Genomic DNA, 54862 nt, shown 5'->3' with positions numbered 1-54862 from the left:
CGACGAGATGGTCGCGCTCTCCCACCGGCTCGGCCTGTCCGACCAGGTGGAGTTCACCGGGCGGATCTCCGACGAGGACCTGCTGCGCTACCTGTCGGCGGCGGACGTGTGCCTGGCCCCCGACCCGCTCAACCCGCTCAACGACGTGTCCACCATGAACAAGATCATGGAGTACATGGCGATGTCCCGCCCGATCGTCTCCTTCGACCTGAAGGAGGCCAGGGTCTCCGCCGGGGAGGCCGCGCTCTACGCCCCGGCCAACGACGAGTCGGAGTTCGCCAAGCTCGTCGCGCACCTGCTCGACGACCCCGCCGAGCGCAGGCGGATGGGCGAGATCGGCAGGGCCCGTGTCGCGGGCCCGCTGTCCTGGGAGCAGTCCTCCAAGGCGCTCCTGGCCGCCTACGAGGCCGCCGTCTCCTGACGCCGGGAAAGACAACGAGAGAGGAGCGCCCCCGATGAGCGGGCTTCTGCTGAGCGTCACCACCGGTGAACTGGCCTCCTTCGTGGAGGCCGCAACCGAGGCCACCGTCGAGGTCACGGCCGGGGCCGGCGCCCTCCTCGGCGGGGTCGCCGGTGGGTTCAGACGCCACTACCGGTCGCTGCGCAGCGGCGCCGTACGGCTGCTGTTCGAGCGCCGGTACGGCGTGCGGACCTCCGACGTCGTGAGCCTGGAGAAGTTCGGGCTCGCGCACGAGGAACGGGTCTACTACTCGGCCGCGAACTGGCAGACCCTGCGCCGCACGCTCCCCCGCGACGCCGTCGGCCCGGACGACGTGTTCGTCGACCTCGGCTCCGGCATGGGACGCATGGTGCTTGAGGCGGCCTGGCGCTACCCCTTCAGGAAGGTGATCGGGGTCGAGCTGTCCGCCGAGCTGAGCGAGATCGCCAGGCAGAACGTCGCGGGCACCCGGCTACGCCTGCGCTGCGCGGACGTCGAGCTGGTCAACTCCGACGTGCTCGACTACGAGATCCCCCGGGACGTCACGGTCGTCTTCCTCAACAACCCCTTCAGGGGCGAGACCTTCGCGACCGTGATGCGCAGGCTGATCGCCAGCGTGGACGACAACCCGCGCGAGGTCACGGTGATCTACTTCAACCCCACGGAGGACGAGTTCCTGATGAGCACCGGGCGCTTCCGGCACCTCAGGACCGTCAACCGGGGACGCCGGGACAAGCAGGAAGGGCCTTTCGGCACGATCAGGATATACACCATCACCGAGCGTGCCGGTGCCTGACAGGCCGCGCCGTACGGCGGGGCGGCCCGTCAGGCTACCCCGCCTCGGAGCGGCTGCCGGTGTCGGTGCCCCACTGCACCTGGCCGCCCCGCGAGGTGCGCGCCCTGGTCATGGCACGGTCCATCACCAGGACCGCGAGGTAGCAGCCCGCGTCGAGCGGGCTCACCTTCCCCCCGGTCAGCAACGCCCCCAGGGAGCCCAGGCGCAGGCGTCCCTCGGGGGCGGAACGGCCGAGTGCGGCGAGCTGGCGGTTGCCCAGGCGTACCCGCACCCGCCGCTTCAGGTGCGCGGACACGGTCCTGGCCGGGCGCACGAGCGACCTGGCCTGCGGCACGACGACCCGCTCGTGGACCGCGAAGCTGCCGTGTGCCCAGCCGTCGTCGGACAGCACGTCCGGGATGGGGAAGACCTTGGCGTGTCCCTCCTCGGTGAGCACGTAGACGCCGACCCCGGCCAGCGCCCTGAACGGGGCCACCAGCTCGTTGTGAACCTTGTGCATGCGCCTGGCCACCCAGCTCACCCCCGTCATGTCCCACACCGGGACGGGGGCGCAGGCCAGCACGCCGGGACGGTCGAGGGCGGCGACGAGCGCGCGCACGGAGCCGGAGTCGAGTTCCACGTCGGCGTCCAGGTAGATCCTGGGGAAGGTCGCGCAGAGCTCGTCTCCGAGGCGCAGCGCGTTGGCCTTGCCGGGGACCGGGGTCTCGACGACACGCACGCCGGGCCGTACGGCCACCTCGGCGGTGCGGTCGGAGCAGGCGTTGGCCACCACGATCACGTCGAACTCGCCGGGTTCGGTGCCCGCGAGCAGCCGGTCGAGGTTGCCCGCGAGGACGGCCTCCTCGTTGTGGGCCGGGACCACGATGCTCACGATCGGCCTGGTGACGTCGTTCACCGGCCCGCCTTCCGCCTCTCGAAGGGATTCACAGCATGAGAGTAGAACGAACCGCCATCGACGGGGTGTTGTTGTTCATTCCGACGCCACACCGTGACGACCGGGGGCTGTTCACCAGGACGTTCGACAACGCCGTGGCCGAGAAGGCCGGACTCGACCCGGCCCGCTTCGTGCAGGACAGCCAGTCCCGCTCACGGCAGGGGACGATCCGCGGGATGCACGGCCGTTCCGGGCGGGGAGAGGCGAAGCTGGTGCGCTGCGCCCGCGGCGCCGTACAGGACGTGCTGGTCGACGCCCGGCCCGGTTCGCCGACCTTCGGCGAGCAGGTCTCGGTGCTGCTCGACGACGAGACGTTCGTCACCCTGTACGTGCCGCCGGGCATGCTGCACGGTTTCCAGGCGCTGACCGAGCAGACGGACGTCTGCTACCGCATCGACAGGGAGCACGACCCCGCCGAGGACCTCTCCGTCCGCTACGACGACCCCGACCTGGGCATTCGCTGGCCGCTTCCGGTCTCATCGATCAGCGGGAGAGACCTTTCCGCCGGTTCGTGGGCACAATTGCAGAGGCGGCTCATCGGCCCTGACGTTGCCCCTACCGCGACGGAGTGAAGATGCGACGGCTCGTCCCGCTCGGTGTCCTGTCGGCGGCCGCGCTGGCCCTGGTGACGGCGTGCAGCACGTCGGGGGACACCCCGGGAGCCGCCTCGCCGACTCCCAGCGACCTCTCCCGCCCCGTGGCCCGCTGCCCCGGCCATCCCACCCCCGCCTGCACCGGTGTGCCGCCGGGCACCAAGCTGGAGAAGCTGACGCTGACCGAGCCCGGCGCCTACCGCGTCACCGAGCCCGGGAGCGTGCTCGACGGCGTGCACATCACCGCCGACCTGCTGGTGGCCGCCAACAACGTGACGATCAGGAACAGCCGGATCGACGGGCTGGTCATCAACGCGATCGGCCCGAAGACCTTCAGATACACCATCGTCGACTCGACCGTCGGCCCGGAGACCGGCTGCCAGTCGCTGCCCGGCGTCGGCCAGGACAAGTACACCGCCCTGCGGCTGCACGTCCGCAACCACGGCGACGGCTTCCGGGTCGGAGGCGACGACGTCGTCATCCGCGACTCCTTCGTACGGCTCTGCTCCAACCCCGACGACCACTCCGACGGCATCCAGACCTACGGCGGAGGCAAGGGCCTGGTCTTCAGCCACAACACCGTCGACCAGCGGGGCGTCAAGGACATCACGGCGCCGATCTTCCTGACCGACCCGAAGATCGTCGACGCGGTGGTCACCGACAACCTCGTCATGGGCGGCACCTACAGCATCCAGCTGCGTAACGGACGGGGCAGGCTCGTGATGCGGGGCAACAAACTCGTCGACGGGTCATGGGTCTACGGGCCGGTCGACTCCGAGTGCGAGAAAATCGACTGGGCGGACAACACGCTGGTCACGATCGACTCCGAGTACCGCGTCACCTCGACCGTCGGCCCGCTGAAGTGCGTGGGGTGACCGTTTTCGATCTTCATTTTCGGTCCCTGCCGTATACACGAAAAATTTGATCTTCGCATCGCCATCAGACCGATATGTCATAACACTTACGGATAATCATCTGAAAATGATGCGTATCTCTGGCCTCTGTCGTAACAATGTCCTCTGCACGAGGACCAAGCAGACATGTCGTCGAGCCGACCTCAGGTCGGTGCGGAGGTCAGAGAGATGGCCAGTACACACCCCCCTCGCCGGGGTGGGGAACCCCAGCACGGCTTATCCCCTCGCAAACGGATGCGTCCCGGCCTGGTGGCGGCCCTGGTCGTCGCCCTGGTGGGGGTGACCGTTCCGGTCGCCTGGGTCGTCACCCACAACGACGAGGTCACCGTCACGCCCGCGGCGGCGGCCGGGCCCGCCGCCTCCGAGGAGCCGGAACAGCCTCAGGAGACCAGTCTCTGGTCGTCGGAGGAGACGGTGAAGGCGCCCACGCACACCGACCGCTCCCCTGTCGAGCTCGGCACCCGCTTCACCGCCGCCAAGAGCGGCTCGGTGACCGGCGTCCGCTTCTACAAGGCCTCCGGCGAGAAGGGACGGCACACCGGCAGCCTCTGGGACTCCCGGGGCCGCCGCCTCGCCCAGGTCACCTTCCCCAAGGAGACCGCCTCAGGCTGGCAGGAGGCCCGGTTCGCCTCCCCGGTGCAGTTGCGGGCCGGCCAGGTCTACACCGTCTCCTACCACAGCACCAACGGCACCTACGTCGGCTCCCAGGCGACGGGACCGGCCACTTCCGGCCCGCTCAGCACGACGTCGCGCAACGCCGGGGTGTTCGGGTACGGCACCAGCGCCTTCCCCAAACGGTCCAACCCCAAGGGCTACAACTACTGGGTCGACGTCGTCTTCCGCTGGCACGAGCGGCACCGCAGGCCGACCACCCCGAAGCCCACCTCCACCCGCTGGCCGTCCTCCTCCCCCACGTGGACGCACTGGCCGACCAGCAGTCCCACGGACCTGCCGACGGGCCTGCCCACGGATCTCCCGACGGACCTTCCGACGGGCCTGCCCACGCACAAGCCGACGCCGACCGTGACCTTCACCCGGACGCCCACGCACCGGCCGACCCCGACGCCCACGTGGACCCGCTGGCCGACCTCGGAACCCACCGACGAGCCCACCGAAGAGCCCACCTCGACGCCCACCCGGAGCAACACCCCCACCCCGACCAGGACCAGGACGGCTGAGCCGACCCCGACCAAGTCCCCCACCGGGACCCCGGAACCGACGCGCTCCCCGAAGCCGACGGACTCCCCCGAACCGACGGACTCCCCCGAACCGACGCACTCCCCCGAGCCGACCAGGCCCCAGGAGCCGGGCGACCGTAGCTGCGACGGCCACCCCACCCCCGACTGCACCGGTGTCCCGCCCGGCACGAGGCTGACGACCAAGAGCCTGAACGACGGGCACAGCTACCGGGTCACCACGGCGGGGGCCGTGCTCGACAGCGTGCGCATCCCCGGCGACCTGGTGATCACCGCCAACAACGTGACGGTCAGGAACAGCCAGATCGACGGGAGGGTCATCAACGAGTACGGCCCGAACACCTACAGCTTCAAGATCTTCGACTCGACCGTCGGTCTTGAGAACAAGTGCCAGAGCCTGCCCGGCGTCGGGGAGAGCAAGTTCGCCGCCGAGCGGGTGCTCGTCAGGAACCACGGCGACGGCTTCCGGGTCGGGGGCGACAGCGTCAGCATCCGCGACTCCTTCATCGACCTGTGCTCCAACCCCGACGACCACTCCGACGGCATCCAGACCTACGGCGGAGGCAAGGGCCTGGTCTTCGACCACAACACCATCGACCAGCGGGGCGTCAAGGACATCACGGCGCCGATCTTCCTGACCGACCCGAAGATCGTCGACGCGGTGGTCACCGACAACCTCGTCATGGGCGGCACCTACAGCATCCAGCTGAAGAACGGGCGCGGCACGCTGATCGTGCAGGGCAACCAGATCGTCGACGACAGCTGGCAGTACGGCCCGGTCGAGGCCGACTGCGACAGGATCAGGTGGAAGGACAACTCGGTCGTGACGATCGACAGGAACTACAACGTCACCTCCATCGTCAGACCGCTGCAGTGCGAGGGCTGACACTCCTTCATCCGGCGTGAGAACGGGGCGGGCGCGCACGCGTCCGCCCCGTCGTCGTGTCAGACCTCCGGGCGCCCTCTCCCGGGGCTCAGCCCTGCGCCGCCGAGCGCCCCGACCGGCCGAACAGGCGCCGCATCCCCAGCTGCGCGGCCTCCCGCCAGGTGAGGCGGTGCGTGCGGGGCCGTGGTACGGCGGTGCTCACCGTGGCGCGCAGCAACGCGCCCGTCGCGCCGATCAGCACGAAGGACAGGCCGGTCACCGTGGCGAAGGACATCAGGTCGAAGGTCGCGGCCCCGATCAGCGGGACCACCAGGCAGGAGGCCAGGGTCAGCGCGAGGTCCCTGACCGCGGGGTCGGTGCTGAGGTGGCGGGCCCTGAGCGCCGAGTAGATGCCGCACACGAACATCGCCACGACCGCCCCGATGCCGAGCAGTCCCGTCTCGACCGCGGACAACAGGTACTGGTTGTCGAAGACCTGGTGCTTGGGGGCGTACCAGGTGCCCATCCCCCGGCCCAGCCACAGGTGCTTGGCCAGTTCGTAGGCGGCCACGTCGTAGTCGTGCGTGCGGTACTGGATGCTGTCGTCGCTGCCCGCGTTGGCGAACAGGTTGTAGAAGGTGTTGATGAGGCCAGGGACCGCGATCCGCATGCCGACCAGGAACACCAGCGCGACCAGCACCGCCTGGACACGCCGCCTGGCGGGCCAGCCGAGGAACAGCACGAAGGCGACGCCCGCCAGGCTCAGCACCGCCGAACGGGAGACCGAGAACATCAGGCCGAGCGCGATCAGGCCCGCGCACGCCCACCAGCGCAGGGCGGGCTGGGCGAGCTGACGGGCCTTGAAGCCGTAGTGAGCGGCCAGCGGCAGCACCATCGCGCAGATGACGCCGAACTCGATGGGGTGGCCGGTGGTCGCGGCCACCCGGCGGAACTCGGACCTGGCGATGATGGAGGCGTCCTCCGAGGTGTACCGCAGGCCGGGCAGCGCGAGATAGCGGGTGAGGTCGAACTCGATCAGGAACTGCAGGGCGCCGACCAGCGCGACGGCGGCGCCGGTCACCACGACGGTCTTCAGCACGAAGTCCAGGCGGTCGGCGCCCCGGACCCCGTCGCACACCATCAGCCCGATCCCGGCGTTGGCCACCAGCAGGATCAGCGCGTGGTCGGCGAGGTTGAGCTCGTCGGAGGGCAGGTAGCCGTACGTGGAGTAGCCGAACGTGGCGATCATCGCGGTCAGGAAGACGAACAGCGCGGTGCGCACGGGGGTTCGTCCCTTGGCCATCCCCAGCGTGGTGGTGAAGTGCGCGAACATCCAGCAGAAGACGGCCAGCAGGGCCATGAAGTTGGCCGGGGTGAGCGAGAGCGGGATGCCGCGGAACACCAGGCGGGCCGGGATGATCGTCAGGGAGACGACGAAGAAGCTGACGAGGGTCGCGCCGTCGGCGTGCCTGGGCAGCGGCGGGGCGAGGTCACGGGAGACGGCTCGCGCGCTTGCGGTGGAGCCTCTGGTGGAGGTCGGGGAGGACGCCACGGGTCACGGCCTCGTGACCGGGGAGCCCGCGGGCAGACGGCCGTTGAGCCGGCCCGTCACCGGCTCCGCGGGAGGCGTCGCCTTCCTGGAGGTCCCCGGCGGGGTGCCCGGGTCTCCTCCGGCCTTCGCCTCCGCCTCCTCACGGCGCCGCCTGCGGTTGGTGACGAAGCTCTCGACGGTGAACGCCATGAACAGGCTCGCGATCACCCCGACGCCCGCCGCCGCGGCGACGGCGCGCATCTTGCGTCCGCGCTGGGCCAGCGGCTCGGTCGGCGGCACCGCCTCGTAGGCGCTGATGTAGGTCGCCTTCGGCGCCTTCACCGCCTCCTGGCGGTTGATCAGCTCAAGCTTCGTCTTGGCGATGACCCTGACCACGATGTCCTTGGCGGCCTGCGGCGTCGAGCTCTCCCCTTCGATGAACACGTACGGCCCGGTGGCCAGCGACTCGATGTTGCTGCTGCCGTTGTTGACCTTGAAGGCCGTGTCGCCGCCCTCGACCGCGCCCAGCTGGGTCGCCATGTCGGGGGTGCCCATCGCGGCGATGAGGATGGAGGCCGAGATGCTCAGTCCCCGGTCGAAGTTCAGCATCGGGTTGGTCAGGCCGTTGGGCATGCGGGGGTTGGTCGGCAGGCTGCCGCCGGTGGTCGGCGTGGTCAGGATGAGGACGGCTGAGGAGGTGTAGGTCGTGGGAACGGTCGAGTAGATCCCCGCCGCCGCGACCAGCGAGAGGACGAAGGTCGGCAGGACCACGTACCAGCGCCGGAACAGAACAAGGACTGTTCCCCAGAAGTCCACGCGCGCCTCCCCGAACCGGATCGCGGCCGCCGTGACCGTGATCCGTCAATGTCATCGCCCGCACCGGCGGGCCGTTACTGTCCCGGCCTGCCGTACGGCGGGGCCCCATGGCCCCGGGCTTCCGGAGATGTCATTTCCGCTCGTCCCGCCAGCCGACCCGGGTGAAGACAACCGTGTCCGAGGCCTGGTCGTGCTGGTCCTCGTCGTCGACCACGACCACCAGACCTGCGGACTCGTCTTGGAACGGTCCTTCAGCGGAGTCGGAGACGACGGGTGCGTGCGGCACCATCACGGGCGGTTCGGCGACCGGGGTCCTGCTCTCACGGCCCGCTCCCGCGGCCTCCCAGGCCTGCTCCTCCTGGGCCTCGCGCTCGTCGCGCGCGGCACCCGCGGAGTCCTGCGGAGGACGCCTGCGGCCTCCCCTGATCTGGGTCACGCCGTACACGATGCTCAGGCCGCCGAGGAGCACGAGGAACATCGTCGCGCCCGCGGCGGTGAGCTTGCCGGAGATCTTCGCCGTCGGGACGGAGGAGGGCACGACGTCGACGACCGTGATGAAGGTCGAACGCGGGGCCTTGAGCGCCTGCTGACGGTCGGCGAGTTCCTTGCGGATGCGCTGCTTGGCGCGCAGCACGACGTCCTGGGCCGCGGCGGCCGACCTGCTCTGCACCTCGACGTAGACGAACGGGCCGTTGGTGCTGATGCCCAGCAGGTCGGGGTTGGTCCGCCCGTCGTTGATCACGATCTGGGTGGGGCCGTTCGGGACGACGCCGAGTTCGGCCGCGACCTCGGGGGTGTTCATGGACAGGATGAGAATGCCCGAGGTGACGCGCAGGCCGTCACTGAACTGCAGGAGCGGGTTGGTCAGGCCCAACGGCTTGGTCGGGTCGGCTGAGAGCGTTCCACCGGTGGCCGGGGTCGTCAGGACCATCGACGCCGTGGACACGTAATAGGTCGGCAGCAGGAAGAAAACCAGGCTCGCGGAGATGATGGACAGGACCGCCAGGGGCGGGCCGATGGCCTTACGTCTGGCGAGACCGAAAATGGTCTTCCAGAAGTCCATATGCCTCCGCCCCTCATTCACACCGGGGCACAGCGAACCCCCGAGACAACACAGTTACCCATCGCCGAGTGCGCTCTTCCTGTTACATGATCGAAAGGAGGCCGAGCCTTCGGCGCCCTCTGGGGATGTTACGTCTGGGGACCATACAGCGATAGACCCGTTGATAGGCCAAGATAGGGTAGAAATCAGGAGCCCGTGAGGGCCCGAGACGGGAGTTGATCGGATGGGGTCGTCCCACCAGGACGCCCAGGAAAGCCGGCCAGAGACTCCCGCCGAGACGCTCGCGGGTCGCGGCAGGCTCGCGGGACTGGACGGTATCCGAGGCGTGGCCGCCCTGTTCGTCATGCTCCACCACTGCTGGCTGATGGCCTTCCCGGGATTCCCGGCAAGCGCCGGGCCGGTTTGGCTTGGTTTTCTCCTTTACGGACACTTTGCCGTAGTGGTGTTCATTGTACTGTCCGGTTTCTCTCTCGCGGTCTCCCCCGCCCGGTCCGGATGGCGGCTGGGCAGCCTGCGGAGATTCGCCCGGCGACGTGCCTGGCGCATTCTGCCGCCTTACTGGGCGGCCCTGGTCTTCAGTCTGGTGATCGCCTGGACACTGGCCGCCCAGCCGGGTGAAGGAGCGCCGACCGCCAAGTCCGTCCTTGTTTACGGTCTCCTGCTGCAGGACGTTTTCGGCGCGCCGAGCCCCAACGGGGCCTTCTGGTCCATCGCCGTCGAGGCCCAGCTCTACCTGCTCTTCCCGGTGATGCTGATCCTGCTGCGCAGGGCGGGCGCGGTCGTGATGCTCGCCGCCGTCACCGCCGTCGTCGCGGTGATCGGGCTGCTGGCGCCGAGCGTGCACGTGGTGAGCATGCTGCTGCGGCTGACCCCCCAGTTCGCGGTGCTGTTCGCGATCGGCGTCGTGGCCGCGGGCGTCCTGGCCGCGGGCGAGCGGGTACGGCGGCTGCCCTGGCAGTGGCTGGCCCTGGCGGCCGCGCTGCCGGTGCTCGCGGTGATCCTCGCGCGCGGCTCGGTGTGGACGGTCGGGAACTTCTTCTGGATGGACATCGCGCTCGGCCCGGCCGTCGGCCTGACACTGGCCGCGATCGCCACCGGCCGGGCGAAACTCCTGATCAGGCTGCTCGACCTGCGGCCGATCCGGAGCCTCGGCTCCTTCTCCTACACGCTCTACCTGATCCACGCGCCCATCGTCGTGACGGTCTTCCTGCTGGTCGTCGCCCCGAACGTGCCCACGGGGCTGCCCGCCTTCCTGGTGGGCACGGCGCTGGTCGTACCGCTGTCGCTGGTCACGGCCTGGCTGTTCGCGGCGGTCTTCGAGCTGCCGTTCCAGCGTCACCGGAGCTGGCCCGCGCTCCGTACGGCGATGCGGGCCAGGATGTCGCGGACGCGCGCGGAGGTACGCCCCGCGCCCTGACGGCGGGGGCGTACGGTCGGCGCGGTCCTCAGCTCACCCGGGCGAGAGCCTCGGCCTCGTACGCCAGCGCCAGTTCCTCGGGCATCGGGTCGAGGTCGGCACAGCGCACGAAGTCGCGCAGGGTGGTCCCGGTGCAGGCGGCGTCCACGTTCACCGCGCCCCTGCGCGCCCGGACGTCGTCGATGTTCACGGTACGGAAGTCGATGCTGAAGCGGGTCCTGCCGGAGGTGTTCGGGACCGTGGAGTGCAGCTGGGCGCCGGAGAACAGCATCACCCCGCCCGGCTCGGGCACGACCCGCACCTGCGGGTCGAGCTCGATCGGTTCCTCCGGCTTCGGCTGTTCCCTGGTGTCGCTGCGCACGTGCTGGGCCGCGGAGAGCCTGCTGCTGCGGTTCCACTCGGCGTAGTCGTAGCGGGCGCTGCCGTTGCGCACGGGGGCGTCGAAGTAGGCCGGGTGGAAGGCCATCACGTTCTCCGGCACCACCGGGTAGATCGGGATCCACCAGTTGACCTGGTTGAACGGCGCCGAGTACCAGCAGTCCCGGTGCGGGTGGAAGGCGTAGGAGATGCCGGAGGTGAGGTAGTCGTTCGAGGTCGAGGTACGCATCCTGGGGACGTCGAAGTAGGTCCGGTCGAGCCGGCAGCCCAGCTCCTCCAGCACGGCCGGCAGGAGCTTCTTGCACTCCGGGTGGTGGATGAACCGGGGCTTGAGGTCGGCCAGCAGCGCCGCGAACTCCTCGACCTGCATGTCGTACTGGGCGGTCTCCGGGTCACGGTCGCCGAAGGCGTCGGCGATCAGTTCCTGGGCGAAGGCGATGAGGTCCCTGGAGGCGGGCGTCGAGGAGTAGACGAACACCTTCCCCTCGTAGAGCAAGCCGCGCCGGGTGTCGTCGTCCACCACGCTGTTGGAAAAGACGGTGGTCATCCTGTGCTCCTTGTCCGCGACGTTAGGGGCTTACGGGGGTTGGCTGGGGTTGGGGTCTCACGGTGGTCAGTTCCCGGGCCTGAGCGCCCCGGTGGCCAGCCGTACGAGCTTGCGGCTGCGCCGGGACACCACCCGCCGCTGGCGGCGGGTGTACATCTGGCGGGCGGCGGCACGCGCGCGGCGCCGCTGTTCCTCGGTCAGCCCGAGGTCGGCCTCACGCAGCCAGTGGAGGATCTCCATGTACTGCAGGGTCGTCGAGAAGTGCACCTGCCAGCCGGGGACGCCGAGACGGCCGCTGATCACGTTCATGCTCTCGTGCTTCCAGTGCCGGTGGGCGAGCACCTCGTGCACGTGGCCCCACGGCCCGGCCAGCGCGAGCTTGGTGGCGAACACCTCGTCCTCGCGGAGCATGTTCCGCCGGGGGATGGACATCACGGGCTCGCGGCGCATGAGGCCGTACAGCGGGTCGATCAGCAGGTGGCTCTCGTTGAGCAGGCGCAGCATCTCGGCGAACCGGTCGACCGGGTCGTCGGAGAGCAGCCCGCTGCCCTCGTAGGCGCCGGTGCTGGTCGTGCCCTCCGGGTCGGTGTAGGACATCTGCGTGGTGACGAGGATGAGCCGCTCGTCCGCCGCGAACGCCCTGAGCGTGGTGGAGACGTAGTGGGACTCCAGCCGGTCGTCGTCGCCGATCCACCGGAAGAACGTCCCCCGCGCGTTCCTGCCCGCGTACATGAAGTTGTTGAGCAGCCCGATGTTCTCCGGGTGCCGCCGGTAGACGATCCGCTCGTCCGAGCGGGCCAGTTCCCTGCAGAGCTCCTCGGTGCCGTCCGTCGAGGCGTTGTCGCAGATCAGCAGTTCGATGTTCAGGTGGTCCTGCGCCAGCACCGACCGGATCACGCCTTCCAGCCGATCGGCGCCGTTGCGCACCGGAAGTCCGATGGACACCAGTGTGTCGGAATCAACCATCCGATTTCCTTCTCGGGTCAACGTGAACGTGCCGGGATCAGCCCGGTCACCCGGCTGCCCAGTTGCTTGAGTACCGCCTGCGGTACGACGACCAGGACGTAGACGAGCAGCCCCGCGCCGCCGGCCACGGCCAGGTGGACGAAGGGGATGCCGTCGCTGATGACGGTGACGAGCGTCACCGTGACGGCGGCGCAGAGCACCCCGCCGAGCACCGGGCGCCCCAGGGCGGAGACGACCGGGCCCAGGACGACACCCGCGCGGCGCATCGTCAGCACGGAAAGCGGTACGGCGACCACCAGCGCGACCACCGCGTGGGCGATCGCCGCGCCGCGGATGCCGCCCATCTGGGCGCCCAGGATCAGGCTGGGAATCAGTGCGACCGCCCAGCCGAGGTTGAGCCACATGGTGGCCTTGGTCGCGCCCATGGCGGCCAGGATGTCCACCACCAGCGCCGTCATCATCCGCACGACCATGAGGACCGACAGGAAGCTCAGCACCTCGGCGGCCGGTTCCCAGCGCGGGATGTACAGGAAGCCGATCACCGCGGGCGCGAGCACGCCCAGCAGGACACCGAACGGCAGCACGATGGACAGCAGCAGCGGTATGGCCCGCTGCACCCCCTCGGAGACCGAGTCACCGCCCTGCTCGGCGAGCCTGGAGAAGCTGGGCAGCGCGACGTAGCGCACCGCGGTGCCGACGAGCCCGGGGACCCAGCTGGAGATGTTGAAGGCCAGCAGGTAGAAGCCGAGCTGCTCGGCGCCGAGGGCGTCGCCGACGATGACGGAGTCGACGTTGAGCAGCAGGCCCTCGATGCCGAGGGTGACGCACAGCGGCAGCCCGAAGACCAGCAGCTTCTTGGCCATGGCGCGGTCGAGGCCGAAACCGACCTTGACCCTGGCGTACAGGACGACCAGCACCCCGGTGGCGACGGCGCCCAGGAGCTGACCCCAGGCGAAGCTGTAGGCCCCGGCGCCGTTGGCGGCGAGGGTGATGGTGACCGGCGCGGTCACCAGGAAGCCGACCAGGTTGGCCTTGGTGAGCTTGTCCTGCTCGAACCTGCGCAGCAGTGCCGCGCTGCGCACGGCGGTCAGGCCGTAGACCAGGTTGACCGCCGTGAGGACCCGGATCACCCCGGTCGCGCTCTCGCTGCCGGACATCTCAGCGAAGTAGGGGGCGAAGACCCAGAAGAACGCGTACAGGAGGGTGCTCGACGTGATCGCGACGACCGTCGCCGTCGGCGCCATCTCCTCAAGCTTGCCCCGCCACTGCACGGTGGCCGCGATGATGCCCGCGTCGTTGATGTAGATGACGAACTGGCTGGCGGCCAGGGCGATGGCGAAGATGCCGAACTCCGCCGGCACGAGCAGCCGGGCCATGACCAGGCTCATGGCGAAGGAGCCCGCCTTCATCACCATGTTGCCCAGCACGCTCCACCGCAGCCCCCGGCCCGCCTGGCGGCCGATCTCCCCGAGCTGGGAGGCGGGCGTGTCCGGCCCGCCCTCCGGATCGGGGGCCCCGGACTCCGCCTTCGTCACGACCGGCCCGGAGTCCCGCGTGTGTTCCATCTCTTACCTTTCACCGTTCGCCGCCGAACCGCCGTCGCCGCAGCGTCCCGGTCCGATCAGGCGGGCTCGTGGACCCGCTCAAGCCAAATCTCCCGCCAGAACGGGAGGAACTGCCGGGGGCAGCTCACGCTGTACGCGCCCGCGCAGACGATGTCCTCAAGGATGATGCAGGGGCTCTTCATCGTGAGCATGCGACCGGTCTTCTCGTCGATGCACCGGTCGACCCGGGTGAGGACCCGCGCGGTCTTCCCGCAGTACCGCGACATCTCCTCCTCGAACCCCATCCCCCGGTTGAGCAGGTCCTGGTTGAGGGTCTTGAGGATCTCCTCCTTGGGCTTGATCCGGACGAGCTCTCCCGGCTGGAGGTCGAGCGTCATGCTCGGCGTCGCCCCGGTGAGCCGTCCCTTGACGAAGCCCCATTTCAGGCCGCCCCTGATCTGCAGCCACGACGGCAGGAACCGCCGGCTGCGCTCCTGGTAGCGGTTGAACAGGCCGACCAGGAGCGCGCGGAGCGTGAAGAACACACTCGCGTTGCCCGTCTTCACGTCCGTGACGTACTGCCCGAACTCCTTCAGCGGCAGGCAGGTCGGCGCGGCGCGCAGCAGCTCGGTCGCCTGGCAGGAGTAACGCTCCTGCCCGTCCTCCCCCGGCTCCTTCCTGGACGCCACCTCCAGGATGGGCAGCAGCGCGCGGCCCTTCGCCAGACCCCCTGACCCCTCGGCCTCCTTGGCCGGTTCCGGCTCCGGGGAACCGGGATCGACCCGCTTGAGCCAGGACTCCTTCCAGTACATCAGGCAGGCCGTCTGGCATCCGCCGTGCGCCGACCCGTCGCAGCGCGCCCCGGTGAGGTGTACGGCACGCTCCATCCTGCGCATGCCGCTGCGGCTGATGGTGTCGCACAGTTTGTAGGCGACCTTGTGCACGGTGAGCCGCTTCCCGCAGAAAGCCAGCATCTCCGGCATGAAGGGCAGCTCGTCGAGCTCTCCCCTCTCGTCCAGAGTGGCCATGATCTCGGCCTCGCTCAGGACCTCAACCGTCTCCCCCACCCGGAGGTTGAGCACCCCGGGCTCCGTGACGGCCTGCAACCGCGTCATCTCCACTACTCCTTGAGGAGTCCTGCACCACGCAGGGCCTGTGCCGCTTCCGCCACGACGGCGAAGGGCAGGTCTGACTTTTCGGCGATGTCGAGCAGGGTGTGCTCTCCGTCGGAGAGGTTCAGCACCCACAACATCGCCATCTGGGCCTGCTTGGTGTCGCTACGGCCCCCCAGCGAGCCGTACAGTCCCCGCCGGCCGAGCTGCGGCTCGCCGTACGGGCTGAGGTTGAGGTAACGGCGGTTGCCTTCGAGCACCCGCGTCACCTCCCAGCAGGTCTCCAGCGTGTCGGCCATCGCCTCGGGCGAGACGAAATCCGGGTTGTCGCCCGAGGTGTGGTACTCCGGGTATCCGGCGTACGGCGTCCTGGTGAGGGAGCCGACGGGCAGGTTGAATCCGGGCGAGCAGTACTGCCGCTCGTCGTAGCCGTACGGGGAGAAGTCCAGGACCGTGTGCTCACGCCCCGAGGAGCGCAGAACGTGCCGGACCGCCCTGTCGATCTCGGCGTCGGCCCGCCTGCTGCGCTTGTAGGTCAGCGATCCGCTGTCGCCCGCGCAGGCCAGCACCAGGCCGTGCTTGACGCGCCCGGCGCGCTCCCTGTTGCGCGCCAGCCAGGTGATGGCGCCGATGGTGCCCGGCGCGAACACGAACCGGTAGGTGTAGTGCGGGTCGCTCTTCGCGAGCCGCCGGGCGAGGCGGGTGGCGACCGCGACGCCCGCGAGGTTGTCGTTGGCCAGGGAGGGGTGGCAGACGTGGCAGGAGATGAGTACCTCGTCGGTGCTGCGCCCCGGCACGACGTGCTCGCCGTAGGTGAGGTGACCGTCGGCGAGCGTCGAGTCGATCACCACCTCGTACGGCCCCGGCCCCATCGCCGCCAGGGTGTTCTCCCTGAGGCAGAAACCCCAGGTCTCGGCGTAGTAGCTGGTGCGGTACGGAACCAGGTCCGGCTGCTCGGGCAGGGTGTGCAGGTGCCCGCGCAGCTCGTCGAGGGTCATGGTCGCCGAGACCGGCACACTGTAGCCGACCACGTGCAGGTTCGACGCGGCGAAGTCGATCACCCGCTCGCCCGAGGGGTCCTTGACGTAGGCGTCGCGGATGTTCCACTCTCTGGGCACGGTCCAGTCGAGGACCTCGGTGCCGGTCGGCACCTCGCTGACCTCCAGCGGGATCTCCCCGGAGACGATCTCCAGCGTACGGCGCAGCCCGTCGCCGGTGATGCTCCTGCAGAGCGGGTAGAGCCGCTCGACCAGGGCGTGCATCTCGCGGCCCTCGGTCTCGCGGCTCTCCCCTGCTGCCGTCTGGGGGGCGTCAGTTGTCACCGACGCCCGCCTCACGCGGTCTCATCGTCTCGTCCACGGTGCCGTCGGCGCTCCTGGCGGCCAGCTTGGCGAGCCGGGTGAAGCTGTTCTTGAACAGGTCCTCGGTCATCCCGAACCTCCGGTAGGCGTCGACCAGTTCGGCCGCGCCCGCCTTGACGCTCCAGCTCGCCTCGTAGCCGGGCAGCGCCGCACGGATGCGGGAGAAGTCGACCCGGTAGGAGCGCGGGTCGGCGCCCGCCTCACCGGTGATGACGAGCTTGGAGCCGGGAACCGCCTCCACGACCTCGGCCGCGATGTCCGCGACGGTCACGTTGTTCTGCTCGGTGCCCACGTTGAACGCCCTGGCGTGTACGGCCTCCCGCGGGGCGGTCAGCGCGAGCACGAACGCCTCGGCGATGTCCTTGGCGTGGACCAGCGGGCGCCAGGGGGTGCCGTCGGACAGCACCCGCACCTCGTTGGACAGCAGGGCGTGGCCGACCAGGTTGTTCAGCACGATGTCGGCGCGCAGCCTGGGCGAGAACCCGAAGGCGGTGGCGTTGCGCATGAAGACGGGGGTGAAGTCGTCGTCGGCCAGCGCGGTCAGGTCGTCCTCGACCCGGACCTTGGACTCGGCGTACGGCGTCACCGGACGCAGCGGCGCCTCCTCCCCGACCAGCTCGTCGCCGCCGGAGGCGCCGTAGACGGAGCAGGTCGAGGCGTACAGGAACCGCCGCACCCCGGCGTCCCTGGCCAGCCTGGCCAGACGCACCGAGGCGTGGTGGTTGATGTCGTAGGTCAGCTCGGGCGCCAGCGACCCGAGCGGGTCGTTGGACAGCGCGGCCAGGTGCACGACCGCGTCGATCCCGGCCACGTGCTCGGCGGTGACGTCACGCAGGTCGACCCGGTGCCCGGCGGGGTCGGCCGGAGCGGGCCCCAGCAGGCAGTCGGCGAACAGCCCCGAGTCCAGGCCGATCACCTCGTGGCCCGCCTCGGTGAGTGCCGGGGCCATCACAGTTCCCAGGTAGCCCTGGTGCCCGGTCAGCAGCACGCGCATCCGGTTCATCCTCCAGCCAGGTCGAGAGTCATCTTGCTTGTGTAGAACGCCTCCGCGTAGCGCGATTGGCACTCGATGCCGCGGATGCGGGCCAGCCCCAGGAAGGCCTCACGGTCGTACCAGGGGCGTTGCCGTTGTGAGGGGTAGTGCTGTTGGAGCAGGGTCACCTTGGCCTCGGCCACCTCGGGCGTCAGCGGCTGGTAGACCGAGGGCCGCCCGAGGTCGCCGTCCCATTTGACGATCTCGTAGCCGAGTGCCTGGTGACCGCGGAAGGCGGTCGGCACCAGCTTGGCCAGGCCCCGGTGGTCCTGGTGGGCGTCGGCCGGGTTGGGGGCGAGGACCAGGTCGGGATCGGTCCTGGAACGCAGGTCCTCCACCGCGGCCTTGGCCTCCTCCCAGTTGGCCGGCAGCCGCCCGTCGGGCATCTTGAGCACGGTCAGCCGCAGGTCCGCCCCGGGGCAGAAGGCGGTCAGCGCCGCGTGCTCCTCCTCCTCGCGCTCGGTGCCGCCGCCGGAGAGCACCAGGGCGTCGACCCTGAGGCCGGGACGCGCGGAGCAGAGGGTCAGCAGGCTGCCGCCCGCCCCGATGGCGAGGTCGTCGCAGTGGGCGGCGAGCAGGACGACGCCGCCGACCGCCGCGGGCCGGAATCCGATCATCTGGACCGCACCTCCGGTTCGCGTTCCCACAGCGCCCACGGCCGGTCGCCCCTGGAGTAGGCCTCGTCGAGCGCGATGCGCTCCTTGACCGTGTCGGTCGGCTTCCAGTAGCCCCGGTGCGGGTAGGCCAGCAGCCTGCCGCGCTTGGCGAGCTGTCCGCAGCCGTCGGCGACGAGGTCACCGCCCGGCGGGATGTGGTCGAAGACCTCCTGGCGGAGCACGAAGTAGCCGCCGTTGATCCACAGGGGCATGTCGCTGACCGGGGTGATCCCGCCGACCATGCCGTCCTCGCCGAGTTCGATGCAGTGGAAGGTCTCCGCGGGCGGGACGACCATCATCGAGGCTCCGGCGTCCGAGGCGGCGAAGCGGTCGATGATCTCCGGCAGCGGCGCGTCGGTGAGCACGTCCGCGTAGTTTGCCAGGAAGATCTCGTCTCCGTCGAGGTGGTCGCGGACCCGGCGCAGCCGTTCGCCGATCGGCGAGTCGATCCCGGTCTGCACGAACGAGATCGACCAGTCGGAGATGTCGGTGGACAGCAGTTCCACCTCTCCCCCGCGCAGGACGAAGTCGTTGGAGGTCGTCTCCTGGTAGTTGAGGAAGAAGTCCTTGATGTGGTGCGCGCCGTACCCGAGGCACAGGATGAACTCGGTGTGCCCGAAGTGGGCGTAGTAGCGCATCACATGCCAGATCAGCGGCCGGGGACCGACGAGCTGCATCGGCTTGGGCACGTCACCGGGGGTGCCGCTGCGCATCCGCGTGCCGTACCCGCCGCAGAAGAGGACGACCTTCACGGGTTCACCTCGACTATCTCCAGGTTCGGGATGGGGAAGACCAGCCGCCCGCCCCACTCGTGGACGTAGGCCAGCTGCGCGGAGAGCTCCTCGCGCAGGTTCCAGGGCAGCACCAGCACGTAGTCGGGCCGGTCCTCGGCGATCCGCTCGGGCGCCACGATCGGGATCCGCGTGCCGGGGGTGAACCTGCCGTGCTTGTACGGATTGCGGTCCACGGTGTAACGCAGCAGGTCGGGCCGGATCCCGCAGTGGTTGAGCAGCGTGTTGCCCTTGCCGGGGGCGCCGTAGCCGACCACGGTCTTGCCCTGCTCCGCGGCTTCGACCAGGAACCTCAGCAGGTCCCGCCGTACCCGGGCGACCCGGGCGGCGAACTCCGCGTATCCGGACAGCTCGTGCAGCCCGGCCGCCTTCTCCGCCGCGAGCACCTCGACCACCCGGGAGGTGGGTTCGCCCGCGACCTCCTGGGGACGCGCCCACAGCCGGATCGAGCCGCCGTGCGTGGGCAGCAGTTCGACGTCGACCAGCGCCAGACCGCCGGAGGCGAGGGCGCGCTGCGCCGAGGCGACCGTGTAGTACTGGAAGTGCTCGTGGTAGATCGTGTCGTACTGGTTGAGCTCCATCAGCGTCAGCAGATGCTGCACCTCGATGGAGACCCAGCCGTCGTCGGCCACGAGCGCGCGCAGCCCCTGGGTGAACCCGATGACGTCGGGGATGTGGGCGTAGACGTTGTTGGCGACCACGAGGTCGGCGGGACCGTGCTCGGCCCGCACCTCGGCGCCGGTCTCCGGGCCGAGGAAGGCGGTCAGCGTCGGCACGCCCCTGTCCCTGGCGGCCTGGCCGACGTTCTTCGAGGGCTCGACGCCCAGACAGCGGACGCCCCGGTCGACGACGTGCTTGAGGAGGTAGCCGTCGTTGCTGGCCACCTCGACCACGAACGAGTTCTCGTCGAGCCCGAGCCGGTCGGCCGCCCCGTCGACGAACCGCCTGGCGTGCTCGACCCACGAGGTCGAGTAGGAGGAGAAGTAGGCGTACTCGGTGAAGGTGTCCTCGGGAGTGATCAGCGGCGGGATCTGTGCCAGCCAGCACCCGGTGCACACTCTCAGGTGCAGCGGGTAGGTCGTCTCCGGCTCGTCGACCTGCTCGGCGGTGAGGAACAACTCACAGGGCGGCGTCGCCCCGAGGTCGACCACACTGGCAAGACTCGTGGACCCGCACAGGCGGCACGTTGTCATCAATACGCTCCCTCGCCGCGCGACGCGGCTCGACCGGTGACTTGCAAGATCGTTCCAATGAGGGCGAACCCTAGGATTTCGCCCAGCGGTCCTGGGGTGTTACAGCCACGCGCTGTGTCATGCTTCCGCCCATGGAACCCCTGAGCATCGACGGAGCCTGGTGCCACACCCCGCGTGTCCACACTGACCCGCGCGGCGCCTTCCTGGAGACCTACCGTGCCCATGACCTGCGGGAAGCCGTCGGGCACGCGATCGATCTCGCACAGGTCAACTGCTCGGTCTCCCGGCGCGGCGTGCTGCGCGGCATCCACTTCGCGGACGTGCCTCCTGGGCAGGCGAAGTATGTCACATGCCTCTCCGGCGCCATCCTCGACGTCGTCGTGGACATCCGCGTCGGCTCGCCGACCTTCGGCCGCTGGGAGGCCGTACGTCTGGACGAGGAGTCCCGGCGCGGTCTCTACGTCGCCGAGGGGCTGGGACACGGGTTCATGGCGCTCAGCGAACAGGCCACGGTCTCCTACCTGTGCTCCGAGCCGTACGCCCCGGGCCGCGAACACGGCCTCAACCCCCTGGACCCCGACCTGGGCATCGAGTGGCCCGCAGGCCTCGACCCCGTCCTCTCCGACAAGGACGCCGCCGCCCCCACCCTCAAGGAAGCCCTCGAAACCGGCCTTCTCCCGACCTACGAGGCGTGCCAGGCGTATTACCGGAAACTCGCCACCCAAAGCTGATCCGGTGTCGTGCGTGAGGAGCGTCGGCTTGGGCGCGTCGGTGCTTGGACTGAGGAGCGAAGGAGCGCAGCGGATGAGCGACGAGGGAAAGCATCGACTCAGGGCGCCCAAGCCCCGCGACGCCGAAGGCGGAGCAAAGAAGCACAGCTTAATCACTGACCAGGACTTTCGACTCTCGCAGGGCCTCTCGCCAGTCGCGCATCGGCGGTAGACCGGCCGTGGCCCAGCGGTCGTGGCCCAGCACGCTGTAGGCCGGGCGGGGCGCGGGCCGCGGGAACTCCGTGGAGGAGACCGGCCTGATCCGCCCCGGGTCGGCGCCGAGCAGCGTGAAGATCTCCCGGGCGAGTTCGTACCAGCTCGCCTGTCCGGAGCAGGTGGCGTGATAGATCCCGGGCTCCGGGGCGATCTCGGCCAGTTCGATGATCCGGGCCGCCAGGTCGCCCGCCCAGGTCGGCTGGCCGAGCTGGTCGTCGACGACGTCCAGGGTCGGCCTGCTCCCCTCCAGACCCGCGATCGTGCTGACGAAGTTCCCGCCCGCCGCGCCGTACAGCCAGGCGGTGCGCAGGACGTAACCGGTGTGCGGCAGCGTGTCGAGCACGGCGCGTTCCCCGGCCAGCTTGGTCCGCCCGTAGGCGTTGACCGGCGAGGTCGGCGCGTCCTCCGCGTACGGCTCGGCCCCGGTGCCGTCGAAGACGTAGTCGGTCGAGGGGTGGATCATGAGCGCGCCCAGGCGCTCGCACGCCTCGGCAAGCGCCCGCGCACCGTGCCCGTTGACGGCCAGCGCCTCGTCCTCGTGCGTCTCGGCGTCGTCGACCGCCGTCCAGGCCGCGCAGTTGACCACGACGCCGGGCCGGTGCTCGGCGACCACGTCCCGTACGGCCCGCTCGTCACGCAGGTCGAGATCGTCCCTGGTCAGGGCGACGACCGACTCCTCCCGCGCGCGCAGCAGGCCGAGCAGTTCGGCGGCGAGCATGCCGGAGGCGCCGGTGACCAGCCACCGGCTCATCCGTTCTCCCCGGCGACGGCCCGTTCCAGGGCGATCTTCTCCTCGGGGGTCCTGTCCTGGGCCTCGGCGGCGGCCTTCCACCAGTCGGGGTTGTCGGCGTACCAGCGGACGGTCGCGGCCAGACCCCGTTCGAACGGCACCGAGGGCCGGTAGCCGAGGGCCCGCAGCCGGGAGTCGTCCAGGGAGTAGCGGCGGTCGTGTCCCTTGCGGTCCTCGACCCGCTCGACCATGTCCCAGTCCGCGTCGCACGCCTCAAGCAGCAGGGTGGTCAGCTGGACGTTGGTCAGCTCCGCCGTACCGGCGATGTGGTAGACCTCGCCGGGTTCGCCGCGCTCGGCGACCAGCCTGATGCCCGCGCAGTGGTCGGCGACGTGGATCCAGTCCCTGACGTTGCCGCCGTCGCCGTACAGCGGCACCTTGCGCCCCTGCAGGAGGTTGGTGACGAACAGCGGGATGACCTTCTCCGGGTACTGGTTGGGCCCGTAGTTGTTGCCGCAGCGTGTGATCGAGACCGGCAGGCCGTGGGTGACCGCGTAGGCCTGGGCGATCATGTCGCCGCCCGCCTTCGCCGCCGAGTACGGCGAGCGTGGCCGCAGCGGCGCGTCCTCGGCCCAGGAGCCGACGTCGATCGAGCCGTAGACCTCGTCGGTCGAGACCTGCACGACCCTGGGGGTCGAGGCTTCGAGGCAGGCCTGCATGAGGGTCTGGGTGCCCAGCACGTTCGTCCTGACGAACTCCCCGGCACCCGTTATGGACCGGTCCACGTGCGATTCCGCGGCGAAGTTGACGACGACGTCGTGCCCGGGGACCACCTCGGCGAGCAGTTCCGCGTCGCAGATGTCACCGAGCACGAACCTGTGCGGGACGCCTCGCAGGTTCGCGAGGTTGCCCGCGTAGGTGAGCTTGTCGAGCACCGTCACCGAGACACCGTCCGCCGCGAGCGTGCGGACGTAGTGGGAACCGATGAAGCCGGCCCCACCGACGACCAGGACCTTCATGAGCTGATCTGCACCTTGCTGTGATCGCCCAGCACGAGGCGGTGGGCTCTGGGGGTGTTGGGGGCGGGGGTGACCTCGACGTCGTGACCGATGAGCGAGGCCTCTATCCGGGAGACCCCGGAGATCGAGGCCCTGGGCAGCACGATCGAGTACTCGATCTCGCTGCCGTCGACCACGCAGTCCGCGGCGATCGAGGTGAAGGGACCGACGTAGCTGTCCAGGATTCGCGCGCCCGCGCCGATGATCGCCGGGCCGACGATGCGGGAGCGTTCGACCACGGCCCCCGGTTCGACGACCACCCGGCCGATCAGCTCGCTGACGTCGTCCACCCGGCCTTCCAGGCGGGTTTCGAGGGATTCGAGCACCAGCCGGTTGACCTCAAGCATGTCGGTGACGTTGCCGGTGTCCTTCCAGTAGCCGGAGATGACGGACGACTCGACCCGGTGACCCCGTTCGATCAGCCACTGGATCGCGTCGGTGATCTCCAGCTCGCCGCGCCACGACGGCTTGAGCTCGGCCACGGCCCGGTGGATCAACGGGGTGAACAGGTAGACGCCGACGAGCGCGAGGTCGCTCTTCGGCTCGGCGGGCTTCTCCTCAAGACCGACGACCCGGCCGTCGCCGTCCAGCTCCGCGACGCCGAACTGCCTGGGGTCGCCGACCTGGGTGAGCATGATCTGCGCGTCGGGCCGGTCCCGGGTGAACCGGTCGACGACGTCGCCGATGCCGCCGACGATGAAGTTGTCGCCGAGGTACATGACGAAGTCGTCCTCGCCGAGATAGTCCCGGGCGATCAGCACCGCGTGGGCGAGCCCGAGCGGCGCCTGTTGCCGCAGGTAGGTGACCTGCAGGCCGAGAGCGGAGCCGTCACCGACGGCCGCCTCGATCTCCGCCTGCGTGTCGCCGACGACGATGCCGATCTCCCTGATCCCGGCCGCCGCGATGGCTTCGAGCCCGTAGAAGAGCACGGGCTTGTTGGCCACCGGGACGAGCTGTTTGGCCGAGGTGTGAGTGATGGGCCGGAGCCGGGTGCCCGACCCCCCGGCGAGCACGAGAGCCTTCACAGCTAGTAAGCCCCTTCTCCGCCCATGACGGCGCTCCATGTCTTCCACAGGATCTGCAGGTCAAGGAAGAGCGACCAGTTCTCGACGTAGCGCAGGTCCAGGCGGACCGACTCCTCCCAGCTGAGGTCGGAGCGTCCGCTGACCTGCCAAAGTCCGGTCATGCCCGGTTTGACGACCAGGCGGCGGCGCACGTCGGCGCCGTACTGCGCGACCTCGCTCGGCAGCGGCGGGCGAGGTCCGACGAGGGACATCTCCCCGCGGACCACGTTGAGCAGCTGCGGCAGCTCGTCGAGGGAGTAGCGGCGCAGGAACGCCCCCACCCGGGTGATCCTTGGATCGTTCCTCATCTTGAAGAGCACGCCGTCGAACTCGTTGCGCTCCTCAAGCTCGACCTTGAGCCGTTCGGCGTTGTTGACCATCGTGCGGAACTTCACGACGTTGAACTCCCGGCCGCCCCTGCCGACCCTGACCTGCCGGAACAGCGCGGGCCCGGAACTGGTCGTCCTGATCAGCAGGCAGATGACCAGCATCGGTACGGCGAGCAGCAGCAGCGCGAAGCCCGCGGCGGCCTTGTCGAACAGGCTCTTGGCGAGCTGTTTGGCGCCGTCGAACTCGGGGTGTTCCACGTGCAGCAGCGGCATTCCGGCCACCGGGCGGATGCTGATCCGGGGTCCGGCGACCTCCATGAGGGCGGGCGCGACGAACAGGTCGGTTCGCGCGTCCTCAAGACCCCAGGCGATCCGGCGCAGCGCGACGCCGTCCAGTTCGGGGCAGGCCAGGATGGCCACGGCGTCGGCGTCCACCTTGGCGACGACGGCGGGGACGTCGCTGAAGCCGCCGAGCACGGGGATCCCGTCCACGTCCATGTCGTCGGGCCCGGAGGGCAGGCAGGCCGCGGCCACGGTCATGCCGTGGTGGGGCTGCCTTCTGAGTTGCATGACCAGGTCGAGCACCGACTCCCGGTGCCCGACGGCGACCACCTGACGCATGTACTCGCCGAGGGCGCGCCTGCGGTGCAGCCGCTTGCGCATCCAGTAGCGGAAGGCGACCGTGAGCGCCAGCGCCAGCGGCAGCATGGCCATCACGAAACTTCGGGCGATCGTGGCCTGTGTGGCGTACGCCCCGATCGCGACGGCGGCCGTCAGTCCGACCCCGCCGTCGAAGACCGCACGGAACTCCTCTGTCCCCTCGCCGTGCGCGCGCTTGCGGTAGGCGCCGCCGACCGCCAGGAACAGGGGCCATGCCAGGGCGAGACCGAGCCCGAACAACGCCTCCGTCCTGGGGATGAAGGCGCCGAACCAGAGTCGAACTCCAAGGACGGTCTCACACGCGACAACCGCGCACGCGAGATCGCCGGCCAACAGAATCCGTGCGTAGGATCGCGTCCAGATACTTGGAGCGGTCCGCACTGAATCGCCGAGGAGCGTAGCAGCGGGCTCCTCTGTCCCCACTCTCATACCACCCCACCCAGATGCCCCATCGTTACCAGGTAACGGGACGCGCATCTCATTTCATTGGTTGACAGCTTTCCCGAATGCACCAGGAGCGTGGAAACCCACTGAAATCCTAGTGATCACCTCTGGGCAGGGGAATACAGCCTTACTGTCCACTACTGGCCGAAGAGGGACAGAAGGAACGCCTTGACGGAACGGTCCACGCGTGCACGATTACCACCCGGTTGGTTTGAGGGCGCGCCGGACCGCACGACGTCAGTCGTACTCGAAGTCGGGCAGCGGATTGGGAGGATCAGGGCTGCGCCAGACCACGACATGACCCTCACCGAGGCTCTCGACGGCCTCACCGAGCCGCTCCACGTCGAAGTCAGGCAGGTACCGCAGGCGTGCGAGGAAGGTGGTGTCGGTTGCCGATTGTGGCACCACGCATCCCTGTCCACCCCGGTTAAGTAAAATGTACAGTATGTCCGACTCGGTTTCCGAGTCACCCTCCACGCGAACTTCGACGACGTCCTCCCAGGCGAGAGCGTCGACGCTGCCGTCCGCGTAGTGACGGGCCACGCCTTCCTCCGTGACGTACACGTAGGAGTCCGGCACTGAATTGCCGTGCATGGCCGCGATTGTGACGACTACCGGGCGCCGGGTGCAAGCCTCATTCGCCCCAGCCGTGATCCAGATGCGCCGCCACCGCCCGCCTCGCTTCCTCCGGCGACCCCTCTCCGATCGCGTCGAGCAGCTCCCGGTGCTCGGCCACCAGCACCTCCCGGTCGGGATAGACCGTGCGCAGCCGTACCAGGCCGAGACGGGTCTCCGCGGCGAGCGAGGTGTAGAGCCGCTCAAGACGCGGGCTGCCGACCGCGACGACCAGGGCCTGGTGCAGCGCCATGTGCTCGGCCACCATCTCCGACCAGGGCGCGTCCGCGGGCAGCGCGGCCATCCTGCCCAGCGCCGCGTCCGCCTCCTCGACCCTGCGCCCGGCCAGCGTGACGGCCATCAGATCCTCAAGGGGGCGCCTGACGAACATCAGGTCGTCGAGATCGGCCACGGTCACCTCGACGACCTGCGCGCTGCGGTGCCGTTCCCGCCTGAGCAACCCCTCGTGCACGAGTACGGCCAGCGCCTCCCTGACGGTCGGGCGGGCCACGCCGTACAGGGTGGACAGCTCCTGCTCGGGCAACGGGGTCGCCGGGGGGATCTCCCCGGAGAGCACCCGCCTGCGCAGCGCGTCGGCGAGAGCGTTCACAGCGGAGACAGGGCGCAGGGGAACGGTCACGCCGAAGACCCTAACGCCGCCACGCGTTCGGGAAGGGCGACCACCACCAGGCTCGCGCCGAGCAGGGCCAGGCCGCAGGCCGAGACGAGCGTGAGCCGCTCACCGAGCACCACGACACCGAGCAGCGCCGCGACCGCGGGCTCGGCCAGGGCGAGGGTCGCCGCGGTGGCCACGGGTGTCACCCGCAGGCCCCTGCCGTACAGGACGTAGGCGAGCGCGGTGGAGACGCAGCCGAGATAGACGGCGGTGAGCAGGCCACGCGGTTCGGCCAGCCAGGCGGTGCCCGTCCACAGCAGGACCGGCAGCATCACCACGGCCGCGCCGCCGAACATCGCGGCCATCACCGCGTCGGAGGGGACCCCGGTGGCGATCACCCTGGCCGCCGTCACCGCGTAGAACGCGTACAGCAGACCGCCGAGCAGCGCCAGCAGCACCCCGTCAAGGCGCACCTGCCCTCCCCCACCGGTCAGTACGGCACAGCCCGCCACGGCCGCCGCCGTCGCCGCCGCCCAACGCCCCGACGGCACCCGCCCGTCGAGCAACCAGGACAGCAGTCCGGTGAAGACGGGACCGCTGCCGATGGCGACCACGGTGCCGACGGCCACCCCGGTCCTGCCGACGGCGGCGAAGAAACAGAGCTGGTAGGCGGCCACGGCCAGGGCGGCGAGCGGGAGCATCCCCCCTCGGGGCAGCCGGGGCAGGAGTCTGCGCGCGGCGACCACCAGCACCAGCCCTCCGAGGACCAGTCGGGCGGCGGCCAGGGAGACCGGATCAACTCCGGCGGCGAGCATCCCCACGGTGCCCGCGGTCCCCCAGAGCACGGCTGCGGCGACGACGGCGAACTTCATTCGGACATTGTCTGACAACTAGACAATGTCTGTCCAATCCTTGCGTCGGCCACACACCCCCGGCCGTTTTTCCTGACGTGGTCACGGGTAGCTTGGCCAGGTGACACCTCGGGGAACCGCCGCTCTCGTCTCGTCCGCAGTGCTGTCCTTGGTGATGGCGCTGTCCGGATGCACGACCCCCGAGCAGCCGGCCCGCGCCAGTAGCGCGCCCGCGGCGAGCCCTCGGGCTGACGGCACGATGCCCACCAGGACGCTGTCGGCGCTGCCTCCCGAGGCCGCCGCCACCTGGAAGCGCATCCGGCAGGGTGGCCCCTTCCCCTACTCCCGCGACGGCGTGGTCTTCCAGAACCGGGAACGCCGCCTGCCCGTCAGGCAGCAGGGCTACTACCACGAGTACACCGTCCCGACCCCCGGCAGCCGCGACCGGGGAGCACGGCGCCTGATCAGCGGCGACGGGACCCGGGAGCTCTACTACACCGGCGACCACTACCGGACTTTCGTCATCGTCGACGTACGGAGGTGACCGACGTTGCCCAGGGGAACGTTCGAGGAGGGGCCGGCCGCCCAGGAGAGTCTGCGCACCCTGCGCGCCATCCGCGGCCCGCAGGACCCCACGGTCGCGAAGGCGACGGAGATCACCGAGTCGTCCTCGGGGGCGCCGCGCGTCTCCAGGGTCACGGAGGTCCCCGAGGTTCCCGGGGTCGCCGAGCAGGTGGAGACCGACCACGGCGACGCCGTCACGCACCGGGTCGACGGCTCCGGGATCACCACCTCGGCGGAGGCCATGTCGGCGATCGCCGAGGCCCTGTCGTTCCCCGAGTACTTCGGGCACAACCTCGACGCCCTCTACGACTGCCTCACCGACCTCGAATGGCTGCCTGCCGGTGAACACCTGCTGGTCTGGACGCGCTCCTCGACACTGCGCGAGGCCGACCCGCCTGCGTTCGAGTCGATCCGCTCCGTCCTCTCCGACGCCGTCGCCGACGACACCGCCTCAGCGGCGTTCCTGTCGGTCCTCCTCCCGGACTGACCCGCACGCCTCGTCGCCTTCCCCGGCTGACCTACGCCTCGCGGCGTTCGCAGGGCTTTTCCGGAGGTTGGATCAGCCGGCGTTGAGCAGGGCGTTGATGTCACTCTCCCGGTAACGCCGCTGCCTGCTGGGTGTCCTGACCGAGGGGATGCGGCCGGTCAGCGCCCACCGGTTGACGGTCTTGGGGTCCACACCGAAGATCCGCGCGACCTCACCGGGCGTGAGGAGCCGTTCGGTGGTGCCGGGCCCGGTGGCGAAGGTGCCGTCGGGGGCGACGGCCTTGAGGGGGGACATTGGAGGGACTCCTTCAGTAGCGGCTTCGGTGGATGATCTCGTCGTGCCAGGCCAACGCTCCGGCGAGGCGGCGCAGTGTCGTACGGCCGAGCATGTCTCTGGCCCCGGCCCTGCGCTGGTCGGGTCGCAACGGCCGGTACCGGATGGCCCACCATGTGGGCAGGCCGGGCAGGTGGAGGCGTTCGTACCGCCAGGCGGGGTGGGTGCTGATCAGCAGATCGATCATGCGTCGCTCGTCGTCGGTCATGGTCGTCCCTGGGTGCGGGAGTGGTCAGGGCGGGTGCCTTTTCAGGGGGCGGGTGCCCGGCCCCGAGCCGGGGAGCACGACGGCCGGGCACCCTGGAGGAGGACCGGCCCCACGTGCTCGGGGCCGGTGCGCCAGACGGCCCCCTCCTTCCCCGGCACGCTTAGCGTGCACGGGAGCCGTTCCGCGAGGGTGTGCGGCTCAGGTCCCTCCTACCTGAGCCGCACGTTCGAGGAGGTACGGCGGGCGACGGGTGGGATGACGTCCATGCCCGCCGTACCGGCTTTCAGGAGGTTGGGTGCGGCCCAGGTCCCTCATCCCTGGACCGCACGCTCACGGGGTCGCCGTACCGGCTATGGGGAGCGCAGCAACCTGCGCAACGCCGTAGCGCGACCCGGCGCGACGGCCTGACCAGGACATACGGCCTGAACGGTCCGGGAGACCCGGGCGGCCCGAATCTGGATGGCACGGGCGACGGCGACGGCCTGAATGCTCGGCGGCACCGCCGGGGGCGCCTGAGCGCTCAACTTCCGGTCCAGTTCCTCAGCCGACCCGGCCCGCACCAACAGCACGTCCCCGGCGTACGGCCTGCCGAACAGGACACTCCGGTAGGCGCTCCACAGCCCGGTCGCCGAGCTGTGGAACACCAGCCAGCCCGGGTGGGCCGCCTGCACGGAGTCACAGGTTCGATCGGAGAACTCAGGAACCTGACGAGGAATCCAGGCCGTCATGCCGCCCTCCCACCCGGCGAACTCCCTCCGGCGGACACCGTCTCCCCGCCGGGCTCCTCGGCGACCGCCACCCCGGAAGGCCCTGCCCGCCTACGGGAAACCCCGCCACGAACCGGCACCGGGGCAGACCGCACCGCGAGCCGCATCGCCTTGATCATCTCCGCCTCCTGCATCCGCTCCTCCAACCCCTCACCGGTCAAGTCCTCGACGATCACCGGACGCGGACCGTCCCAGGCGGCCATCGCGTAGAAGCACCGTCTCCCCAGGCTGTAGAGCACCGTCCAGTCCGTCCACGCCCGGTCGATCCGCTCCGCCTCGGCGCGGGCCGGGCCGTCCCACACCCGCCGATACACCGGCGCGTACGGCATGCCGTCCCGATGCCGCCCGGTCACGAAGGCACCCCCTCGGCGATCTCCTCCTGACGGGCAACCGCCTCCCGGACCTCTTCGAGGGTGTCGGCGTCCACAGTCGGTTCAGCACCCGCCCGCAACGCCGTACGCGGGAACGCCCGGTTGCGGATCGCCCAGAACCGACCGGTATCACTGATGATCAACCGCCACCCCGGAATCGCCGGGACGGTGGGAGCGTCGTGCATGATCTGAACCTCCGTGATCCGATCAGGGGTTCCCTGAGGTGGAGTGGTTGCCGGAAGGCAGGCGGCAGCGTCCGGAGAGTCCGCAACTCCAGTGGCTGGAGGGCTACCCGCGAGCGCACGCCCTTAGTGAACACTCGACTACAGAAATGAACAGGGAGGGTCCCTCCCCCCACGTCAAGGGGGAGGGACCCTCCCTGCCCGAAGGGGAGGAACCCTCCCCCTCGATGATTCAGGCCGCAGGAACCAATCTGATCTTGCGAGCCAGCGAGCGGGCCTCGTCTCGTACGGTGGCACCGCCCGTGGTCATCAGCTCATCGGTGGTCCTGCGCGTGAACAGGTTGAAGGAGATCGTGTCCGGGCTGATGTCATACGCCCGGCTCAACAGGTGAATCGTGGCCAGCGGCTCCTTCTTGAGGTGGAAACCTCGGGCGATCTCCACGGTGTGGAAGGCACGCCGGGTTTTCGACGGAACGTTGTCCAGGTCGAGGCGGTCCGCCTGCCGGACGGCCTCGTGTCCATTGGTCAGGTCAACCGACATCGTCACCCCGTAGGCGTCCACCATGCCGGTCCCGAACATCAGCCACGGGTGGTGACCAGTCAGAGATCGCGCAGCACGATGAGCCTGGTCCCAGTACCGTTCGGAGTCACCCCTCCGTCCAGTTTTGGCGTACGACAGGGCCACGGCCAGCTGAAGCAGCCCCCACAGACTCCGCTCCTCCTCATCCTCCTGACGCAGCAGCCGTCCGGCCTGCTGGGCTAGGTCGATACGGGCCTCAGCCTGTTCACCGGCATCACGCCAGACGTGGTTGAGATACCAGGAGGCGGCGGCGATGGCCTTCGGGCTGTCCGCCTCCTGCGCCGCCGCCATGGCACGGTCTCCGGCGAGCAGAATCAGATCGGGATACGGCTGGAAAGACAAATACAACTGGACCAGGTGATAAACCTGCGCCAGACATTCCTGAGCGCTTCGCCGGTCATCCCCTTCCAGGAGTCGTGCCGAGATCTGCGCGTCGGCCAGCAGACGGGGCAGGAGCGCGGCCACGGCGGTCCGCTGAGTCGCCGAGCCGTGCCACACCATCCACGCCTGCCTGACGTTCGCCGCCAGCGCGTCAGCCGACACCGGCTCACGGTCGGGAAGGACCAGAGGGTAGGAGGCCAGCGCCTTCACGATCGCCGGAGCCTGGTCATGCGTCTGCTTGGTGAAGGTCGCCCTGCTCAGGCGCTGTTCGCCGGTGAAAGCCGCGAGATCCTCCACCCCCAGGATCTCCGCCATCCGGATCAGCATGCCGAGCCCGGGCATACCGATCTTGCCGATTTCGATGCTCTTGACCCAGTCCTCACTTCGACCGCACAGCTCACCGAAAACCGTCCTGGTCATGCCGGAGTAATTCCGGAAGAACCTCACTCGGTCGCCGAAAGTGGAGAGCGTATTATCTTCAGACATAGCCCTGCCTCTTCTGATGAGTCTCAACACCTCTCAGGCTAGATGCGCAGGGCCCATTCATGTCAGGCAAAGCTCAAGGCATTCACCTGCCTAGAATCCCGGAGTCATCACGAACACCTTGACCGAGGACGCCCGCCGCACCTCGGTCGCTGCCGGATCTGGCCTGACGTCTTCAACGAGGGGAACGGTATGACCGAACCGCGTACCGATGTCTCGCCCCGACCCCTGGCACCCGCGACGGAGGCCATGACGCTGCTGGTCGCGGCGGTGATCGTGCACGACCGCGAAACTGAACGGGCCGTCCTGCTCCAGCGCGGCCCTCACGCGAAGTTCGCCCAGGGCATGTGGGACCTGCCGGTCGGCAAGAGCGAGCCCGGAGAACCCATCACCCAGACCGCGATCCGGGAACTCCAGGAGGAGACCGGCCTGGTCGTCCGCCCCGAGTCACTGCGATTGGCCCACGTCATCCACGGCGCGCGGGGAGTGGAGGCGCCCAGCGGTTTCCTGACAGTCGTCTTCTCCGTACACGAATGGTCGGGCACCCTGACCAACGGCGAACCCCACAAACACGCCCAGGTACGGTGGACCCCCACTGCGGAACTACCGCAGAACTTCGTCTCAACCACGGCCAGCGCCCTACGCCACTACCTGGCAGGCGGCCCGGACATCTCCCTCGACTCCTGGAACTGACCGCAGGAAGGCAAGCGTTATAAGATCCGACCGGACCCAAGATAATCAACGCTCTGACCTGCACCTTCGCGCTACCGCCGAACTGCTGCAGAAACAGCGAATCCCGCTCCTACAGCACCCGACCTGACCTGGGACTTTACCCTCGGGTCACTCATCACCCTGAAGGGTTCGCAACATCAGGCGCAGGTGTGCGCGGGACACGAATTCGCGGGTCACTCATCGCTCTGAAGGGTTCGCAACTACGGACCACACAGCCGTCGCCAGGACTCGGGATCAAGTCACTCATCACCCTCAAGGGTTTACAAGCAAGCAACGCCCACATGATTAGGCCCGTGATCGCCTCAAGCGGCGGCGCTCATCAATCTTGGAGGGATCATGCCCCGACACCCCCGCGATCCTGGCACCGGTGCGGGTGCCAGGGGGTGCGTCAGGGCCTGCTCACACGGCCATCGGACGTGAGGTGTTGCGGGGCTGGAGGGCCTCGGTGCGTCGGACGGCTCCGGCGACCGAGTTGGCCGTCGCCACGCAGTGGGCGCAGAAGTTACCTTTTCTGCCTGGCTCACAGGTGCAGAACCAGCGCAGGTCCTCGTCGACGATCTGGAACCGTACACAGGCGGCGTCGTCGTCGACCTCCGCCGTGATCAGCGTCGGGCAGAACCTGACGAGCTGGACGGCTCCCGCGCTCTCCAGGTCACCGCCGTGAGCCAGCGCCTCCTGCGACGCCAGCTTCGCCTCGAAGCCGATCAGCCTCGCGATGTCATCCACTGTGGATCGCCTCCCCCTTTCTCAGTGTGGACGCGCCTTAGAAGCCAAAGGTTCCCGTTTCCGAGAAAACTCTATATTTCCCGAAAAACGATTAGCTTCCGCCCCCCGCGTTGTTCATCAGCTGTTGGCACGGCGCCCACCCCGGCACCCGTTTCCCCGCCCTGACCAGGGCGTCAAGCACGGATATTGCAGCTATCGACAAACTCCCCTATAGCGCGAAAAATCCTGCTTTGGGATCAGTATTTTGGCCCGTACGGTCCATTGGATCAGTCCGTGGCCAGGCGCGCGTGCCGCTCCACGTCGTGCCGCACGCCCCCGTAGTTCAGCTTGGCCCGCTCGACCCCCTCGGCCGGGAAGCCCGCCCGGGTCGCCACCGTACACGAGGCCGGGTTGTTCATCCGGTGCCCGAGTTCGAGGCGGAACAGCCCCCGTTCGGCGAAGGCCCAGCGGGCCAGTTTGGTGACGGCCGCGACCGCCACGCCCCGGCCCCTGGCGTGCGGAACCGTCCAGTAGGACACCCAGCCGGTGTCGTGCGCGTCGATGTTGCTCACCGCGACGTTGCCGACCACCTGGCCGCCGGAGACGACCGCGAAAGCGTGGGCGTCGTCACGGAAGCCCCACGTCCCCATCCATTCGAGCGCGGCCCGCCGCGTGTCGATCGGCCGTGCCGCCTGGTCGGCCATGTCGGGCGACTCGAACGCGCCGATCACGACCCCCACGTCGTCCGGCCCCCAGCCGCGCAGCTCCACCTCAATCATGCCGTGCAGGGTATTTCCCCCGGTCCTCCGCGAAAAGCCCTCAGACCGCGAAGCGGTAGATGTCCCTGAGCCAGCCGTCGTGGTAGGAGCAGACCCCGTCGAGCCCGCCGGACATGCTCACTTTCCCGTCCTGGCACATGACCAGGTAGCCCCGGCCCTCGGAGAAGTTGTCGATGCAGTCGAACACCACGCAGGCCTCCGTCACGGGCGTGGTCACCCTGGCGCCTGACGCGCAGTAGGTGAAGCCGTAGGCGTTGGCGGGCGCGCCGCACGTGTCCACGGTCCCCGGCGGAGGAGCCGTGACGGTGACGGTGACCGTGGGGGTGGCCGCGACGACGGGAGCGAGGGTGACCGTCTCCCGCACCGTCTCCCTGACCGTCACGGTCACCGTCGGCGTGGCGACGGGCAGCGGAGCGGCGGGTACGGCGGGCGGGGCGGTCGCCGTGACGTGGGGGGCGCCGCTTCTGCGGTAGGAGCCGGTGCCGAGATACCTCTCCTGCCAGCCGGTCATGCCCGCCCCGACGGTCAGGGCGACGTCGACCGTCCGGCAGGTGCGGGCCGCGCAGACGCGCTGCTTCACGGTGAACCGCCTGGCGACGCCGTACGTGCTGGTCACCCGGGCGGAGAGGTAGGACTTCCCGCCGACCTTCAGGATCGAGGTCTTCACCGTCTTGGTGCCGGCGGCGGCCACCTGAGCGCCCGCCGCCCGCACTCCCTCGGCAGAGGCCACCTCGCGCACGGTCGCCGCCGAGTTCACCGAGCTTACCGATGAGGTAGAAAAGCCACTTTCTCCACTTAACTCACCAAGCGCTCCAAAAGCCACTAAAACCGCCACAACAGCCCCGGCGACCAGCGCGAAAATTCTCATATCACCACGAATATTCTGTTCATCGAGGTTTCACGAAACGACAATTCTCGCCACTTATATCACGCTTTGTAGTGCTTTTTTGTCGAAACGGTCACCCCTCCGGGATGAGGCGTTCGACCGCGCGTTCGACCAGCTCACGTGCCTGTTCCTCACCGAAGACCCCAGGCAGCGTGAGCCGTTCCACGATCAGCCAGTTCATCGCCAGATAGAGCAGGGTCACCGCCGTCGCGTCGCCGGGAAGCCCCGAGTTCAGGTGATAGCCGATGTTCGCGTCGACGTCCGCCCTGATTCTCGGAGTGAGCACGTCGCGCAGCCCGGGCCTGCGGGTCGCCTCAAGGCGCAGTTCGAGCAGGGCCAGATAGCCGGCCCGGTAGGTGCTGACCCGCTCGACCAGTTCGTGCATGAGCTGCTTCACCCGCTCGCGGTCACGGGTGCCCTCAAGGCTCCTGGCCACGGTCTCGGCGTCCGGCTCAAGGTGCTCGTAGACGCGCACCCCCGCCTGGGTCAGCAGGTCGTCGCGGTTGGCGAAGTAGTTGGAGGCCGTACCGCCCGGCACCCCCGCCTGGGCGTCCACGGCACGGAAGGTCAGGCCGCGCGCGCCCTCGCGGGCCAGCACGTCGATGGCGGCGTCGAGCAGCGCGGCCCGTCTCGCCTGGTTCTGTCGCATCTCGGTTGACACCACTCCACATGTAGTACTACGGTCCAAACCACTACGAACATAGTACTTCAAATGGAGTGAATGTATGCGAAAGCTTGTCTACTACATCGGTGTCAGCATCGACGGCTACATCGCGGGCCCCGGCGGCGAGTACGACTTCTACCCCCTGGCCGACGACATGACGACGTGGATGAACGCCAGGTACCCGGAGACCGTCCCCGCCCACGTCCGGGCGCACCTCGGCCTCGACGCGCCGAACAACCGCTTCGACACGATCCTGATGGGACGCGGCACCTACCAGCCCGCCCTCGACGCCGGGATCACCAGCCCCTACACGCACCTGAGGCAGTACGTCGTCTCGACCACCATCCCCGAGATCGCCGACCCCACGGTCGATCTCGTCTCCGGCGATCCCGTGGAGCTGGTCCGCGCGCTGAAGAAGGAGGACGGCCTGGACATCCTGCTGTGCGGAGGCGGCAAGCTCGCGGGCTCCCTGCTCCCGGAGATCGACGAAATGATCGTCAAGAGCTACCCCGTGGTCGCGGGCGCGGGCGTCTCAGCCTTCTCCGGAGCCTTCGGTCCCACGCTCTTCACCCCGGCCGCGAGCCGCTCCTTCAGCAACGGCGCGACCGTCACCTGGTACGACCGGGCCTGAGCGGCCCTACCCGCCAAGGTGGATCCTCGCGACGCCTCCGCCGTACACGCGTTGTCCGAGAGGCGGCCGTGACCTGCGACCTCCGCAGGTGGGAGCCGCATCGCTTACCGGGAGGTAAGTAGCTGACAGGAGAGTGGGTACTTGAGGAAATCCTGGCCGGGAACCAGCATCGAACCGTCCCCGCCGGCAGGACAACCCATCTCTCTCTGGGACCTCCCACCTCTGGGAATCCCCGTCGACTCGGAACGGATGAAGATGACACACGACCACCGTGTTCCGGTGACGGTTCTCGGCCTGGGGCCGATGGGCCAGGCGCTGGCGGGCGCCTTCCTCGACAACGGCCACCCGACGACCGTGTGGAACCGTACGGCGGGCAAGGACGAGACCCTGGTCGCCAGGGGCGCGGCCAGGGCGGGCACCCCGGCCGAGGCCGTCGAGGCGAGCCTGCTGACGGTCGTCTGCGTGATCGACTACGACGCCGTGCACGCGATCGTCGAACCCGCCGGGTCCGCCCTCAAGGGCAGGACCCTGGTCAACCTCACCGCCGACACGCCGGAACGCTCCCGCCGGGCCGCCGCCTGGGCCGAGGAGAACGGCGTGCGCTATCTCGACGGCGCCATCATGACCCCGACGACGTCCATCGGGGGTCCCGAGGCCGTCATCCTGTACAGCGGGGACCAGGAGACCTACCAGGAGCACCGCGCGACGCTGGGGGCGCTGGGCGCGGGCGGCGTCTATCTGGGCGCCGACCCCGGGCGGGCCGCGTCCTACGACGTCGCCCTGCTCGACCTGTTCTGGACGTCGGTGAGCGGCCTGGTCCACGCCTTCGCGCTGGCCAGGGCCGAGGGCGTGTCAGCCAGGGAGCTGGCCCCGTTCGCCAAGGGGATCGGCGCCCTGCTGCCCGTCGCCATCGACGAGTTCGCCCGCCATGTCGACGAGGGCGAGCATCCCGGCTCCGCCTCGGCGCTGCTGTCGGCCCTGGCGGGGATGGACCACATCGCCCACGCCTCCCAGGCGAGGGGGCTGGACACCGGGGTGATCGACGCGGCCAGGGCGGTCGCGCGGCGGGCCGTCGAGGCCGGTCACGGGGGTGACTCCTTCTCCCGTCTGACCGAGACCATCGCCCGGCCCGCCTGAGCGGGCCCGCCTGTCAGCCGAAGGGACCCCGGCCGTTGCCCCCCGTGTCGTTCTCACGGCCGTGGTTCCCCCAGCCGCCCCGGTCGCCGTTGTCGCTCCGCCAGTCGTCGTTGTTGTCGTCGCCCGGACCCCGGTCGTTCTCGTCCGGCGGGGGCGCGGGCTGGCAGCTCTGGCCGCATCCGCCGAACCGCGAGGTGTTGATCGGGGTGAACTTGGTCGGCGGGACGTCCTTCAGGGCCGCCAGCATGGTGTCCTTCCAGATCGGCCCGGAGATGCTGGCACCGACGACCGAGCCGTAGTAGGTGCCGCCGATGGTGACGCCCACCAGCTTGTGGGTCTGCGAGCCGCGCGGGTCGCCGATGCTGACGGCGCCCGCCAGGTCGGGGGTGAACCCGGCGAACCAGGCGGAGGCGTAGCCGTCGGTGGTACCGGTCTTGCCCGCCGCGTCCCGGCCGATGCCGCCGACCCCCCGCATGGTGCCCTTGGTGAGCACGCCGGAGAGGATGTCGGCCGTCGCGTCGGCGACCTCGGGGTCGAGTGCCTGACGGCACTTGGGCTTGTAGGTGGTGACCTTGCCGTCGCGGTCGGTGATCTGGGAGATCGCCATCGGCGCGCAGTACTTCCCGCGGGCGCCGATCGCGGCGTAGGCGTTGGCCACGGTCACCGGGTCCATCTCGTTGGTGCCGAGGGTGAAGGTCTCGTACTCCTGGAGCTTGGCCCCGTCGGAGCGGTGGATGCCCAGCGACTTGGCGGTCTTGACCACCTCGCAGAGCCCGACGTGCTGTTCGAGCGTCATGAAGAAGGTGTTGACCGAGCCCCACGTGCCTGTCTGCAGGGTCCGCCAGCCGGGAGAGCCCTCGTCGTTGGTGACGGTGTGGCTCGGGTCTCCGGCGGTGCCGCCCGCGCAGTTCTTGAACGTCGAGTAACCGGCCGCGGTGTAGCCCGCGCCGACGTTGAAGCCGTCGCTGATCTTCATGCCCTTGCTCAGCGCGGTGATCAGGGTGAAGGTCTTGAAGGTCGATCCGGCCTGGAAGCCGGTGAGGCCGCCGTGCGCGGCGTCGGCGACGGGGTTGTAGGCCAGCTCGTGCTTGTCGGTGTCCCCGCCGTACGGCTTGCTGGCGGCCATGGCCTTGATGGCCCCGGTGCCCGGCTGGACCAGCGCCTCGGCGGCGAGGGGGTTGTCCGAGGCGTGGACCCGCTTCTTGATGGCCTTCTCCGCGGCGGCCTGCATGTCGGAGTCGATCGTGGTCTTGATCGTCAGGCCGCCCCGGTTGAGGAACTTCAGCCGGTCGGCGGCCTTCTTCCCGAAGTCCGGATTTTTCAGGATCTCGTTGCGGACGTAGATGCAGAAGTACGGGTACTTGCTGGACTCGCATCCGCCGGGGAGGCCCGTGCCCCTGTAGCCGAGCTTGGTGGCCTTCGCCTTCGCGGCGTCGTCCTTGGAGATCTTGCCGAGCTCGGCCATCCGGTCGAGCACGACGTTGCGCCGCTTCAGCAGCTTCTCCTGCTGCTTCCTGCCCAGGTTGGGGTCGGTGGCGTTGGGGTCCTGCACGGCCCCGGCCAGCGTCGCGGCCTGCGGCAGGGTGAGCTGGTCGGCCCTGATGCCGAAGAACCGCTTGGCCGCCGCCTCGACCCCGTAGGCGCTCGCACCGAAGTAGGCGATGTTCAGATACTTCGCCAGGATCTCGTCCTTGGTGTACTTCTTCTCGACCGCCATGGCGTAGCGCAGCTCCTTGAGCTTGCGCGCGTAGCTGGCCTCAAGCGCCTTGTTCTTGGCCGCCTCGGTGTCGGCGGCGTTGAGCAGCACCTGCTTGACGTACTGCTGGGTGATGCTGGAACCGCCCTGGGCGACCCCGCCCGCCTGCAGGTTCTTGGCCAGCGCCCGGATCGTGCCCTCGATGTCGATCGGGCCGTGCTCGTAGAAGCGGTAGTCCTCGATCGAGATGATGGCCGTCTTCATGATCGGGGCGATCTCGTCGAACCCCACGACCTCGCGGTACTGCTCGTAGAAGCGGGCGATCGGCTTGCCCTTGGAGTCTTCGACGACCGTGACCTCGGCCGGAGGCGGCTCCACGAGTTCCTCGGGTGCGAGGTTCATCTCGTTACTCGCTGAGATCAGTCCGAAGCCCGCGCCGCCCACCGCCGGTAGCGCGAGTCCCGCGACCAGCGCGCCCGCCGCCACCCCGGCACCGGCCAGCAGGGCGATCTTCGACAGGGCGCTCGTCTGCTTCTCCACCGGTTCCTGCATGCCCCACAGCCTATGGCGCCCCACGAACCTCCCAGGCCACCAAGAGAAAACCCGCACCTGACGAAAGTCAGGGGTCACCCCTTACTTCGGGCTCCTGACCTGGTGATTCACGGTGTTTAGCGTGACGTTCGTCAACGAGACGATCGGAGCGCGTTGTGTGGCGGAACAGAGGTTCGAGGCGGAGAACGGCGACCACGGCGGTCGCCCTCCTGATGGCCCTGACGACCACGGCGGTCACCGTACCGCCGGCTGCGGCGGTCGCCGCACGGGAGACGCGAGCCGTACGGGAGCCGACTCCCGCGGCGATCGAACGGGTGGTCGCCGAGTACGCCGCCAGGACCGGCTACCCGGGCATAGCCACCGCGATCACCCTGGGTGACCGGGTGCTGTACACCGGCGGGTACGGCCACGACTCCTCGGGCGCGGCGGTGACCGCGGCGACGCCGATGCCGGTCGCGTCGGTCAGCAAGTCCTTCACCGCGCTCGCCGTGATGCGGCTGGCCGAGGCGGGCAAGGTGGTCCTGGACGCCCCGGTGCGCGGCTATCTGCCCGGCTTCCGCATCGCCGACCCCCGTGGCGAGCGGATCACCGTACGCCAGTTGCTGGAGCAGACCTCCGGGCTCAGCGACGGCACCTTCCCGGAGAAGAGCCTGCCGCAGCCCGGCTCCCCCGCCGACGCCGTGACGCGGGCCAGGACGGCGACGCTGGCCGCGGAGCCGGGCACCCGGCACCTCTACACGAACACGAACTACCACCTCGCCGCCCGGCTGGTCGAGGTCGTCACGGGTGAGCCGTTCGCCGAGTACATGCGGCGGCAGGTGTTCGGGCCCGCCGGGATGCGTTCGACGACCACGATCTCCCAGACGCCGCGTGACCTGCCGTCCGGGGTGCGCGAGGGACACCTCTACGCCTACGGGATGTCGGTCCCCGCCCCGGAGCCGAAGCGGTTCGTCGGCGGCTCGGACGGCGTGATCACCACCGCCGAGGACATGGCCGTCTGGCTGATCACGCAGAACAAGGGGGGCGTGGCCCCGAACGGTACCCGGCTGCTGTCCGCCGAGGGCGTGCGGACCACGCACACCCCCTCCGACCGGCGCTGGACGTACGGCCTCGGCTGGGACACCGACGCGAGGGGCCGGGTGAGCCACAGCGGCATCTGGTTCACCTACACCGCCCACCAGCTGCTGCTTCCCGGCGGGTACGGCATCGCGGTCATCGGCAACGGCGGCATCGGCCTCGGCAACGAGGGCATCGGCGCGCTGGCGGATGAGCTGGCCACCCTCGTGACCGGCGCAAGCCCGGAGGCCGGTTCCTCGTTGCGACTGATCATCGACCTGGTGCTGGCCTGCCTCACCCTGCTGAGCCTGGCCCTGGGGGTGCGCAACCTGCGGCGCACCGGACGCTGGGCGGGGCGGTTCGTCTCCCGGCCGTCGTGGCGGCTCCTGCCGAGGCTGCTGCCCCGGCTGTTCCCCCTCGTCCTGCTGGTCCTCCTGCCCCGCCTGCTCGGCATGCTCGCCGGGGGTGGACGGGACCTCACCCACCTGCAGCTGTTCTACTACTCGGTCGCGCTGGTCACCTGGACGGCGGTCGCGGCCCTGTCGAACCTCGCCGTGCTGACCACCCGCGTCGTCGCCCTCGTACGGCTCCGCCGTACCTTTCGTCCCGGCCGGTGACCTCCTGACCGGTGATGTCCTGGGCGGTGATGACCTGGGCGGTGATGACCTGGGCGGTGATGACCTGGATGGCGATGGCCTCGATAGTGTCGGTGTCATGACGAGCTGGATACGCCGGGCGGCGGCGCGTTCGCCCGTCCCGCCGTGGGCGTCCGTCCTGCTCGTGGGGCTGCTGGCCGTCGTCGCCATGTCCCATGACGAGCTGGCCGGGTGGGCATTGGTCGCCGCCCTGCTCGCCCCCGTCGCGGGGGTGGCGTTGCTGGGGCCGTACCCGGTGGCCGCGCTCGGGGTGTGCGCGGTGACGAGCGTCACCGTGGCGCTGAGCATGACCGACAACGTGCCGGTGTGGAGCAGCGCGCTCTGCGTGGCCGTCTTCGTGATCAGCCTGCTGGCCGGGCGCGGGGCGCCGAAGGTGGCTCCCGCTCTGGGCGCGTGCGCGGCCGGGGTGGTGCTCGACGTCGTGTTCGGCCTGGTCAGAGGCGAGGTGTGGGGGGTGGGGGCGCTGCTGCTCGGCCTGACGGTCGCGCTGCCGTGGCTGCTCGGCCGTTCCGCGCACCAGCAGGCCGAACTGGTCGTGGTCACCGCGGAGCGGGCCATGCTCCAGGAACGCGCCCGTATCGCCCACGACATGCACGACACGCTCGGACACGAGCTGAGCCTGCTCGCGCTGCGCGCCGGGGCCCTTGAGATGGCCTCCGACCTGGACGAACGCCACCGCAGGGCCGCCGCCGAGCTGCGGGAGGGCGCCGGGCTCGCGACCGAGCGCCTGGCCGAGGTCCTCGCCCTGCTGCGCGACGGCGGCCCCGCGCCGCTGAGCCCGGCCCCGGCCCGCGACGCCGAGGACGTGCGGGCCCTCGTCGATCGGGCCTCGGGCGCGGGCCTGCCGGTCTCGCTCGAATGGCACGGCGTAGGGCACCTGCCGCCCGTGGTCGGCCGGGTCGCCCACCGCGTCGTCCAGGAGGCGCTGACCAACGCCGCGAAACACGCCGCCGGGGAGGCCGTGCGGGTACGGCTGGCCACCTCGGACGGCACGACCGTGGTCACCGTCGTCAACCCCCTCCCCCGGCGTGTACGGCGGGGCGCGGGAGGAGGGGCGGGCCTGGCGGCGCTGCGTGAGTACGTCCCGCAGTACGGCGGGACCTTCCGCGCGGGACCGCGCGGCGGGGAGTTCGAGGTCGTGGCCACGCTGCCACACGTGGGGGAGTCATGATCAGGGTGCTGCTGGCCGACGACGACGAGATGGTCAGGGCCGGGGTCGGCGCCATCCTCGCCACCGATCCGGCCATCGAGGTGGTGGCCGAGGCCGGGGACGGGCGGGAGGCCGTCGAGATGGCCCTCGCGCACCGGCCGGACGTCGCCCTGCTCGACATCCGCATGCCCCGGCTCGACGGCCTCTCCGCCGCCGTCGAGATCATCCGTGCGGCCCCCTCGGTCTCCGTCGCCGTGCTCACGACCTTCGGTGAGGACGCCTACCTGACCAGGGCGCTCGATGACGGTGTGCGTGGTTTCCTGCTCAAGTCGGGCAACCCCCGGGAGCTGATCGCCGGGGTGCACGCGGTCGCCGGGGGCGGCGCCTACCTGTCGCCGAGGATGGCCGCGCGGGTGATCGGGGAGCTCCGCTCGCCCCGGCTGGGCCGTGCCACGGCGGCCCGTGCCAGGGTCGAGACGCTCACGGAGCGGGAGCGCGACGTGCTCGCCCTGCTCGGCGCCGGGCTGTCCAACGCCCAGATCGCCAGGCGGCTCGGGCTCGTCGAGGGCACGGTCAAGGGGCACGTCAGCGCCATCCTCACCCGTCTCGACCTGCGGAACCGGGTCCAGGCCGCCGTTCTGGCCCACGAGGCGGGCCTGGTCACGGAGTGAGTCTCCCCCTGGCCTCCCTGGCGCGGAAGGCCGCGGTCTTGACGCGGTTCTGGCAGGCGGTGCCGCAGAAGCGGCGGGTGCCGTTGCGGGAGACGTCCACGTAGACGCGGTCGCAGTGCGGGGCCGTACAGACGCCGAGGCGGTCGCGGAACTCGCCGCCCAGCACGATCGCCAGGCCGGTGGCGCAACTGGCCCCCCAGTCGGCGGACACGGTCCCGCCGGGGCCGTGGAAGTGCAGGTGCCAGGGTTCGCCGTCGTGCCGCTGGAGTGAGGGCCGGGCCCGCGTCTGGGTGAGCAGGTCGTTGACCCTCAGGGCGGCGGTGTCGACGTCCTCGGCCGCGACGGCCTCGAAGACCTCGCGCAGTCTGACCGCGACCCCGGTCAGTTCGGCGGCCTCGTCCTCGGTGAGCCTCTCGTGGTCGGGGTATCCGGCGTCCCGCAGCACCTCGGTGGCCGCGGCGGCGAGGTCGTGGGGCGGCGCGAAGGGACGGCCTCGGGCCTCTCCCGGCGTCAACGCGTTGACCAGTGCGACCGCGATCCGGACGACCCCATCGGTGTGACTGTTGAAATCCACTTGACCGGTTACCTTCTCGCGTTCTAGCTTGTAACTGCCTAAAGCATAGAAGACGGTCACAAGGAGGCCTGTGTGCTCACCTACGATGTCGCACACGAGTGGATCACGCGTTGGGACCGCCAGCAGGAGGGTTACCTGCCCGACCGCGAGGAGCGTTTCACCGCGTTGATCGACGCCGTCGAGGCGGCGGGCCGTCCCGACCCTCTCGTCCTCGACCTCGGCTGCGGGCCCGGCTCACTGGCCGCCCGAATCCTGGAACGCCTCCCCGAGGCCAGGGTGGTCGCGGTCGACGCCGACCCGCTGCTGCTCGGTCTCGGCCGGGCCGCCTACCCTGATCCGCGCCTCAGGTTCGTCTCCCTCGACCTGCGCGTCCCCGGCTGGAGCGACCTGCTCGGCCTGGACGGGCCCGCCGACGCCGTGGTGAGCACCACGGCGCTGCACTGGATCTCCCCGCAGGACATCGCGAAGGTGTACGCCGAGGTGGCGACCGTACTGCGCCCCGGCGGGCTGCTGCTCAACGGCGACCACCTGGAGACCGACGACACCACCCCGGTCCTGGCCCGGCTCGAACGCGTCGTGCACGACCGGGAGGCCGAGCGCAGGTTCGCGGGGAACCGTCCCGAGGACTGGCGTCAGTGGTGGGACGCGGTCGCCGCCGACCCCGACTTCGCCGAGCTCAACACCGAGCGGGCCACCGCGGGCGCCGACCACCACGGCTCCGAGTCCCCGCTGCTGTCCACGCACGTCGACGCGCTGCTGGACGCGGGCTTCGTCGAGGTCGGCTGCCTGTGGCAGCGCGGCCACAACCGTCTCCTGTGCGCCGTACGCGCCTGACCCGCGCCCTCGCGCGCCCCGGACGGCGGGGGGTTCAGCGCTCCGGCTGTCCCTCGTCGGCCCGGTGGATCCTCGTCCAGGTTGCGCCGCACCCGCAGCGGTAGCCCTCGACCAGGTCGCCGGTCTCGGTGACGGCCAGGCCGTCGCTGACACGGACGTGAACGTGAGTGCTCATGGGGCTTTCCTAAGCTTTCCGAGCTTCCCCGTGGCTCTCCCCTGCCTTCCTCCGGCGGTTCCCCGAACGGGGCCACCGAGCAGGCGGAAGGGGGCTGAGCTGGGCGAACATCCTCACGATACCTTCCCTTGACGGTTCCCTGACCTCCGGGCCCGCCCGCTCGGGAAGCGCTCAGTCGCCGTTGAGGACCTGGGTCACCCACTCCAGCGACCCCGTGTCGAGCACCTCGTCCGCCAGCCGCTTGGCCGAGGCCGTCCGCAGCGCGGCCAGCGAGCTGTCGATCCACGGCTGGACGTTCTGGTGCCCCTGCTCGCGGTACTCGACGGCCTGGACGAGGCATTCGAGCTTGTCGGCGTCACGGGCGCAGACGGCTTCGAGACTGGTCTTCTCCTCGTACTCGGCGACCGCGCCGCGCACCATCCCCGCCACGACCTCGGGCACCCCGCTCACCTGGTCGGCGGTGACCTCCTCGTTCGAGGCCGCCTTCAGGTAACGCTTGCCGAGGTAGGGGATGTCGGTGATCCGGGTCTCCTGGGTGTCGTGGAACAGGCTCATGAACGCGGCCCGCTCGGGATTCCCGCCCTCAAGCGCCGCGATCACGCTCGCGATGACCGCCGCCCTGAAGGAGTGGTCGGCGATGCTCTCCGGATCCCGCACCCCCGCGACCAGCCACCCCGTGCGCCGGTACCGCTTGAGCAACCCCATCTCGTACAGCAGCCCCGCCAGACCCGTCAGTTCCTCCGCCATGGCCCCCACCCCCTTCCCAGGATCGTAGAACGCCCCTCCCCCACGACCTAGGACATCTTGACCGTCGTACGCTCGCTGTAGCGTGTCGGGAACGTACCGTCGAAAGGACCCCGGGGCCATGGGCGACGATCTCCACGATCTCCACGTGCAGGCGATCGACGTCTTCGTCGAGGCCACCGCCACCTCCGACCCCGAGCGTCGCGCCACCCTCCTGAGCCGTGCGGTGAGCGCCGACGTCGTCTTCTGGGGACCGCTCGGCCGGGGTGTCGGCCGTGAGGCCGTCAACGACTTCATCACCGAGGTCGTCCACGGCCACCCCGCCGGGCCTGGGCGCCTCGTCAGGACGACCCGGGTGGACGCCCCGGGAGAGTGGGCGAGGTTCGGCTGGCGTTACGAGACGGCCGACGGCGAGACCGTGCTGTCCGGCACGGACGTCGTCCACGTGACCACCGCCGGAGACATCGACGAGATCATCGTCTTCGCGGGCCCCCTGACCTGACAGCCTTCGCCGTACGGCGGGCACCTCGGAAAACGGCTGATCGCCGCCGTGGGGGGTGTCGGCGGCGATCAGGGTCACAGGGGGCCTCGGATCACTCCGTGAAGGTCACCGTGGCGTACAGGTAACGGGTCTTGCCGTTCTCGTCACCGCTGTGCGAACGGCCGACGATGACCTGGTTGTAGCCGGCCTGCGCGTTGTGGTTGCTCTCCTTGTACTCACCGCTCCAGGTCAGGTTGGTCAGCCGCACCTGACGGCCCTGCCAGTACAGGGCGCCGGTGCGGTAGCGCGTCATGCCGTTCTCGTCACCGGTGTGCCACCTGCCGACGAGCGCCTGGTCCGTGGGGGCGATGTAGCTGGACTTGCTCTCCCGCTGGCTGGCGGTCCAGTCTCCCGAGTGCACCTCGACCTGCTCGCCGTTGATGAAGATCCAGCTGCAGTAGTACGTGGTCCTGGTGTTCTCGTCACCGATGTGCGAACGACCGGTGAGCACCTGGTTCGCCGGGCAGTCGAAGGCGTCCGCCCGTTCCAGCACGGTCTCCTGGTAGATGCGCTCAACCTTGATCGTCGCGGCCGAGGCGGGAGAGGCCATGGTCAGCGCCGCCGCGGCGGCGGCCGCCACCACGGGTACGGCCCTGCCGTACGTCCTCGTCTTCATCTTCTCGGTTCCCTTCTGCGTGCGTTTGCGGCCGAAAGGCGGGACACGGATCACGGTGCGGCACGGTCGCACGACCCCGGCACGGACCCGCGTGAACCCGCGCGGAACCGCGCGGCCTCGTACGGACCCGCACGGCCTGTGCGATGACGGCCACAGGACCCGTCTCCCGCCGGGATGGCCCGATCACCTCGGCGACCGGGCCGACGATGGGCGGATCAGCCCTCGAAGGTCACAAGGGCGTGCTGGTAGCGGGTCTTGCCGTTCTCGTCACCGCTGTGCGAACGGCCCACGAGGACCCGGTTGTAGTCCGCCTGGAAGGTGTGCCTGCTCTCCTTGAGGTCGCCGCTCCAGACGGCGCCGGTGAGCCGTACCGGACGGCCCTGCCAGGACAGCGTGGCGGTGCGGTAGCGCGTGGTGCCGTTCTCGTCACCGGTGTGCGAACGGCCGACGAGCGCCTGGTCCGCCGGGGCGCTGTAGCTGGACCTGCTCTCCTTCTGGCCGGGGGTCCAGTCCCCGAGGGACACCCGGACCTGCTCGCCGTTGATGAGGATCCAGCTGCAGTAGTACGTGGTCCAGGCGTTCTCGTCACCGGTGTGCGAACGGCCGGTGAGCACCTGGTTCGTCGGGCAGGTGAACTGCGTGCCCCACTCCGGCACGTTCTCGGAGTAGGCCCGCTCGACCCTGATCGTCACCGCCGCGGTGGACGCGGCCGAGGCGGGAGAGGCGACGGTCAGTGCCGCCACCGCGGCGGTCGCCGCCGCAAGGGGCACGACCCTGCCATACGTCCTCATCTTCATCTCCATCGGTTCCCTTCTGCGTGCGATCACATTCAGAGAGGCGGCGCGGTGAAGATCAATTTTTGGTCGTACCCCGGGTGAAGATCGTCCCCCTGGGAGGTGATCCACCGGTCCCGCTCGCGGCCTACCGAGGATCCCCCTGACTGTTGACGACGCCCCCGCGCCCGTCAGCGTCCGGGCATCCGCGTCGGCATCCACGGGTGACGCAACGCCATGACGGTGCCCCTCACGATGGCCTCCTTGTAGGCGACGGCCGTCCGCCCGGTGAGCACCATCTCGACCGGGCTGTCGTCCCCGCGAACGAACTGGATCAGACCGTCGCGGCGGCCGAGGCTGACGCACTGGTTGGCGTACCTGAAGCGCACCGGATCGGGCGTCCGCCCCGCCAGACGCGCGGTGATCGCCCGTACGGCCTGCTGGGCCACCGGGAGCGCCGTCGCGCAGGCCATCCGCAACTCCACGCCGTCGGCCGTGCGCACGGCCGCCGCGTCGCCGATGCCGTACACCTCCCGGTGCGAGACCGAGCGGAGTGTCGGGTCCACCAGCATGCGCCCGTCGTCGTCGACGGAGAACCCGGCCTGGCGCGCCAGCTCGGGAACCCGGAAGCCGGTCGTCCAGATCGTGACGTCGGCACCGAGCCGCTCTCCGCCCTCCAGCGTGACGTGGTCGTCGTGCACCCCGGCCACCCTGGCGTGCTCGCGCACCTCGACGGCGAGACGGCCGAAGGCCGCGTTGAGGTGCCGTTGGGCCCGCCGCGACAGCGCGCCGCCCAACGCCCCCTCGGTGACCAGCCGTACCTTCACCTCCGGCAGGCACTCCGCCAGTTCGGCCGCCGTCTCGATGCCGGTGAGCCCGCCCCCGACGACGACCGCGGTGCCGCCGTCCCGCAGCCGAGTCCTGAGCCGCTCGGCCTGGTCGAGGGTGGCGACGGTGTGGGCGTGCTCGGCCGCTCCGGGCACCGGGCTCAGGTCGGCCTGGCTCCCCAGCGCGTAGACGAGTGTGTCGTAGCCGATCTCCGGAGCGTGCGCCGGTCGTACCGTCCGGGTGTCGGCGTCGATCCCGGTCACCGTGTCGACGACCAGCTCGACCCCGGTGCCCGCGAGCAGGTCGGCCAGCGGCAGGTCACGAAGACGCTGACCGGTGACGAGCTGGTGCAGCCGTACCCGCTCCACGAAGTGGTCCCGCCGGTTGACCAGGGTGACCCTGGTCCCCTTCTGCCGCGCCGCCAGCTTGGCTGCGACCAGCCCCGCGTACCCCGCTCCGAGAACCACGATGTGATGGGTCATCTGTCTCTCCCTTTCTCGCCCGCTGAGAACCGGTCAGGGGCCGGGAACGTGACGTGAACTGCGTCACACCGCCCGAGCTGGGCGTGACCTGGGGCGATGACGGCCTGGGCGGCCGCACCGCGCTCTCTCCGCCACGGAGGTCGAGCGCCTGCGGGCACGGCCGGTGACGGCGGCCCGTGCCGGACGCGCCAAGCGCCGACCGACGTCGTACGGCGGGACCTGGGCTTTCGCCAGCCTGCAAAATCGTGACTTTACGGAATGTCAAAAACACTCCACAATCACCGCGGGGGGACAAACGCCAAAAGACGATTCGACAGGGACATCATGCAAATCGGCAGACGATCCTCCGGGACGGTCCTCCTCAGCCTCGGGTTTCTCACGGTGGCGTTACTGACGGCCATGCTGGCGATCAGCATGGCCGCCGCCCCATGGGGGGGCATCGCCCACGCGTCCACTCCCAGCCCCAGCCCCACGAGCACGCAGACCAATCCCGGCTCCCCGACGCGCCCTGTCGGCCTGTGGCACTGCCCGGTGCCACTCGCCCCCGTCACCCAGACCGGCTACGCCTCCATCTGCTGGAGTGCCTCGTCGGACGAAAGCGGGGGCGTCATCTACGACGTGTACCGCCTGGACGTCGACGGCTTCGTCCTCGCCGCCACCACGACCTACCCGAGCAGCGTCGTCTCCGGCGAGTTGAACCGCCGGTACACGCTGTACGTCGTGGCCAGGGACGCGGAGGGGAACGTCAGCCCGCCGTCCGAACTGATCACGGTGCCGGCGCTGACCGGGATGACCCCGTCGCCCTCGCCGTCCCCGAAGCCCGGCGACCGCGTGCCGCCGAGCCGGCCGACCGGCCTGCAGGACGCCTGCCTGCAGGACTACCGGGGCGCCACGTTCTGCTGGCAGCCCTCGACCGACAACGTCGGGGTCAAGGAGTACGACGTCTACCGTGAGAACCCCTCGGCCTACGACAGGGTCGGCACGATCTCGTCCTCCGGCATCCTGAACTTCGCCGAGTCCGACGTGGTCGTCGGGCGGCGCTACAACTACTTCGTGGTCGCCCAGGACGAGGCCGGCAACCTCAGCGAGCCGTCCTCCATGCTGTCCGTCCTGGCCAGGGAGGGCTTCCCCACCCCGACCCCGACGTGCACGGTCTCCTACCGCGCGGCGACGTGGAGCTCGACGCTGAACGCGGAGATCAACGTGCGTAACATCGGCACGACCCCGATCGACGGCTGGACGCTGTCGGTCGACTACCCGGCGTCGTCCGCGCAGCTCACCTCGGGCTGGTCCGCGGACTGGACCCAGAACGGCTCGCGGATCAGCGGCACGAACAAGCAGTGGAACAAGGTCGTCAACCCGGGTTCGACGACCCAGATCGGGTTCACCGCCTCCTACAGCGGCGCCCAGCCCGCCCCCCTGAGGTTCGCCCTCAACGGCAGGCTCTGCTCCGTCGAGTAACGACCACCTGACGAGAACGGGCCCACGGGATCGGCGCAATCGCCCGTGGGCCCGTTCCTCTTCTCCGGGACCGGGGAAACCCGGCCGACGCCGCGGACGAACGCGTCACGACTTTTCGTCGGCGGCAGAGAAAACGCCGAAGGCGTGACCGCGCGGAGAAACCCTCGCCGAAAAAAGCCCAGGCTCAATTGAACGCGGAACGAACCAGGTGAACCCGGGCCGGAATTCGGCGCTTTCCGCCCACACAGAAACCCCTGCCGATTGGCCTTGAACAGTCCGGGCCTGGTGATCTCACGGCCTGACGCCTTCGGGGAATCCGGTCCAGCGCAGGCCGGGCGGGAGGTGACTCATGTCGTTGAACATCACGATCGTCGGTGGCAGGCCGTCGCGGTACTCGATGGCCGTCAGCGCGGTGTTGGCGCTGTTCAGCCCGAGCCACCGCGACGGCGGCGCGTCCAGCGCGTGCCGTACCAGCCACGCGATCGGATAGGCGTGCGTCACCAGGACCTCGTGGGTGGATCTCGGAGCCCTCGCGGCCGAGCCGGTGACCTTCGCGAACCGGGCGACCAGGGCCTCGGCGAGGCTCTGGCCGGAGGCCGCCTCGGCATCGTCGTAGCCGTCGAAGAAGCCGGCCCAGGACGGAGGCGTCTCGGCCGCGGTGGGAACGTAGGGCACATGGTCGACGAGTTCGGCGGCCTCGATCACCGGCACGCCCGGTAGACGACGGGCGAGTTCACGCGCGCTCGCCACGGCACGCGGTAGCGGAGAGTGCCACACGACGTCGACCGGTACACCCGCGAGCCGTTCGCCCAGCAGGCCCACCTGCCGACGCCCGGTGTCGGTGAGTTCCCCGAACGCGTCGGCCACGCCGTGACGCACGAGGTAGAGGTGTCTGGTCGTCATGCGTGGTCAGGGGCGGGGGCCCCGTCTCCTCTCGGACGGAGGTGGTCGGCCGTGACGGTTCCGGCGGTGCCGTCGACGGTGATGACGGCGCCGTCGCGGAGCCTGTTCGTCGCGTCAGGAACGCCGAGGACGGCGGGGATGCCGTGTTCTCTGGCGACGATCGCGGCGTGGGAGAGCACGCCTCCCGTCTCGGTGACGACTCCCGCGGCGACGCGCAGCAGCGGCGTCCAGGCAGGGTCGGTGAAGGGGCAGACGAGGATGTCCCCCGGGCTCACCCGCGCGAAGTCGCCGAAACCACGGACGATCCTCGCGGTGCCGGTCACGGTCCCGTGGCTGCCCGGCGTCCCGGTGAGGCCGGTGGCCGTGACGTCCGAGGCACCGGAGAGGGGTGGCGGGAGCGCGGCGGTGACCGGCCGCGCCTGCAGAATCCAGACGCGGCCGTCGGCGATCGCCCACTCGACGTCCTGCGGGCCGCCGAGCACGGCGGCGATCCGTTCGCCCAGCTCGGCCAGCCGCGTGGCGGTCGCGTCGTCGATCACCGGCCGGTCCCGGGCGGCGACGGGCACGTCGTGGACGACGAGCCGCGTGCCCCTCCGGTCAAGACGCCGCCGTTTGTCCGCGACGGTACGGACGACCGGCCCGTCCCGGGAGACACGGTAGGCGTCAGGGGTGACCCTGCCCTCGACGACGCTGGGGCCGAGACCCCAGGACGCCTCGATCCGGGTCACGTCGTCCGGACCCGCGGGAGTGAACATGACCCCGGACACCTCGGCGTCCAGGTGGCGTTGGACGATGACGGCCATCAGAAGGTCGTCGCAGCCGGAGCCGGCCCGGTAGGCGACGGCACGCGGGGAGAACAGCGAGGCCCAGCAGGCTCCTACGGCTTCGGCGACCTCGTCGGGTCCGTGCACGGCGAGGAAGCTCTCGTGCTGACCGGCGGCCGACGCCTGACCGGTGTCCTCCTTCGCCGCCGATGACCGTACGGCCACGGACGGCTCGCCGAGTTCGTCCAGCGCGCGCCCCAGCGCGTCGATCACGGCGGCGGGGACCGGGCGGGCCCCGATCTCCTGCCGCGCCGCGTCGGCGTCGTCCGGTCCGGCCGCGAGGTAGGCGGCGAACGGGACGACGAAGCCGTCGAGAACCGGCAGACCCGCCCTGAGCAACGCGCCGAGCGCACCGGCCTTGCCCCCGCAGGTGTCGGCGACGGCCTCCCCCAGGGAAACGATCATCCGCTTCGCCCTTCAACAGAACATTGACAACAATTTGTTGATTGTGCATGCTGGGACGCATGTCACGCAAGGACGACATCGCCTCCGGCGCGCACGCCGACCACGCCCAGGCCGGGCGTGAGCGGGACGCGCGTGAGCGGCTTCTTGACCTGGGCGCGGACGAGCTCGACGCCCGTCCGTGGCGTCCCCCGCCCGCCCCGCTGTCGGCGGTCGACCTCGTGCAGTTCGCCGTCTGGCGCAACGCCGACCTGGACCCGGAGGGCATCCTGGACGCGCTCGCCCTCCTGCCCGCCGCACGAGCCGAGGTCGAAGGGCTCGAATCCGCCCTGCTGTTCATCGCCAGAAGCGCGGGCCTGACCTGGGCGCAGATGGCGCACGTGATGGGGTTCAACTCCCCGCAGGCATGCCAGCAGCACTACACCCGCCTGACCGCACGACAGGACACCGGCTCATGACGCACGACTCCTCGCCCGACCTCCTGATCCTGCACGCCGTACGCGTCACCGGGTTCGCGGACACCCCGGTGATCGCCCGCCGGTACGGGCTCGACACGGCCACGGCGGAAGAGGTGCTACGCGAGGCCGAGAGCCGTGGCTGGGTCGAGCACACCTCCTTCGCCGACACCAGAGGCTGGTCGTTGACCGAAGCCGGCCGGGCCGAGAACGAGCGCCGGCTCGCGGCCGAACTCACCCTCGCGGGCGCCGCCGACGAGGTCCGAGACGTTCACCGCAGGTTCCTCCCGCTGAACGCTCTCCTGCTACAGGCCTGCACCGACTGGCAGCTCCGGCCCGCCGCCAACGATCGGCTCGCCGTCAACGACCACTCCGACCCCACCTGGGACGCCGGAGTCCTCCACGAACTGGCCTGCGTCGGCCGGGCGCTCACCCCGCTCGTGGACCGGCTCGGTCACGTCCTCACGCGGTTCCGCGGATACGACACACGTTTCGCCGCGGCCCTGGCACGCGCGCAGGCGGGGGACGGCGCCTGGGTCGACCGCACCGACGTGGACTCCTGCCACCGTGTCTGGTTCGAACTCCACGAGGACCTCATCGCCACCCTCGGCCTCACCCGCCACGCCCAGCCCTGACCCACCGTACGGTGCCCACCTGGATCACCCACGGATCGGCGATCCCGCAGCGGCGAGACGACCGGCTTCGCGAATCACCGTCCAGGCCGAGACGCCGAACCTCTTCAGTGGTCCTGCCACCTGGGCGACTTCTCATCCGCAGCGGACGCATCACGACCTGCGGTGCCTTGACTTGAGATAGTCGTTCACCCACTTCTTGCTGCTGCGCCACATCCCGTCGTCGCCCTTGACCGCACGCAGGCGCCCCCGTGCGGCAGCCACCCGGAGGGCGTTCTCGGTGACGTCGCGTGTCGCGAGGGCGGGCAGGGGGACGAGCTTGACCGGACCGGCCATCGCCGGCATGACAAAGCGATACAGATTCGTCGTCACGCTGCGTGCGACGAGTTCGCCCAACGGGCCGAACTCGTCATTGTCGGCTCGGCGCATCGCCTGCGGATACTTGTCACGGTCGCGCTTGTAGATGATCGCTGGTGGATAGCCGATCCTGCCGAGTATCAAGTTGAGCACCAAACGGCCCGTCCGCCCGTTGCCGTCAAGGAACGGATGTATCTGCTCGAACCGATTGTGAACATGTGCCAAGCGTTCGGGGAGGGGCTCCTCGGACTCACCGCGGAGGCCATCGACGATCTTCACCCAGTCCCGCATCCGGGAGTCGACCTCCGGCCATGACGGCGGCTTCATACCCCCGGGGAACTTGGCGATCTCATGTCGCCGGAAGTTCCCCGGGCCTTCGGCAGGGGTGGCGTGCGGGTGAGGGCCCACAGCCCACACGAGCGACATGGCGGTGTGATGTATCTGCCGAATCTCCTGGAGCGTGATGAGATCTCCGTTCTGCCAGTCTCCCGGCTCCAGTGCCTGCCCGTACACCCACTTCGCGGCGTCGCCGTACCCCCTCACCTCCATGTAGTCCCTGAGAGGCTTCGCGCCCACCACCCGGCCCTCCTCAAGGAGCTTCTCCACCTCCTGCAACACGAGCGTGTTGCCCTCGATCGCAGTGCTGTTGTGAGCCTCCTGGTGCCAGATGTCAGACCAGATGTCCTCCGCCTCAGCAGGCGAAGGCAGCCCGCCCAAACGGTCACGAAGCTCTCGAACGGCCTCGTCGAGACGCTGACACACAGTCGCCCTGGACGGTCTGCCCGGTCCTGACACCGGCTCTCCCATGATTTTGTTCGGCTGAGTCGATGTAACTCGAACAGAACCAACCCGCCTTGTTCGCTCCGGCCGAAAAAATCGAACCGAACGACTTACCGACGGGGCGGCACCGCGACCGAGCTTCCGCCGACGCCTCCGCCCCCGAGCACAGACCCCTACGCCCGGCGAATGAACCGCTCCCTCCGAAGACCATGAACGACAGCAGCGGGCAGCGGCCGACCTTGGTAAGGCATCGCCGATGACACGCGGAACCTAGACGAGTAAGTCCTAAGTCGTTTGGGCTGCAGGAATGGC

At 69.6% G+C, this 54862-nt stretch carries 60 protein-coding genes (1 of these 60 cut by a window edge); 20 read left to right on the top strand and 40 right to left on the bottom strand.

Annotation, left to right across the window (positions count from 1 at the left end):
- A protein-coding gene (locus ACFOYY_RS23700) for a glycosyltransferase family 4 protein (protein WP_386192093.1) crosses the window boundary here: on the top strand, positions 1–421 show its final stretch. The gene continues 758 nt to the left of window position 1, outside the view; only the last 421 of its 1179 coding nucleotides appear in the window; the start codon falls outside the window, past its left edge; the stop codon is at positions 419–421.
- Between the two features lie 34 nt (positions 422–455).
- The gene (locus ACFOYY_RS23695) at positions 456–1235 is read left to right on the top strand and encodes a class I SAM-dependent methyltransferase (protein ID WP_386192090.1); all 780 of its coding nucleotides are present in this window, start codon (positions 456–458) and stop codon (positions 1233–1235) included.
- A gap of 34 nt (positions 1236–1269) precedes the next feature.
- Here the strand turns inward: ACFOYY_RS23695 and ACFOYY_RS23690 are convergent, their stop codons facing one another.
- Positions 1270–2130: a glycosyltransferase gene (locus tag ACFOYY_RS23690; RefSeq protein ID WP_352010838.1), complete on the bottom strand. Its 861-nt coding sequence runs from the start codon at positions 2128–2130 to the stop codon at positions 1270–1272.
- Positions 2131–2165: 35 nt separating this feature from the next.
- On the opposite strand from ACFOYY_RS23690, the gene ACFOYY_RS23685 reads away from it, so the two are divergent.
- The 3 genes from ACFOYY_RS23685 to ACFOYY_RS23675 all read left to right on the top strand — a co-directional run bounded on the left by ACFOYY_RS23685 (position 2166) and on the right by ACFOYY_RS23675 (position 5758).
- Positions 2166–2741: a dTDP-4-dehydrorhamnose 3,5-epimerase family protein gene (locus ACFOYY_RS23685; protein ID WP_352010839.1), complete on the top strand. Its 576-nt coding sequence runs from the start codon at positions 2166–2168 to the stop codon at positions 2739–2741.
- Positions 2742–2743: 2 nt separating this feature from the next.
- Positions 2744–3637: a hypothetical protein gene (locus ACFOYY_RS23680; protein WP_352010840.1), complete on the top strand. Its 894-nt coding sequence runs from the start codon at positions 2744–2746 to the stop codon at positions 3635–3637.
- Between the two features lie 273 nt (positions 3638–3910).
- A complete protein-coding gene (locus ACFOYY_RS23675) occupies positions 3911–5758 on the top strand; it encodes a DUF4082 domain-containing protein (RefSeq protein ID WP_352010841.1) in 1848 nt (615 codons plus the stop codon).
- 88 nt (positions 5759–5846) lie between these two features.
- On the opposite strand, the gene ACFOYY_RS23670 is transcribed toward ACFOYY_RS23675, so the two are convergent.
- From ACFOYY_RS23670 to ACFOYY_RS23660, 3 genes are all read right to left on the bottom strand, one after another.
- On the bottom strand, positions 5847–7289 hold the full coding sequence (locus tag ACFOYY_RS23670; RefSeq protein ID WP_386192086.1) for an O-antigen ligase family protein: 1443 nt from the start codon (positions 7287–7289) through the stop codon (positions 5847–5849).
- A gap of 3 nt (positions 7290–7292) precedes the next feature.
- Positions 7293–8084 (bottom strand): hypothetical protein, encoded by a 792-nt coding sequence (locus ACFOYY_RS23665; protein ID WP_352010843.1) that lies wholly within the window; start codon positions 8082–8084, stop codon positions 7293–7295.
- Positions 8085–8214: 130 nt separating this feature from the next.
- Positions 8215–9147: a hypothetical protein gene (locus tag ACFOYY_RS23660; protein ID WP_362912600.1), complete on the bottom strand. Its 933-nt coding sequence runs from the start codon at positions 9145–9147 to the stop codon at positions 8215–8217.
- A 223-nt stretch (positions 9148–9370) separates the two neighbouring features.
- On the opposite strand from ACFOYY_RS23660, the gene ACFOYY_RS23655 reads away from it, so the two are divergent.
- Complete coding sequence (locus tag ACFOYY_RS23655; protein WP_386192082.1) at positions 9371–10564, top strand: acyltransferase family protein; 1194 nt, start codon at positions 9371–9373, stop codon at positions 10562–10564.
- A gap of 28 nt (positions 10565–10592) precedes the next feature.
- Here the strand turns inward: ACFOYY_RS23655 and ACFOYY_RS23650 are convergent, their stop codons facing one another.
- From ACFOYY_RS23650 to ACFOYY_RS23610, 9 genes are all read right to left on the bottom strand, one after another.
- Positions 10593–11489, bottom strand: a complete 897-nt coding sequence (locus ACFOYY_RS23650) for a hypothetical protein (RefSeq protein WP_352010845.1) — start codon at positions 11487–11489, stop codon at positions 10593–10595.
- Between the two features lie 66 nt (positions 11490–11555).
- Positions 11556–12455: a glycosyltransferase family 2 protein gene (locus tag ACFOYY_RS23645; RefSeq protein WP_386192079.1), complete on the bottom strand. Its 900-nt coding sequence runs from the start codon at positions 12453–12455 to the stop codon at positions 11556–11558.
- Between the two features lie 17 nt (positions 12456–12472).
- Positions 12473–14020, bottom strand: a complete 1548-nt coding sequence (locus ACFOYY_RS23640) for an oligosaccharide flippase family protein (protein ID WP_386192076.1) — start codon at positions 14018–14020, stop codon at positions 12473–12475.
- A gap of 56 nt (positions 14021–14076) precedes the next feature.
- Complete coding sequence (locus tag ACFOYY_RS23635; protein WP_386192074.1) at positions 14077–15114, bottom strand: hypothetical protein; 1038 nt, start codon at positions 15112–15114, stop codon at positions 14077–14079.
- 5 nt (positions 15115–15119) lie between these two features.
- Positions 15120–16433: a DUF4910 domain-containing protein gene (locus ACFOYY_RS23630; protein ID WP_362780758.1), complete on the bottom strand. Its 1314-nt coding sequence runs from the start codon at positions 16431–16433 to the stop codon at positions 15120–15122.
- On the bottom strand, positions 16423–17466 hold the full coding sequence (locus tag ACFOYY_RS23625) for an NAD-dependent epimerase/dehydratase family protein (RefSeq protein ID WP_386192070.1): 1044 nt from the start codon (positions 17464–17466) through the stop codon (positions 16423–16425). Before ACFOYY_RS23625 ends, ACFOYY_RS23630 begins: the two co-directional genes overlap by 11 nt.
- Before the next feature lie 5 nt (positions 17467–17471).
- The gene (locus tag ACFOYY_RS23620) at positions 17472–18122 is read right to left on the bottom strand and encodes a PIG-L deacetylase family protein (RefSeq protein WP_352010851.1); all 651 of its coding nucleotides are present in this window, start codon (positions 18120–18122) and stop codon (positions 17472–17474) included.
- On the bottom strand, positions 18119–18913 hold the full coding sequence (locus ACFOYY_RS23615) for a sugar phosphate nucleotidyltransferase (protein WP_362912586.1): 795 nt from the start codon (positions 18911–18913) through the stop codon (positions 18119–18121). Before ACFOYY_RS23615 ends, ACFOYY_RS23620 begins: the two co-directional genes overlap by 4 nt.
- Positions 18910–20145: a class I SAM-dependent methyltransferase gene (locus tag ACFOYY_RS23610; protein ID WP_352010853.1), complete on the bottom strand. Its 1236-nt coding sequence runs from the start codon at positions 20143–20145 to the stop codon at positions 18910–18912. The genes ACFOYY_RS23615 and ACFOYY_RS23610 overlap by 4 nt, the downstream gene beginning before the upstream one ends.
- Before the next feature lie 131 nt (positions 20146–20276).
- Here ACFOYY_RS23610 and rfbC point away from each other — a divergent pair, with 131 nt between their 5' ends.
- Entirely contained in the window at positions 20277–20876 is a 600-nt protein-coding gene (rfbC, locus tag ACFOYY_RS23605; RefSeq protein WP_362912584.1) for a dTDP-4-dehydrorhamnose 3,5-epimerase, read from the top strand.
- Positions 20877–21024: 148 nt separating this feature from the next.
- On the opposite strand, the gene rfbD is transcribed toward rfbC, so the two are convergent.
- From rfbD to ACFOYY_RS23570, 7 genes are all read right to left on the bottom strand, one after another.
- Positions 21025–21882 carry a dTDP-4-dehydrorhamnose reductase gene (rfbD, locus tag ACFOYY_RS23600; protein ID WP_386192065.1) on the bottom strand — a complete coding sequence of 286 codons (858 nt, stop codon included), beginning with the start codon at positions 21880–21882 and terminating at the stop codon, positions 21025–21027.
- The gene (gene rfbB / locus ACFOYY_RS23595) at positions 21879–22880 is read right to left on the bottom strand and encodes a dTDP-glucose 4,6-dehydratase (protein WP_352010856.1); all 1002 of its coding nucleotides are present in this window, start codon (positions 22878–22880) and stop codon (positions 21879–21881) included. Before rfbB ends, rfbD begins: the two co-directional genes overlap by 4 nt.
- The gene (locus ACFOYY_RS23590; protein ID WP_362912578.1) at positions 22877–23944 is read right to left on the bottom strand and encodes a glucose-1-phosphate thymidylyltransferase; all 1068 of its coding nucleotides are present in this window, start codon (positions 23942–23944) and stop codon (positions 22877–22879) included. The genes rfbB and ACFOYY_RS23590 overlap by 4 nt, the downstream gene beginning before the upstream one ends.
- Positions 23945–23946: 2 nt before the next feature.
- The gene (locus ACFOYY_RS23585; RefSeq protein ID WP_352010858.1) at positions 23947–25401 is read right to left on the bottom strand and encodes a sugar transferase; all 1455 of its coding nucleotides are present in this window, start codon (positions 25399–25401) and stop codon (positions 23947–23949) included.
- A gap of 252 nt (positions 25402–25653) precedes the next feature.
- The gene (locus tag ACFOYY_RS23580) at positions 25654–26010 is read right to left on the bottom strand and encodes a hypothetical protein (protein ID WP_352010859.1); all 357 of its coding nucleotides are present in this window, start codon (positions 26008–26010) and stop codon (positions 25654–25656) included.
- Between the two features lie 40 nt (positions 26011–26050).
- On the bottom strand, positions 26051–26671 hold the full coding sequence (locus ACFOYY_RS23575; RefSeq protein ID WP_386192060.1) for a GntR family transcriptional regulator: 621 nt from the start codon (positions 26669–26671) through the stop codon (positions 26051–26053).
- Positions 26668–27519 carry a DMT family transporter gene (locus ACFOYY_RS23570; protein WP_386192056.1) on the bottom strand — a complete coding sequence of 284 codons (852 nt, stop codon included), beginning with the start codon at positions 27517–27519 and terminating at the stop codon, positions 26668–26670. The genes ACFOYY_RS23575 and ACFOYY_RS23570 overlap by 4 nt, the downstream gene beginning before the upstream one ends.
- 100 nt (positions 27520–27619) lie before the next feature.
- Between ACFOYY_RS23570 and ACFOYY_RS23565 the strand changes: the two genes are divergently transcribed.
- On the top strand, positions 27620–28042 hold the full coding sequence (locus ACFOYY_RS23565; RefSeq protein ID WP_352010862.1) for a ribonuclease domain-containing protein: 423 nt from the start codon (positions 27620–27622) through the stop codon (positions 28040–28042).
- Positions 28043–28048: 6 nt separating this feature from the next.
- A complete protein-coding gene (locus ACFOYY_RS23560) occupies positions 28049–28549 on the top strand; it encodes a barstar family protein (RefSeq protein WP_386192053.1) in 501 nt (166 codons plus the stop codon).
- A gap of 72 nt (positions 28550–28621) precedes the next feature.
- Here the strand turns inward: ACFOYY_RS23560 and ACFOYY_RS23555 are convergent, their stop codons facing one another.
- From ACFOYY_RS23555 to ACFOYY_RS23530, 6 genes are all read right to left on the bottom strand, one after another.
- Positions 28622–28843: a BldC family transcriptional regulator gene (locus ACFOYY_RS23555; protein WP_352010864.1), complete on the bottom strand. Its 222-nt coding sequence runs from the start codon at positions 28841–28843 to the stop codon at positions 28622–28624.
- Between the two features lie 13 nt (positions 28844–28856).
- The gene (locus ACFOYY_RS23550) at positions 28857–29090 is read right to left on the bottom strand and encodes a hypothetical protein (protein WP_352010865.1); all 234 of its coding nucleotides are present in this window, start codon (positions 29088–29090) and stop codon (positions 28857–28859) included.
- A gap of 350 nt (positions 29091–29440) precedes the next feature.
- Positions 29441–29818 (bottom strand): hypothetical protein, encoded by a 378-nt coding sequence (locus tag ACFOYY_RS23545; protein WP_386192049.1) that lies wholly within the window; start codon positions 29816–29818, stop codon positions 29441–29443.
- Entirely contained in the window at positions 29815–30210 is a 396-nt protein-coding gene (locus ACFOYY_RS23540; protein WP_386192047.1) for a hypothetical protein, read from the bottom strand. The genes ACFOYY_RS23545 and ACFOYY_RS23540 overlap by 4 nt, the downstream gene beginning before the upstream one ends.
- Positions 30207–30413: a hypothetical protein gene (locus ACFOYY_RS23535; protein ID WP_386192044.1), complete on the bottom strand. Its 207-nt coding sequence runs from the start codon at positions 30411–30413 to the stop codon at positions 30207–30209. The genes ACFOYY_RS23540 and ACFOYY_RS23535 overlap by 4 nt, the downstream gene beginning before the upstream one ends.
- A gap of 229 nt (positions 30414–30642) precedes the next feature.
- A complete protein-coding gene (locus tag ACFOYY_RS23530) occupies positions 30643–31857 on the bottom strand; it encodes a helix-turn-helix domain-containing protein (protein WP_386192041.1) in 1215 nt (404 codons plus the stop codon).
- A gap of 189 nt (positions 31858–32046) precedes the next feature.
- On the opposite strand from ACFOYY_RS23530, the gene ACFOYY_RS23525 reads away from it, so the two are divergent.
- Positions 32047–32547, top strand: a complete 501-nt coding sequence (locus ACFOYY_RS23525; RefSeq protein ID WP_386192038.1) for an NUDIX domain-containing protein — start codon at positions 32047–32049, stop codon at positions 32545–32547.
- A 438-nt stretch (positions 32548–32985) separates the two neighbouring features.
- Here ACFOYY_RS23525 and ACFOYY_RS23520 read toward each other — a convergent pair whose 3' ends face one another.
- From ACFOYY_RS23520 to ACFOYY_RS23505, 4 genes are all read right to left on the bottom strand, one after another.
- On the bottom strand, positions 32986–33312 hold the full coding sequence (locus tag ACFOYY_RS23520) for a hypothetical protein (RefSeq protein ID WP_352010872.1): 327 nt from the start codon (positions 33310–33312) through the stop codon (positions 32986–32988).
- 266 nt (positions 33313–33578) lie between these two features.
- On the bottom strand, positions 33579–34070 hold the full coding sequence (locus tag ACFOYY_RS23515; RefSeq protein ID WP_352010873.1) for a GNAT family N-acetyltransferase: 492 nt from the start codon (positions 34068–34070) through the stop codon (positions 33579–33581).
- A 40-nt stretch (positions 34071–34110) separates the two neighbouring features.
- Positions 34111–34800, bottom strand: coding sequence for a hypothetical protein (locus tag ACFOYY_RS23510; RefSeq protein WP_386192034.1), 690 nt, complete (start codon positions 34798–34800; stop codon positions 34111–34113).
- Positions 34801–35029: 229 nt separating this feature from the next.
- A complete protein-coding gene (locus ACFOYY_RS23505; RefSeq protein WP_352010875.1) occupies positions 35030–35605 on the bottom strand; it encodes a TetR/AcrR family transcriptional regulator in 576 nt (191 codons plus the stop codon).
- Positions 35606–35681: 76 nt separating this feature from the next.
- On the opposite strand from ACFOYY_RS23505, the gene ACFOYY_RS23500 reads away from it, so the two are divergent.
- A complete protein-coding gene (locus tag ACFOYY_RS23500; protein ID WP_386192031.1) occupies positions 35682–36251 on the top strand; it encodes a dihydrofolate reductase family protein in 570 nt (189 codons plus the stop codon).
- A gap of 279 nt (positions 36252–36530) precedes the next feature.
- Positions 36531–37388, top strand: coding sequence for an NAD(P)-dependent oxidoreductase (locus ACFOYY_RS23495; RefSeq protein WP_386192028.1), 858 nt, complete (start codon positions 36531–36533; stop codon positions 37386–37388).
- 13 nt (positions 37389–37401) lie between these two features.
- Here ACFOYY_RS23495 and ACFOYY_RS23490 read toward each other — a convergent pair whose 3' ends face one another.
- A complete protein-coding gene (locus ACFOYY_RS23490; RefSeq protein ID WP_362912548.1) occupies positions 37402–39636 on the bottom strand; it encodes a transglycosylase domain-containing protein in 2235 nt (744 codons plus the stop codon).
- A gap of 212 nt (positions 39637–39848) precedes the next feature.
- Between ACFOYY_RS23490 and ACFOYY_RS23485 the strand changes: the two genes are divergently transcribed.
- The 3 genes from ACFOYY_RS23485 (at position 39849) to ACFOYY_RS23475 (ending at position 43169) form a co-directional block, all read left to right on the top strand.
- Positions 39849–41309 carry a serine hydrolase domain-containing protein gene (locus ACFOYY_RS23485; RefSeq protein ID WP_386192025.1) on the top strand — a complete coding sequence of 487 codons (1461 nt, stop codon included), beginning with the start codon at positions 39849–39851 and terminating at the stop codon, positions 41307–41309.
- A gap of 97 nt (positions 41310–41406) precedes the next feature.
- Positions 41407–42519: a sensor histidine kinase gene (locus tag ACFOYY_RS23480; RefSeq protein WP_386192022.1), complete on the top strand. Its 1113-nt coding sequence runs from the start codon at positions 41407–41409 to the stop codon at positions 42517–42519.
- Positions 42516–43169, top strand: a complete 654-nt coding sequence (locus tag ACFOYY_RS23475) for a response regulator transcription factor (protein ID WP_352010882.1) — start codon at positions 42516–42518, stop codon at positions 43167–43169. The genes ACFOYY_RS23480 and ACFOYY_RS23475 overlap by 4 nt, the downstream gene beginning before the upstream one ends.
- Here ACFOYY_RS23475 and ACFOYY_RS23470 read toward each other — a convergent pair.
- Positions 43159–43743: a CGNR zinc finger domain-containing protein gene (locus tag ACFOYY_RS23470; RefSeq protein ID WP_386192019.1), complete on the bottom strand. Its 585-nt coding sequence runs from the start codon at positions 43741–43743 to the stop codon at positions 43159–43161. The two genes, ACFOYY_RS23475 and ACFOYY_RS23470, sit on opposite strands and share 11 nt — an antisense overlap.
- 72 nt (positions 43744–43815) lie before the next feature.
- On the opposite strand from ACFOYY_RS23470, the gene ACFOYY_RS23465 reads away from it, so the two are divergent.
- Positions 43816–44577, top strand: a complete 762-nt coding sequence (locus ACFOYY_RS23465; RefSeq protein WP_386192017.1) for a class I SAM-dependent methyltransferase — start codon at positions 43816–43818, stop codon at positions 44575–44577.
- Between the two features lie 34 nt (positions 44578–44611).
- Here the strand turns inward: ACFOYY_RS23465 and ACFOYY_RS23460 are convergent, their stop codons facing one another.
- On the bottom strand, positions 44612–44752 hold the full coding sequence (locus tag ACFOYY_RS23460; RefSeq protein WP_362912538.1) for a hypothetical protein: 141 nt from the start codon (positions 44750–44752) through the stop codon (positions 44612–44614).
- A 171-nt stretch (positions 44753–44923) separates the two neighbouring features.
- Positions 44924–45499, bottom strand: coding sequence for an HD domain-containing protein (locus ACFOYY_RS23455; protein WP_352010886.1), 576 nt, complete (start codon positions 45497–45499; stop codon positions 44924–44926).
- Between the two features lie 118 nt (positions 45500–45617).
- Between ACFOYY_RS23455 and ACFOYY_RS23450 the strand changes: the two genes are divergently transcribed.
- The gene (locus tag ACFOYY_RS23450) at positions 45618–45998 is read left to right on the top strand and encodes a nuclear transport factor 2 family protein (protein WP_386192013.1); all 381 of its coding nucleotides are present in this window, start codon (positions 45618–45620) and stop codon (positions 45996–45998) included.
- Positions 45999–46089: 91 nt separating this feature from the next.
- Here ACFOYY_RS23450 and ACFOYY_RS23445 read toward each other — a convergent pair whose 3' ends face one another.
- The 3 genes from ACFOYY_RS23445 to ACFOYY_RS23435 all read right to left on the bottom strand — a co-directional run bounded on the left by ACFOYY_RS23445 (position 46090) and on the right by ACFOYY_RS23435 (position 48736).
- Positions 46090–46653, bottom strand: a complete 564-nt coding sequence (locus ACFOYY_RS23445) for a hypothetical protein (protein WP_352010888.1) — start codon at positions 46651–46653, stop codon at positions 46090–46092.
- Between the two features lie 215 nt (positions 46654–46868).
- Complete coding sequence (locus ACFOYY_RS23440; protein WP_386192010.1) at positions 46869–47444, bottom strand: hypothetical protein; 576 nt, start codon at positions 47442–47444, stop codon at positions 46869–46871.
- A gap of 173 nt (positions 47445–47617) precedes the next feature.
- Positions 47618–48736 (bottom strand): NAD(P)/FAD-dependent oxidoreductase, encoded by a 1119-nt coding sequence (locus tag ACFOYY_RS23435; protein WP_386192008.1) that lies wholly within the window; start codon positions 48734–48736, stop codon positions 47618–47620.
- 381 nt (positions 48737–49117) lie between these two features.
- Between ACFOYY_RS23435 and ACFOYY_RS23430 the strand changes: the two genes are divergently transcribed.
- Positions 49118–50197, top strand: coding sequence for a cellulose binding domain-containing protein (locus ACFOYY_RS23430; RefSeq protein WP_352010891.1), 1080 nt, complete (start codon positions 49118–49120; stop codon positions 50195–50197).
- 291 nt (positions 50198–50488) lie between these two features.
- Here ACFOYY_RS23430 and ACFOYY_RS23425 read toward each other — a convergent pair whose 3' ends face one another.
- Complete coding sequence (locus ACFOYY_RS23425) at positions 50489–51100, bottom strand: histidine phosphatase family protein (protein WP_386192003.1); 612 nt, start codon at positions 51098–51100, stop codon at positions 50489–50491.
- Positions 51097–52329: a PEP/pyruvate-binding domain-containing protein gene (locus tag ACFOYY_RS23420; protein WP_386192000.1), complete on the bottom strand. Its 1233-nt coding sequence runs from the start codon at positions 52327–52329 to the stop codon at positions 51097–51099. The genes ACFOYY_RS23425 and ACFOYY_RS23420 overlap by 4 nt, the downstream gene beginning before the upstream one ends.
- 59 nt (positions 52330–52388) lie before the next feature.
- On the opposite strand from ACFOYY_RS23420, the gene ACFOYY_RS23415 reads away from it, so the two are divergent.
- Together ACFOYY_RS23415 and ACFOYY_RS23410 are read left to right on the top strand one after the other, a co-directional pair.
- The gene (locus tag ACFOYY_RS23415) at positions 52389–52784 is read left to right on the top strand and encodes a DNA-binding protein (protein WP_362912526.1); all 396 of its coding nucleotides are present in this window, start codon (positions 52389–52391) and stop codon (positions 52782–52784) included.
- Complete coding sequence (locus ACFOYY_RS23410; protein ID WP_386191998.1) at positions 52781–53416, top strand: transcriptional regulator; 636 nt, start codon at positions 52781–52783, stop codon at positions 53414–53416. Before ACFOYY_RS23415 ends, ACFOYY_RS23410 begins: the two co-directional genes overlap by 4 nt.
- A gap of 150 nt (positions 53417–53566) precedes the next feature.
- On the opposite strand, the gene ACFOYY_RS23405 is transcribed toward ACFOYY_RS23410, so the two are convergent.
- Positions 53567–54565, bottom strand: coding sequence for a Fic family protein (locus ACFOYY_RS23405; protein WP_386191996.1), 999 nt, complete (start codon positions 54563–54565; stop codon positions 53567–53569).
- Positions 54566–54862: the final 297 nt, after the last annotated feature.

Source organism: Streptosporangium jomthongense, assembly GCF_042650425.1.
Lineage (GTDB): Bacteria > Actinomycetota > Actinomycetes > Streptosporangiales > Streptosporangiaceae > Streptosporangium.
The sequence above is the reverse complement of the archived record's forward strand: the minus strand, read 5'-3'. Positions and strand labels throughout refer to the sequence as shown.

What these genes read in the sequence shown, in the direction of transcription:
- ACFOYY_RS23695 (WP_386192090.1), top strand. Translation starts at nt 456, where the DNA reads ATGAGCGGGCTTCTGCTGAGCGTCACCACCGGTGAACTGGCCTCCTTC.
- ACFOYY_RS23685 (WP_352010839.1), top strand. Translation starts at nt 2,166, where the DNA reads ATGAGAGTAGAACGAACCGCCATCGACGGGGTGTTGTTGTTCATTCCG.
- ACFOYY_RS23680 (WP_352010840.1), top strand. Translation starts at nt 2,744, where the DNA reads ATGCGACGGCTCGTCCCGCTCGGTGTCCTGTCGGCGGCCGCGCTGGCC.
- ACFOYY_RS23675 (WP_352010841.1), top strand. Translation starts at nt 3,911, where the DNA reads ATGCGTCCCGGCCTGGTGGCGGCCCTGGTCGTCGCCCTGGTGGGGGTG.
- ACFOYY_RS23660 (WP_362912600.1), bottom strand. Translation starts at nt 9,147, where the DNA reads ATGGACTTCTGGAAGACCATTTTCGGTCTCGCCAGACGTAAGGCCATC.
- ACFOYY_RS23655 (WP_386192082.1), top strand. Translation starts at nt 9,371, where the DNA reads ATGGGGTCGTCCCACCAGGACGCCCAGGAAAGCCGGCCAGAGACTCCC.
- ACFOYY_RS23650 (WP_352010845.1), bottom strand. Translation starts at nt 11,489, where the DNA reads ATGACCACCGTCTTTTCCAACAGCGTGGTGGACGACGACACCCGGCGC.
- ACFOYY_RS23645 (WP_386192079.1), bottom strand. Translation starts at nt 12,455, where the DNA reads ATGGTTGATTCCGACACACTGGTGTCCATCGGACTTCCGGTGCGCAAC.
- ACFOYY_RS23640 (WP_386192076.1), bottom strand. Translation starts at nt 14,020, where the DNA reads ATGGAACACACGCGGGACTCCGGGCCGGTCGTGACGAAGGCGGAGTCC.
- ACFOYY_RS23635 (WP_386192074.1), bottom strand. Translation starts at nt 15,114, where the DNA reads ATGACGCGGTTGCAGGCCGTCACGGAGCCCGGGGTGCTCAACCTCCGG.
- ACFOYY_RS23625 (WP_386192070.1), bottom strand. Translation starts at nt 17,466, where the DNA reads ATGCGCGTGCTGCTGACCGGGCACCAGGGCTACCTGGGAACTGTGATG.
- ACFOYY_RS23620 (WP_352010851.1), bottom strand. Translation starts at nt 18,122, where the DNA reads ATGATCGGATTCCGGCCCGCGGCGGTCGGCGGCGTCGTCCTGCTCGCC.
- ACFOYY_RS23610 (WP_352010853.1), bottom strand. Translation starts at nt 20,145, where the DNA reads ATGACAACGTGCCGCCTGTGCGGGTCCACGAGTCTTGCCAGTGTGGTC.
- rfbC (WP_362912584.1), top strand. Translation starts at nt 20,277, where the DNA reads ATGGAACCCCTGAGCATCGACGGAGCCTGGTGCCACACCCCGCGTGTC.
- rfbD (WP_386192065.1), bottom strand. Translation starts at nt 21,882, where the DNA reads ATGAGCCGGTGGCTGGTCACCGGCGCCTCCGGCATGCTCGCCGCCGAA.
- rfbB (WP_352010856.1), bottom strand. Translation starts at nt 22,880, where the DNA reads ATGAAGGTCCTGGTCGTCGGTGGGGCCGGCTTCATCGGTTCCCACTAC.
- ACFOYY_RS23585 (WP_352010858.1), bottom strand. Translation starts at nt 25,401, where the DNA reads ATGAGAGTGGGGACAGAGGAGCCCGCTGCTACGCTCCTCGGCGATTCA.
- ACFOYY_RS23580 (WP_352010859.1), bottom strand. Translation starts at nt 26,010, where the DNA reads ATGCACGGCAATTCAGTGCCGGACTCCTACGTGTACGTCACGGAGGAA.
- ACFOYY_RS23570 (WP_386192056.1), bottom strand. Translation starts at nt 27,519, where the DNA reads ATGAAGTTCGCCGTCGTCGCCGCAGCCGTGCTCTGGGGGACCGCGGGC.
- ACFOYY_RS23555 (WP_352010864.1), bottom strand. Translation starts at nt 28,843, where the DNA reads ATGTCCCCCCTCAAGGCCGTCGCCCCCGACGGCACCTTCGCCACCGGG.
- ACFOYY_RS23550 (WP_352010865.1), bottom strand. Translation starts at nt 29,090, where the DNA reads ATGACCGACGACGAGCGACGCATGATCGATCTGCTGATCAGCACCCAC.
- ACFOYY_RS23545 (WP_386192049.1), bottom strand. Translation starts at nt 29,818, where the DNA reads ATGACGGCCTGGATTCCTCGTCAGGTTCCTGAGTTCTCCGATCGAACC.
- ACFOYY_RS23535 (WP_386192044.1), bottom strand. Translation starts at nt 30,413, where the DNA reads ATGCACGACGCTCCCACCGTCCCGGCGATTCCGGGGTGGCGGTTGATC.
- ACFOYY_RS23530 (WP_386192041.1), bottom strand. Translation starts at nt 31,857, where the DNA reads ATGTCTGAAGATAATACGCTCTCCACTTTCGGCGACCGAGTGAGGTTC.
- ACFOYY_RS23525 (WP_386192038.1), top strand. Translation starts at nt 32,047, where the DNA reads ATGACCGAACCGCGTACCGATGTCTCGCCCCGACCCCTGGCACCCGCG.
- ACFOYY_RS23515 (WP_352010873.1), bottom strand. Translation starts at nt 34,070, where the DNA reads ATGATTGAGGTGGAGCTGCGCGGCTGGGGGCCGGACGACGTGGGGGTC.
- ACFOYY_RS23505 (WP_352010875.1), bottom strand. Translation starts at nt 35,605, where the DNA reads ATGCGACAGAACCAGGCGAGACGGGCCGCGCTGCTCGACGCCGCCATC.
- ACFOYY_RS23500 (WP_386192031.1), top strand. Translation starts at nt 35,682, where the DNA reads ATGCGAAAGCTTGTCTACTACATCGGTGTCAGCATCGACGGCTACATC.
- ACFOYY_RS23490 (WP_362912548.1), bottom strand. Translation starts at nt 39,636, where the DNA reads ATGCAGGAACCGGTGGAGAAGCAGACGAGCGCCCTGTCGAAGATCGCC.
- ACFOYY_RS23485 (WP_386192025.1), top strand. Translation starts at nt 39,849, where the DNA reads ATGGCCCTGACGACCACGGCGGTCACCGTACCGCCGGCTGCGGCGGTC.
- ACFOYY_RS23480 (WP_386192022.1), top strand. Translation starts at nt 41,407, where the DNA reads ATGACGAGCTGGATACGCCGGGCGGCGGCGCGTTCGCCCGTCCCGCCG.
- ACFOYY_RS23475 (WP_352010882.1), top strand. Translation starts at nt 42,516, where the DNA reads ATGATCAGGGTGCTGCTGGCCGACGACGACGAGATGGTCAGGGCCGGG.
- ACFOYY_RS23460 (WP_362912538.1), bottom strand. Translation starts at nt 44,752, where the DNA reads ATGAGCACTCACGTTCACGTCCGTGTCAGCGACGGCCTGGCCGTCACC.
- ACFOYY_RS23455 (WP_352010886.1), bottom strand. Translation starts at nt 45,499, where the DNA reads ATGGCGGAGGAACTGACGGGTCTGGCGGGGCTGCTGTACGAGATGGGG.
- ACFOYY_RS23450 (WP_386192013.1), top strand. Translation starts at nt 45,618, where the DNA reads ATGGGCGACGATCTCCACGATCTCCACGTGCAGGCGATCGACGTCTTC.
- ACFOYY_RS23445 (WP_352010888.1), bottom strand. Translation starts at nt 46,653, where the DNA reads ATGAAGACGAGGACGTACGGCAGGGCCGTACCCGTGGTGGCGGCCGCC.
- ACFOYY_RS23440 (WP_386192010.1), bottom strand. Translation starts at nt 47,444, where the DNA reads ATGAGGACGTATGGCAGGGTCGTGCCCCTTGCGGCGGCGACCGCCGCG.
- ACFOYY_RS23435 (WP_386192008.1), bottom strand. Translation starts at nt 48,736, where the DNA reads ATGACCCATCACATCGTGGTTCTCGGAGCGGGGTACGCGGGGCTGGTC.
- ACFOYY_RS23425 (WP_386192003.1), bottom strand. Translation starts at nt 51,100, where the DNA reads ATGACGACCAGACACCTCTACCTCGTGCGTCACGGCGTGGCCGACGCG.
- ACFOYY_RS23420 (WP_386192000.1), bottom strand. Translation starts at nt 52,329, where the DNA reads ATGATCGTTTCCCTGGGGGAGGCCGTCGCCGACACCTGCGGGGGCAAG.
- ACFOYY_RS23415 (WP_362912526.1), top strand. Translation starts at nt 52,389, where the DNA reads ATGTCACGCAAGGACGACATCGCCTCCGGCGCGCACGCCGACCACGCC.
- ACFOYY_RS23410 (WP_386191998.1), top strand. Translation starts at nt 52,781, where the DNA reads ATGACGCACGACTCCTCGCCCGACCTCCTGATCCTGCACGCCGTACGC.